This window comes from Arthrobacter sp. CAN_A212 (genome assembly GCF_015752345.1).
Lineage (GTDB): Bacteria > Actinomycetota > Actinomycetes > Actinomycetales > Micrococcaceae > Arthrobacter_D.
In genome coordinates this window covers 55,594-113,264 of the sequence record NZ_JADOUT010000007.1, presented here as the reverse complement: position 1 = coordinate 113,264, position 57,671 = coordinate 55,594, and the positions used below count along the sequence as shown (strand labels likewise).

The following is a 57,671-nucleotide window of genomic DNA, read 5'->3' as shown; positions in this document are numbered from 1 at the left end:
GTGACTACCAGGCTTGTCGCTGTGTTCGCTGCCGGCCGCAGCGCGCCTACCTGGATGCCCGCTGCATCGACCACCCGCACGTTGTAGCCGGTGACGAGTCCGGCTGGTGAGGTCCAGCTGACTGTCGCTGACGCGTTGGCAGCCGTCGCCGTTCCGATCACCGGAGCGGCAGGGGTCCCAAAGTCGGAGAACCGCAGTTCCTCGACGTTCCTGACGGTATCCGTGCCGTCGGCCTGGGTACCTCGGGCATGAACCACAGTGGTCACCGAGCCTGGCGAACCAAGTGTGGCACCGGTGGGTACGGTTGTCACGTCGTAGTTCGCCTCAAGATCAGAGAACTGCGCAATGTCCACCGACGTCCCGTTGGCCGGGGAAAGGACTTCCCTGATGACCACGATGTTCCCCGGATTAACTTTTCCGGCGAAGACATCCTGTTGCAGGGTTGGCCCGGTGAGGTTGCCGTTGACATCGCTTAGATACTGCGAAGCCATGGCACTTTGACCCGGTCCTTCGACACCGGCGCTGCCGATCTCCTCGCCCGCTGCATTGCGGACGCTGAGCCGAACACTGAGGTAGGCATCGCCGTCAATAAGGTCGTCGGCGCCACGGCCCTCCAGCAGGTCGCTGCCAGCGCCGCCGAGCAGGATGTTGCCATCGCCCCACACCGGTCCAGCTAGTCCGGGACATTCGCCCGGGCCGATCACCGAGTTGGCAGCCACATCAGCCAGCGGGGTGGTCAGCGCGGAGGCCGGAAGTAGTGCATCGAGTCCATCGATACGATCCACACCCGCCTGATCGAGGACGTCGCAGCCGATGAATCCGCCGCCACCAACCTCACTGGGAACCACGTCGTCGCCGCGGATCTTGTCATTGAACTTCCACCCCGACAGGGCTTCATTTTCGTTGAACTTGTCCCTGACCCCTACGGTGAGAACGTTGAGCGGAGGAAGGGGAAGCGACAGATCAGAATCCATTGGTTGCGGATCGCCCTGGCTGATCGACCAGTCATAGCCTGCCGCCCCGACGTTCTTCTCGATGCCGGGACCAGCGACGCCGATGTCGTCGCCACCTTCAAGATCGTAGTCGTCGTCACCGCCCTGGCCGATAGCGATATCGTGACCGGGTTTGTTGTCGTCGGTGAAGAACAGATTCGAGCTGTCACCGATCAGCCCGTCAGGCTGGTCACCGCCCTCAATCCAGTCGTCGCCGCCGTCGCCGATACCCTGATCAATACCTTCGCCGAGGATCAGGAAGTCGTCTCCCTCACCGGCGAAGGTGGTATTGGCGTTACCGCCGCCGTTCATGAAGTCCTTGCCATCGCCGCCCATAATCAGATCAAGCCCGGGACCCGCGTTGATGGCGTCGTTACCCGGACCGCCCTTGAGTACGTCGTCTCCGGCGAGATCGGTGAGGATGTCGTTACCCTCGCCGCCCAGAGCCACATCGGCTCCGTCTCCGCCCTCAATGACGTCGTTGCCGAGATTGCCCCAGAAGGTATCACTGTCGTTGCCACCGAAGACCCGGTCAGTTCCGGACGTCCCGTTGTAGACGCTCTGTCCGTTGATTCCGGCGGGGTCAACAGTATTGCGTGAGCGATACTTGATCGTCCCGTCAGGCATGCGAATCAGCAGCGCTGTCTCATTGCATTCACTGGCCTGATCATCGGCGATCGTGTTGCCGAAGGAGGTGAACCCGCCCGGGGTGCCAGCGAGGTTCTTCAGTTCGAACTTGCAGTCTGATGTCGCGAACGGATCAGCCTTTAGGCTCTTGGCATTGGTATTGCGCATGATCAGCTCCGAGAAAGAGTTTCCCTCGAGTTGCGTGCGCAGATTCATGCCGGGAGTACGAGCAAGATAGTACAGACGGTCACCGTTCTGCAGGTCGGTCATCTGGCTTTCGAACACGTAGTTGAAGGTGCTTCCCAATAGCCCGCCGAAGACGTTGGTCTGCTCGGCAAGACCGCCAACCCACAGGTCGACGTCGTCGAGCCCGGTGATGGATGACGTTCCGTTGTTGGCCCAGGCGCCCGTGCTGTTCATGAAGTCCGCTGCGTCGTCGGGGGCGACGTCTCCGGCGGCTACATTTGGATTAACGATGGCCCGTGCTGCTTCCCTTTTACCCTTCAGCGTTGTTGCGCCGGTAACAGTTGGGTGCAATCCGTACGCTGCAACGAAGTTCACCAGGGACTCCGGGTGCTTGATACTCTCGCCAAAGTCGATCCAGTTGACGTAGGGCCTCAACTGCCCGTCGTTTGTTGCAGCGTGCAGGCTGCGGCGCAGGACGTTCAAGCGTGGAATACCCTCAGACCGTGCCCGGGCGATGTTGATCGCCGCCAGGTCAAGCGGCAGGCCCAGCAGATTGTTTCGCAGCGTATCGGTCACAAACTCATCGAGCTCGTTACCTACCTGGTCGGACATCCCCATGAAGACGCTGCCTGCAGCCTCCTCGGAGGTGAGGTCACCGGCGGGACCGCCGTCGGTGTAGGCCGGGGGATTGAGGAATCCTTCCAGCAGGGAAATATCATTCTGGGTTCCCGCAACATCATCGGAGGTGCCAAATTCATTGTCGTTACCTGGCCGGTCTTCATTCCGGCGGGAAATAGTCTCGGTCAGCATTGAGTGGCCGAAACGATAGACCGCGTGGGCAAACTCGGCGGTAACCGCCGGATCAACGTCAGTCTGGACGAAGGCAAACGGTTCAAAGGGGTTGATGGCCGGCTGGACCTTGCGCGCAAACTCCTCAAAGACGAGGTGCTGGTACTCCATCTCGGTCACAAAGCGTGCGGCCTGGAACAGTCTTTCACCATTCCAGCCTTCGGCGCCGAGAGCTGACTTCCACTCGGCAAGCGCCCTGATTCCCGCCGCTGATGTATCCGACGCCAGGGTGTTCTTGATGTCGCCCACCATCCGGTCGTGTTCTGAATGGAACACCTGGTGGATAGCGGTTAGGCCGATGTTTTCGTTGACCCTTCCATCACCAGCGGCAAAGTGCAGATCGAGGATTTCGTCGTCGTACTGGTTGACGCAGCCTGCAGGGAATCCGGGTTGTGCACACGGAGTCAGCGAGGGTGTGACCACATTGTCGGGGTCGGGGGTGAAGCCCGGCTTCGGTACCGCGTTGTTGGCGATGTCCGTCAGGAAGGGGGTTTCAAAGTGCCTGACGTTGTTTGGAACCGGCACCGGGGAAGCAGTGTCCCCCTCAACCAATCCGGTGAGAGTTACATACTGCGGCAGTCCGCGAGCTGGGCCCGGGATGAATTTGCCATAGGCGTCGGCGGCGATCATCGGAACATCAAGCGCGTCAGCGTCTTCAAGCTTCAGGCCAAGCAGAGACGCTGCCTGATTCTTGACACCTGCCCACGTGGCCATGCCTCCCTCGGTGGGCCCCGCAGGTCCGCCCAGCAGTTTGCCCGTCGACACCGGGCGTCCATTGGAGTTGTTGACGTACTCCCTCAGGAAGACCTGGTGGGAGGCGTGGGAGGTGTAGGTCTGGCTTTGGTCAACCCAGGGGGTGTCAGTGTTGAGGGCATCGCGGACATCGTCGGCGGTGCCAAGTTGTCCGTCGGGGCCCGGCTGGTTCTTGCCCCGGGTGAGGACCATGAACCGCAGGTTGGGGTTCAGATCGTCGGCGGTGCCGACTTTGTGGTCTGGCCCAGCAATAAGTGGGTCGTCGCCCTTGAGCGGAACGAACACAGTGCCGCCGCCTTTGACCGTCTGGTCAATCCCATGGTCGAAGAACTGGCCAAACAGGGTGAACAACGAGTTGTACGGTGGAGAAAGCCCGACGTCGGTGGTGACGTTCGGGATGAACAGGGTCTGGAACGACGGAGTGCAGCCGAGGGGGACCCCGTCCACAGCTGGCACAGCCAGGGGGTCGGGATCGGTGGTGCACGGGGTGACCCCCGTGTTGTTCTGGCTTCTGATGGGCAATCCCGCGGCAGCGACGGCTGCGGGGTTGGTTGAGGTCTGGTCCACAATCAGGTTACTGATGGTTCGCGGCTGGGAATCGAACACGTTGCCGGCGGTTTGGTTATAACTGGTCGGCGAAGGGGGCCCGCCGAGGGAACCCGATTCGGCGCCTGAAAATGTGGCGGGCGCGAGCCGTGGGAACGGTTGGTCCGCCGCGCCGAAGGTTTCCTGCCCTGCCTGCAGGTTATTACAGGATCCGTCGACTGTCCTCAGCCCGTGGGAGATGAGAGGGGTGGCGATCTGGTTGGGTCCGGTACCTACCAGGGCTCCACACGGACCCGTTGCGGAAGTGGTATTTGCCACGTGCGCCTCGGCGATTTTGATCTGCTTCAGGATGAAGGCAAGATCCGAGGGTGTGACGGTAAACCCCTGACCGGTAGGAGCAACCACAGCGTTGGCTCCGGTGACCGGTAGCAACATGCCCAACGGGAAGAGGAGAGCGGTGGCAATCGCCGCCAGTCGGACCGGCAGCCTCTGCCCACGGTTGGGTGACTGGGCCGAGTGAAGGGCTCGGTGGACAGCGGCCCGCGACCCCTGCGATGCCTCTCGTTTTTCTGGTGCTGATTTCCTGCCGAAAATATTCATGACACACCCTGCTGGATTGAAGGGACCGAGTGGGCCCACCATGCTTGATGTTGGCTATGAAATCCTTGGAAGTGCGCTGTGGGTGGGTCCAGCCGAGGATCGGCTGATCCTCAACACCCCGCAGCTACCGCGGATACAGGGCAATTTCGGTGGACTTGACCACGAAGAACACCTTCATCCCGGGGATCAGGTCAAGATCTGCTGCCGCTGCGGCGGTGATGTCGGCGCTCAGGTGACCGGCGCGGACGCTGACAAGATCACCGCGCTGCTCCAGGTCGCTGACCACTACCGGCAGCACATTCCGCGGACTACCTGACGGTTCCATCACAAACACCGACACGGCGCGGGGGCTGAAGACCGCCGCGGCATCCTGACCCGCTGGCAGTGGCTCTTCAGCGACGGCGGACAACCGGAGGCCATCTCCGGTGACCAGGCCGCCGAGCGTGCTGGTGCCGGTCACCAGGTTCACCCCGGCGAGGCCCGCGCCGAACGCACTGCGCGGCCGCTCAAGAATCTCGCGGCTGGGTCCCGCCTCGACGACGCGTCCGGACTGGATGATGATGGTGCGGTGCGCAAGCATCAGGGCGTCAAGCACGCTGTGGGTGACGATGATCGCGCTTCGCCCCGTCAACACCCGCTTCAGGGTCCTCCGCATCGCGGGAGCCACGGCGATATCCAGCGCCGACATGGGTTCGTCGAGCAACAGCAGCCGTGGATGGATGGCAAGGGCCCGGGCCACCGCCACCCGTTGCGCTTGCCCGCCGGACAATTCCGACGGACGCCGGTCAGCAAACTCCGCCGCCTCCAGCTCGCCCAGCCACCTCAGCGCCTCCTCGCGGGAGACCGCGCGGCTCGCGCCCTGGCTGCGTGGGCCGAAGGCCACATTGTCCAGCACGCTCAGATGCGGGAACAGCAGCGGCTCCTGTGCCAGCAGTGAGACACCCCTGGCATACGGGGGCAACCAGACGCCTTCTGCAAACAGGGTGGTGTCGTCCAGGGTGGCGCTGCCGCCGTCGGGACGCAGCAGTCCCGCGAGCACCGTGAGCAGGGTCGACTTGCCAGCGCCGTTGGGACCCAGGACGGCAACCGTTTCGCCCTGCTCAACTGTCAACTGGACCGCCAGATCACGGGCGGCCACCTGCACATCTGCCGTGAGGCTCACAGCGCGCCTCCGCCCTGGGGACGGCTCCGGTGCGCAAGCCCAACCACCAGCACCGCCACCACCACGAGGACCAGTGAGAGCGCGACGGCGGCATCGGGGTCGGTCTCGCGCTGCAGATAGATCTCCAGGGGAAGGGTCCGGGTGACACCCTGCAGGCTGCCCGCAAAGGTCAGGGTGGCACCAAATTCACCCAGTGCCCGCGCGAAGGACAGCACCATTCCGGAGATCAGCCCCGGCAGCACCAGGGGCAGGGTAATCCGGCGGAGTACAGTTCCGGGCCGGGCGCCCAGCGTCGCAGCAACCGCTTCGTACCGGCTGCCGGCTGATCTGATGGCCCCCTCGAGGCTGAGCACCAGGAAGGGCAAGGCAACGAAGGTCTGGGCAATCACGACGGCGGTCGTCGAGAACGCGATGCTGATCCCGAGCACCTCAAGGCTGGACCCCACCAGTCCCTGCCTGCCAAACGTGTAGAGCAACGCTATGCCGCCCACCACGGGCGGCAGGACCAGGGGCAACAGCACCAGCGCCCGCAGTACCTGCTGGCCGGGGAAGTCGGTGCGGGCGAGCACCAGGGCCATCGGTACGCCAAACACGACGCACAGCCCCGTGGCGATCACCGAGGTGCGCAGGCTCAGGCCGAGCGCCGCCACCGACGACTCCGAGGTCACCAGCTGCACGAACTGCGACCAGTTCACTTGCGCGATCATCGCCGCCAGGGGCAACAGCACCAACAGGGCACCGCCGGCGGCGAGGACAAACACCCACCGCGGGATTCCATGCCGGATTGCCCGGATTCTGGTGCTCACGGCGCACCGAATCCTGCGTCGGTGAGCAGCTGCTGGCCCGCCGGAGACGTCACGAGGTCAATGAAGCTTCGGGCGCGATCACTATTCCCTCCCGCCACAGCCGCCACCGGGTAGGTGGTGAGAGCGTCTGTCGCCTCCGGGAAGTCAATGCTCTCGACGCTGTTGCCGGCGGCCAGCACATCGGTGACATAGACCAGGCCCGCATCTGCTTCACCGGAGCGGACCTTGCCCAGCGTGTCGGTTACGGACCCTTCCTCGCTCACCGCGTTCACCGTCACTCCGGCTGCCCTCTGGGCCTCGACTGCAGCGGCCCCGCAGGGTACCTGCGGTGCGCAGAGGACCACCCTGGTGCCGGGGTCGGCCAGATCCTCGAAGCCGGTGATGCCTGCGGGGTTGCCCGCGGGTACCGCGATGGTCAGGGTATTCGTGGCAAAGGGCACCGGTTGCCCGTCGATCAGTTCCTCGGCGGCTACCCGGTCCATCGTGAGGGTGTCTGCTGAAGCAAACACATCGGCGGGTGCACCGGCGGTCAGCTGGGTGGCCAGATCAGAGGACCCGGCAAAGCTGAAGGTGATGGTGGAACCCGGGTTCGCTGCCTCGTACTGCTCACCGAGCTTCGTAAAGGTGGTCTGCAGCGACGCGGCGGCGAACACGGTCAGGCCCTGGTCGGCATCCGCTGCCTCCGGAGAGTCGGCTGCGGTGCCGCAGGCGGCCAACCCCAGGACCGCCAACGAGCCAACGGCGACCATGCCGCGGGAATGCCACATCTCAGATCTTCCTTCCGGGAGTCTCGACAATGACGGTGGTCGATTTCACCACCGCGACGGCTACCGAGCCCGGCTCCAGCGCCAACTCCTTGACGGCTTCAGCGCTCATCAGGGAGACCACCCGGTGGGGGCCGCACTGGAGTTCCACCTGGGCCATCACCCTGTCTGTCACCACCCGGGTCACCAGCCCCACAAACCGGTTCCGGGCTGAGCTCTCCATCCCCGATGGATCCTCGGGCAGGACAGCACGCTCCCGGGCCAGGTGGGCGAGCTCCAGGCCGTCAAGCATGGTGACGCCGGTTGAGGATTTGGTGCTGGTGAGGGTACCGTCTTCTGCCCAGCGCCGCACTGTGTCGGCGCTGACACCGAGGTAGTGCGCTGCGTCTTTGACCCGTATCTGCGACATAAAAGCCACTCTAGCCCAGCAGGTGCGTCTCCAGGCAGGAGTGTCCGCGAACAAGGCCTCGGTGAAGCCCTCGTCAGCCGGGGGCCGGTGCGAAGCCGGTGCGGGGCCGGAGCGCGGTGGGCGCGGGGCCGGTGCGCTCTAGTCTTTCTTCAGTGGATCGTGTCCCCAGTTCATCAGGGAGTACCGCCACCGGGAGTGTTCAACGTCGGACGACGGCTTCTGTGCCAGATGTCTGCGGACGTAGCCCACTACTTTGTGCATGTGCGCAACGTCCTCCTCGCTGAGATCCACTTTCCTGGTTCGCAAGATTTTCACAATCCGTCGGCCGGATTCGTGGCCCACCGACTCACCTCCGTTGCCCTTCTGGCCGACAGAACGTGATTCATCGGACTCGAGCCAGTCCTCCAGTGTGGGGGCCGTCATATTGACCGCCTTCTGCCAGTCTGGCCACACCGAATCCAGCGTGTCTTCGGAACCGCTCATGGCTATCGCTCTCTTTCAGGTCGGGGGTGCACCCAGGCATATGGCGGGCCCTCATCGGCTGCGAGTGTCCTGGCAAAGCTAAGGCTGCTGATTGTTGGTGAGAACCTATCACGCGATCGGGACGCCGAAGCAGGTAGGGCCGTAAGGGTCATTTTCCGAGCGGGCGGCACAGCCGGTACTAGATCCGGTTCGCGCAGACAGGCCTCAGGTGGGTGGCAGCCAGGGCGGCCGTTTCCTCGACAAACCGGGGCAGCCATCCCAGCAGCCCATGGTCGGGGGTCGAGGGGACCATGACCAGCTCCGTGTCCGAGCATTGACGAAGGTTGGTGAACGCCCGCAGTGCGTGATAGTCGGAGGTGACCACTAGGACGGTGTCCCAGTCCCGGTCGGCTGCGAGTCGGGCGACGGCGCGTGCTTCTCCACGGGTGGTGAGGGGAGAGGGTTCAAAACACACCCGCGATGCGTGTGCCGGTCTCTTGCAGAGCCGGTCGGCGTCGACGTTCCCGGGGGTGTCTGTCCGGGAGATGGCAAGGATCGGTGCGTGCCCTGCCGCCACCAACTCCTCGGCGAGGGGGAGCCGCTCCGAGCTGTCGCCCCCCAGGACCACCACCGCATCGGCGTTGACTCCAGCCACATAGTCCGGGCCGAACACCGGTGGGTTGATGAACAGGGAATAGCAGGCGAGCAGCCAGATGCAGGTCAACGCCACCAGGGCCGCCGTCGACCGTTGCAGCCATCGCCACAGCACTCGGGTCGGGGGGATTCTCACCGGGTCAACCTTACGGGCAGGCCACCAGCTGGGGCCGTAACCGCCCGCAAAGCGTCCGCACAGACCGGACCACACCCGCGTGGCGCGTTTGGCTCTGCCCATAATCCGTGGTGAGGTGGGGCATGAGCGGCACTAGCCGCCGTCGTCGGCGGCTGTCGCTTGCCGAACCCTCCGGCTCTGGTTTGAGCCGGGCGGGCTAATCAGGCTAAGATGATACGTCGGTCATATGTTCTACAGGAGTTCCCATTAAGAGCGATCTCAGTTCGCCTTTGATTTTCAACGTCAAGGACCTCGGGCGCAGCCCGGGCAGCATGCGAACAATCGAAGAACATGTACCCGCACCAAAGGATTTCGGTGTGGTTCTCATCGGTGTTCAGGAAGGTTCCCCCGTGGAACTGGATCTGAGACTGGAGGCTGTGCACGAGGGAATTCTGGTATCAGGTACCGCAGACGTCGAGATCGTGGGCGAATGTGGCCGGTGCCTGGATCCCATCAAGTACAGCAGCAGCGTCGATGTGCAGGAGCTTTTCTACTACGACGACGTCGAGTTGTCCGAGGGAGAAGAACCTGTTGAAGAGCACCGGGTTGATCGGGATTCAATTGATCTTGAGCCGGTGCTTCGGGACGCAGTGGTAACGTCACTGCCGTTCCAGCCGGTGTGCCGGGAGGACTGTGAGGGTCTGTGCTCTGAATGTGGAGCCCGCCTCGCGGATGACCCCGATCATCAGCACGAAATTTTGGATCCCCGCTGGGCGGCCCTTACCGGGCTGACCAGCACTGCAGCGTCAAGCGACGTGGCAGCAAGTACAGAGTCTGTCGAGAGAGAAGAGAGTTAGTCGTGGCTGTTCCTAAGCGGAAAATGTCCCGCTCGAATACCCGTGCACGTCGGTCCCAGTGGAAGGCAACTGCCCCCAAACTGGTGAAGACCGTGGAGAACGGCCGCGTTACCTACAGCCTGGCTCACCAGGCCAAGGTAGTCACCGACTCCGCCGGCACTGCACTGTTCCTTGAGTACAAGGGACGCAAGGTAGCCGACGTCTAACGACCGCTGTGTGCCCGGCATCGCCGGTGCCTGCAGCGTTCTTATGCGAGTGCGTAAGTAGACGTGGCTAATACTGAAGACCTTTTGAAGCGTCTCGGTGTCTCAATTGACGCCGGGACGCTTCGTCTTGCCCTGACGCACCGCTCCTTCGCCTATGAGCATGGCGGTATCCCCACCAACGAACGCCTCGAATTCCTTGGTGATTCGGTGTTGGGGCTGGCGGTCACCGACGCGCTGTACCGGGACAACCCCGAGCTGTCGGAGGGTGACCTCGCCAAACGGCGCTCCGCGGTCGTCAGCACCCGTGCCCTGGCCGGGATTGCCCGCGACCTGGAGCTGGGCCAGCATGTCCTGCTGGGCCAGGGCGAGAAGCTGACCAACGGGCGGAACAAGGCATCGATTCTCGCTGACACGATGGAAGCCGTCATTGGCGCGACCTACCTCAGCAACGGGATCGAAATAGCCCGGGCCATGGTGATGCGCCTGGTGGGTCCCCTGTTGGGAAGCGCTGCCGCCATGGGCGCCGGCACCGACTGGAAGACCAATATCCAGGAGATCGCCGCTGCGCGCCGCCTGGGCACCATCGACTACAAGGTCACCGGATTCGGCCCCGACCACGCCCGCACCTTCGAAGCACTCCTCACGGTCGGAGGCAAGCCCTATGGCTCCGGATCGGGTCCTTCCAAGAAGGAAGCCGAACAGGAGGCTGCTGCCGCCTCCTGGAAGATGCTCCGGGTTATCGCCGCTGAACCCAAAACAGCGGCCCAGACGGTAGTGGTCCCGGTTGAAGTGCCCAACGTCGCCCACGACGGGATTCACCCTGACGGCGCTGACACTGTTCCTGACCCTGTCATCGGCTTCGCCAATCCGGCATCCGCCGCGTCGGCTTAAGCACGCACCCATGCCAGAGCTTCCCGAGGTCGAGGTGGTGCGCCGTGGCCTCGCGCGCTGGGTCCTGGGACGCACCATTGACGACGTCGACATCCTCGACCCGCGGTCGATCCGCCGCCACGCCCTCGGCGGCGAGGACTTCACCGGCAATCTGGTGGGCGCCCGGGTCCTGGACGTAGTCCGCCGGGGCAAGTTCCTCTGGCTCCCGCTGGCAGCTACCGCAAAGCCGTCAGACACTGCAGCTACGGCCGACACAGACACTGCAGGACCGCCTGTTGCACTGATGGCGCATCTCGGGATGAGCGGGCAACTGCTCGTCCAGGACGCCGAAGCACCCGAGGAGAAACACCTTCGGGTCCGGCTCACGCTCTCTGCGGCGTCCACTGCCGACGCCGGACCGCTCCCGAGGGAACTCCGCTTCGTCGATCAACGCATCTTCGGTGGCCTCTTCGTGACGTCGATGATTCCCACCGCCGACGGTCACGCCGGTGGCCTCGGCGAAAGCCCGCTGCCACTGATCCCCGTCGAGGCGGCCCACATTGCGCGAGACCCACTGGACCCGGCGTTCTCCTTTGCCGACTTCTATGCGAAGTTGCGCCGGCGCAGGACGGGCATCAAGCGGGCGCTCCTGGATCAGTCACTGGTCTCGGGTATCGGCAATATCTACGCCGATGAGGCGCTCTGGTCTGCCCGCGTGCACTATGCACGACCCACCGAAACGATGCGACGGGGCGATGCGCTCCGACTGATCGATGCCTGCCGCGACGTCATGCTGCGCGCACTGGACGCCGGCGGGACCAGCTTCGACTCCCTGTATGTGAACGTCAACGGGACCTCAGGGTATTTCGCGCGTTCCCTCAACGCCTACGGCAGGGAGGGCGAACCGTGTACCCGCTGTGCCGCCGACCCGGGATTCCACGGTAGCTCCCTGATCCGCCGTGAAATGTTCATGAACCGGTCCTCGTTCAGCTGTCCCCGCTGCCAGCCAAAGCCCCGCAACGGGCGCTGGTAAGCGGTAGTCCGGTTAGGCGGTATCACGGTTTTTGCGCAACGCCGCGGGCGCCGACTAGTTCTCCACACCGGGGCCTTGCCCACATACCGGGGGAGAAGCCGCCGCGGGCGTCGACCGTGCGGGACCATCATGCAATGGAAACCTTCCCAGCGCCCGAGCATGGTTCATCACCCCGACGCGAGTTATCGAATCGCTACCCATCACAGCGCCGCCGTAATACAAATGTGACAAAACTGGACGACCCTAGGTACAGTGGTCAGCGCGCAGGGTTCCGTTCAACTCAGCGTCCTCCCGACAGATTGCCCAATTCTGCCGATGTCGTGAGGTCCGTCCGCACATATCCGGCAGAAGCGGAGGAACCAATAGTGGCCGTCGATCGACGGCCTTGGGGTGAAGACTCGATTTCGAGTCCGGGTGGCTCCCATCCGAATCCGACAGCTAACTTCGTAGGCATCGGGAGAGGCTAGATCATGTCCAAGAATCACATCGCGCGTCACCGCGCCACCCCACCGAGCGCGCTCAAGACCGTTTCCAAAGCAGTCAGCTCACACGCTGGCGCCTTCGGCCGTCCAGCCGCTGTGGTTGTCGCCGCATCCGGTCTCATGCTCAGTGCCGGACTCCCGGCCAATGCAGCCGGTGAAATCACCGTCCAGCCAGCCGCCTCGGCGCCAGCCGTCCAGAGCGCTGGATCAGCAACCTACACCGTTCAGGCCGGGGACACCCTCGGAAACATCGCTGCAGCCCAGGGTGTCAGCCTTGAGTCGCTGTTCGCCCTGAACGGCCTCAGCTACGACTCGGTCATCTTCCCGGGTGACGTTATTTCCCTTTCGGGCGGCACCACCCAGGCCACCCAGGTAGCAGCACCAGCACCCGCTGCGGCACCAGCCGCCGCGGTGACCGTTGCCGCGCCGGCTCCGGCCGCGCCGGCTCCGGCCGCTCCAGCCGAGACCAGCACCCTGGGCATCACCACCGCCTCTGAAGCCATCACCCCGATGGCAGCAGCATCCACCGGTGGACAGGCATCGAGCTCAGGCATCGTTGGCACCGCGCTGTCGATGGTCGGCTCGGGCTACGTCTACGGTGGCACCACCCCGGGCGCCTGGGACTGCTCAGGCTTCACGCAGTGGGTCTTCGCCCAGCACGGCATCGACCTGCCCCGCACCAGCCAGGCACAGATGGCTGCCTCAGCCCGCACCAGCAACCCGCAGCCAGGTGACCTCGTCATCCAGAACGGCGGCGGACACGTCGGCATCTACATTGGTGACGGCCAGATGGTCAGCGCGCTGAACCCCAGCCAGGGCACCCTGGTCCACGCGGTCGACGCAATGCCTGTTGTTGGGTACTACACTCCCTAAGTGTCTGACCGGTTGTGTCTGACCAGGCTTAGCCTCTGACCAGGCTTAGCCTCTGACCGGGGGTTCGTAGGCTGAAGGCCGTCAGGCTTGAAGCCGTCGCCGCAGGCAACCTGAGGAGATCGGGCACAACTAACGAATGCGCCATCGGAGAATTCCGGTGGCGCATTCGTGTGTCCACTTTCGCGCTCATATGCGCATTTTCACCGACGTATGGTCCCGGAGCGTACGCCCCAGTATTCAGCGGGCAGAGGATATTCGGTGTGCAGAGGACTCCTGGCTACAGCTGCCGGTAGTGCTCCGAGAGCCTGGCCAGGCCCTCATCGAGTGACACGCCGGGCGTCCAGCCCAGCAGGTCGCGGGTACGCCGCTGATCGAACCAGTGTGCAGTGGAGAGTTGCTCCGCCAGGAACCGGGTCATCGGTGGTTCCGCATCGGCCCCGCTGCGCTGCCACACGAACTCAACCAGCGACCCCGCGCCACGTGCCACCCTTCCGGGAACGCTCCACCGCGGCGGGCGAACCCCACCCGCCCGGCAGATGCCCGCGATCAGTTCGCCGATGGGCCGGGGCTCTCCGTTGGTGACCACGACCGCCAACCCCGCTACCCGGTCCATCCGGCCGAGGGCAGCGGCGATCGCCTCGGCGGCGTTATCGACGTAGGTGGTGTCAACCAGTGCGGTGCCAGCGTCCAGGACGGGGAGACGCCCGGCTCGCGCCCGCTGCAACACCCGCTCCACCAGTTGGGTGTCGCCTGGACCCCACACAATGTGTGGCCTGACTGCCGCAACGCGGAAGCTGTCGCTGTTGGCCTGCAGTGCGATGAGTTCGGCGCGGGCCTTTGTTTGGGCGTAGTGGCCCAATACCTTCTCCGGCGTTGCATCAGTGGCAGCCTGCCCCACGATCGACGTACCCACGTGCGCCACCGAGGGGGAGGAGATGAACACGAAGTCCCGCACCCCGGCGGTGCGCGCCGCATCCAGCAGGCACCGGGTGCCCTCCACATTGACTGCTTCGAAGTCAGCTGCCGCTCCGGCGAACGAGACCTTGGCCGCCAGATGCACCACAGCATCCATGCCCAGCACCGCCCGCTGGACGGCAGTGGGATCGGTGATTGATCCCAGGCTGTCCTCGATGCCGCTCAGTCCGGCTGGACGTCGCTGAAACGTGCGCACCTCGTGGCCCTGGGCCTGCAGCAACTCGGCAGTCACCCGGCCCAGCATCCCGCTGGCACCGGTGACCAGGACCCTCACAGTTTGCCGATCTTTCCGCCGGCCAGCACCCCGGCGGCCCACCGTGCCACGGCAGTCCGGTCAATCTTGGCGTTGTGCCGGATGTCCGTGGGCAGCGCGGGAACCACCAGGACCGCGGACAGCTCAGCGCCAGCGGTGCGGGCGGCACTGCGTGCCTCGGACGCCAGCGATGCGGGTGCGAGCCCCGGTTTTGCCGTCGCCGGGATAGTCTCGACCACCGCGACCACCGCCTGGGTGCCAGCAGGCCCCACGCCCACTACCGCTGCGAGCCCGACGACGTCCACCGCCTCAAGAGCCTGCTCCACCCCTACCGGGGTAAGAACACCAGCGGCCGGGGTGATCAGGTGGGGAAGCCGTCCCTCGACCCAGAGCCGGCCGTCGCAATCGAAATGTCCGATATCCCCGGTGCGGTGCCAGCCACCGGTCCGCGAGCTCTCGCTCTGGGTGAGCCACAGTCGGTAGTAGCGATCCTTCACATGGGGAGCATCGATGAGGATTTCCCCGGTCACCCCAGCCTCGGTGGTGGGTTCGCCGTCGGCGGTCCCCGCCTGGTTGAGTTCACTGACGGCGATCCGTGCTCCCGCGACGGCCCGGCCCACGCAGACGCCGTTCCCAGCGCCCACCACGTTCCCGGCAGCAGCGTCGGCTTCGGCCGAAAGGATCAACCCGAGGTCGACGTCGGTGACGGGCAACGCTTCGGTCATCCCGTAGGGCGTGTGGAGCGACGCCGCGGGAAGAATGCCCAGTAGCTCGGTCAGCAGCCGCGACGGCACGGGGGCGCCAGCCGAAAGGAGCAGCGAAACCCCTGCCAGGGCTTGTCTGCCGGTATCGGTCAGCTCTCCCTGGGTGGCCAGGATGTTCCGAAGCGCTGCGGGGGACGCGAACACGGTGGTCGCGTCGATGGCCGCAACGGCGTCGGCGAGGGCCGACGCTGAAAGGGTCCTGGGTCTGGTGACGTCCATGTCGGGGGTAATCGACGTCGTGCCGAGGGCTGGGCCCAGCAGGGCGAACGGTGCGAAACCCGCCACCAGGGCGTCGCCGGGGCGAATGCCGAAGGTCTCGGAGACAGTGTCCCGCATCGCTGCGAGCCGGCGGTGGGTGTACACGACTCCCTTGGCTGGGCCGGTGGAACCGGAGGTGAAGAGGATGGCGGCGTCGGCATCGGGATCGAGTACATCGGGATCAAGGAAGCCGGGATCGAGCACGTGAACTGATCCGGTGTCACGGGTTCCAGTGTTACTGGTTGCAGTGTGAGGGGTTCCAGCATCGTCGGGCGCGGCTGTCGTCGTGCCCTCGCGGAGCTCCGCGAGTGAATACTCCACCCCGAGGAGTTTCCGCTTGGCGGTGGGGAGCGTGGCAACACTGATGCGGCGGCCGGGCCAACCGAACAGCTTTGCTGCGGTGAGCGCCAGGTCAATACCGATCAGGAAGTCCGGAACCGTCCCGCGAACCGCCTTGCTGAGGCCCTTACGGCCCAGGCCGGCGTCCGCGACGATGATCACGGCGCCGATCCGCAGACAGGCGTAGAGGAGCACCGTGAGCTCCACCCCGGGCGGCACCATCAGGCTCACCCTGCTGCCGCGGCGCAGGCCGATCCGCCGCAGAGCGTCGGCGAGCGAACTGACCTCGTGGTCCAGCCCACGCCAGGACAGGGACCGGCCCATCCGGCCAGCCTCGCCCATATCGGCGACGGCCAACTGGTCGGCGTCGGGACCCTGTGCGCGCCGGGTCAGTTCGTGCTCCAGCGGGGTGAACGACGCGGTCGCGGCGGCTGTGGGGTCGTCGTTTGTTGGGTCATTCTCTGTAGGGTTGTCGCCTGTTCGGGCGTCCTCTTCAGCGGGTTCGGGAGAAGGTGCCCCAGCGGGGGGAGCCAGGGCGCCGTCGAGCCAGTGGAAGAGAGGACCGGCGATGTCCCGGTCCTCGCCGACGAGGTGGCTGGCACCCTCGAACCGGTGAATATCGGCCTGGGGGAGCCGTGCCGCGAGGTCGTTGAGGTAAGTGTCCGAGAAGATGGGATCCTCGGGTCCCCACAGCATCAGCGCGGGCACGTTGAGGGTGCGGATGCCCTCGGCGATGCTCCGGAGCGCCGGATAGCTGGGATGTGATGGTCCGGCGGGAATGTCGGCCACAAAGTCTGCAATACCCTGGCGCCGGGCGCCACCGCGGTATGGCAGGAGGAACGCCTTCCGCACCTCCTTCGGCAGCGCGGGCCGGGCCAGCGCGTGGGTGACATCCAGGAACGCCGACGTGTCCTTCGTCCCCCACCGGTGCACCAGCGGGTGGAGCGCCAGACGCAGGGGAGCGGGAATCGCACGCTTGGGGTCCTGGTGGATTGCCGTGTTGGTGAGCACGACGGCGTCGACGAGGTCCCTGCGCTGGTGCGCGAAGCCGAGGCTGACAACGCCGCCCCAGTCGTGGCCGACGGTGATGATCGGTCCGGTCAGGTTCATGGTTTCGACGAAATCGTTGAGGTCCTGGACCCGGTCCGCGAGTCGTCGGAACCGGCCGGTTCGTTCAGAGAGTCCCATGTTCAGCTGGTCGACGGCAATCACCCGCCAGCCGTGCTCAGCCCCTGCAGCAAGCACGCTCCGCCACAGGTAGGACCAGGTGGGGTTGCCGTGCACGCACAGCAGGGTTCCGCGGGCAGGCTCGGTGAGCTGCGCGCCGTTATCGAGGTAATGCCAGCTGTTGGTGGTTCCCTCGGGATCTACTGCGGCATGGGAGGGGACGTCTCGGTAGTGCGGCCACGAGGGGTCGACACCGGGAAGTGCTACCACGCAATCTCCAGCATCGCGGTGTTCAACCCGGACCCGACGCCCATGCAGAGCACCCGGTCACCGGAGGTGAGGGTCTGGGCCTCGGCGGCCAGGGTCATCGGCAGTGATGCCGGACCCACATTGCCCCACTTCTGGAAGGTCATGGGCACCCGGGACGGGTCTAGGTCAATCGCCTCGACGATCGCGTTCGTGTGGGTGCTGCTCACCTGGTGGGTGATGTAGCGGTCCATCGCGGTCCAATCCCACTCCTGCTGCGCCTCATTCCAGGCGTCGACCACCAGCTCAAGGCCGCCGTCGAGCAGTCCCTGCGCATCCGTGTACATGCCGTCGATCCCGCCGACACAGAGTTCGTGGTGTTCGGTTCCGGCTCGTGCCACGCCGCCCAGGACGCGGTGCGCGCCGGGGTGGGCGTCGGCCGGGCCAAGGACAGCAGCGGCTGCTCCGGATCCGAGGGTGAGCGTAGCGAACTCCTGAAGGAAACTGGCCCGGGTGGCCTCGGGCTGGTTCAGGCGGCGCAGGGTGGCTTCCTGGGTGGTCTGGGAGTCTTCACCGTTGACCACCATGGCGTACTGGATCTGCCCGGCCTCGATCATGTTCGCGGCCAGGGTGATCCCGTTGACGAAGCCGAGGCACGCATTGGCGACGTCGAAGTTCATGGCGGAGGAGGGCAGGCCGAGCCCGTTGTGGATCTTCACCGCAACCGATGGTTCCAGATTGGTCCGGGTGACCGAGGTGTTGATCAGGAGGCCGATCTGCGACGCCTCGATGCCCGAGGACGCCAGTGCTTTGGCGCCCGCCTCGATGGCGGCGTCGTCGAACCGGGTGCCGGGAGCCCACCAGCGGCGTTCGGTGATTCCCGCCACGCGCTGGAGCAAACCGGAGGAAAGCCTCAGACGCTTCAGCGCCGGAGCCAGTACACGGTCGAATTCGTTTGAGGTGACGATGACCGGAGCCTCAACACTTTCGATGCCCAGGAGGGCGGTGTTGTGGTGTCGGAAGTTGAAATTGCCGGTCAAATTTCCTGCCTTGTCGACTGTTCAGTGCGCCTCGATAACCTGCGCTGGATGGCCCTGAGGGCACTCGGACGCACAAACGGATCTAACGATCCGTTATAAAGCCTACTTGGTGTAGCTTTCCAAGGACCGCATCGAACGAGAATTACGCGGTCCGTGAACCAACACAATGCTGCTGTACAGGCCTCGAACGCAGTAGATTGGGGGAAACCGACATCTTCTGGAGACCCTGAGAACTGTGCATCTGAAAAGTCTAACCGTGCGCGGCTTCAAGTCCTTCGCCTCCGCGACGACGTTCGACTTCGAGCCGGGAGTAACCGCAGTGGTAGGCCCCAACGGGTCGGGGAAGTCCAACGTGGTGGATGCCCTCGCGTGGGTGATGGGCGAACAGGGGGCCAAGACCCTCCGCGGCGGCAAGATGGAGGACGTCATCTTCGCGGGGACGTCCGGACGCCCACCGCTGGGCCGGGCCCAGGTCTCCCTAACCATCGACAACGCCGACGGCGCCTTGCCCATCGAATACGCCGAAGTCACCATTTCCCGCACCCTGTTCCGGACCGGCGGTTCCGAGTACGCGATCAACGGCAGCACCTGCCGGCTCCTTGACATCCAGGAATTGCTCTCGGACTCCGGGTTGGGCCGGGAAATGCATGTGATCGTGGGACAGGGGCAACTGGACAAGGTGCTGCACGCCACCCCTGAGGACCGTCGGGGCTTCATCGAGGAAGCCGCCGGGATCCTGAAGCATCGGCGACGCCGCGAAAAGACGGTGCGCAAGCTTGATGCAATGCAGGCGAACCTGACCCGGTTGACCGACCTCACGGGTGAAATCCGCCGCCAGCTGACCCCCCTGGGGAAACAGGCCGACGTCGCCCGTCGCGCCAAGACGGTCCAGTTCGACGTCCGGGATGCCCGAGCTCGGCTCATGGCCGACGACCTGGTGCAGCTGGTCAACTCGTTCGAGCAGGAGGTGGCTGACGAGACAGCCCTCAAGGAACGCCGGGCCGACGTCGAGAAGCTCCTGGCCATTGGCCGCTCCCGGCGGGCGGACCTTGAGCGACTCGCTGCTGAGGCGACACCACGGCTGAACACGGCCAGGGACACCTGGTACCAGCTGGCCAGCACCCGTGAACGATTCAGGTCGCTGGGTAGCCTCGCCGATGAGCGCACCCGGCTGCTGGGCAGCGGCGCGGAGGACGACGCGTCGCGGACCAGCGGCAGGACCCCAGACGAGTTGGATCAGCAGGCTGCCCGCGTACGCACCGAGGAAGCCACCCTGCGCGGGGACGTTGCTGACCGGCGGGAAGCCCTCGAGACGGCCGTTGAGCTGCGCGGTGACGCCGAGGACGCTGCAGCGCTGGAGGATAAACGCCTCACCGGGCTGCTGCGTGCCGCCGCCGACCGGAGGGAGGGCCTGGCCAAGCTCACCGGTCAGGTGGGAGCGGCCAGGTCGCGGGTGGAATCGGCGGAAGCGGAGCTGGGCAGGCTTCGGGCCTCGGTGGCCGACGTCGACGTGCGACGCACCGCAGCCCAGCAGGAGTTTGCCGCCCTGGAGGTACAGGTGGCCGGCGCCGAGCAGGGCGAGGAGAACCTCGACGAAACGTATGAGACGGCCAGCGCTGCCCTGGCGACAGTCCAGGCTGAGCTCAAGGAACTGACCCGGCAGGAACGCGCAGCAGACCGGGAGCGTGAGTCGCTGCAGGCGCGCAGGGAAGCCCTCCAGACCGGACTGCAACGCCGCGACGGGAGCCAGACGGTGCTCGACGCCGGCCTGGACGGCGTGCTCGCTGCAGTCACTGAACTGATTACCGTTCGGCAGGGGTACGAGACGGCCATTGCTGCGGCCCTCGGCCCCGCAGCCGACGCCGTCGCGGTCCGGGACCTGCAGGCAGCCGACCGCGCGTTACGGCGCGTGATCGACGACGATGCCGGGCAGGTGGCGCTACTTGTCGCCGGTGGTACTGATGCCGGTAGGGCAGATGGCGGGGGGACTGATGCCAGCGGCGTGTCTGCGACGGTGGGGAGTTCCGACGGTTCACCAGGCGGGACCGTTCGAGTCCCCGCTGAGGAACTTCCCCCGGGTGCCGTGCCGGCGGCAGACCTGGTGCGCTGCGACGCCCGGATCGCTGGCGTCGTTGGGACCATGCTGGCCCACAGCGTCGTCGTCGACCTCCTTGATGGGGCATTTGACCTGGTGGAGGCGCACCCACACCTCACCGCGGTGACCCGCGACGGGCATCTCGTGACCGGGGCCTCCGTCCGGGGCGGCTCAGCCGCCGAGCCCGGGGTCCTGGAGATCCAGGCGGCAGTTGATGAGACCACCGGCCGGCTGGAAGCGGCCGCCAACCGGAGGGAGCGGGCACGGTTCGAGATTGCCGCCGCGACAGCGCGGCTTGAGGACGCCCAACTGGCTGCCGATACGGCGCTGGAGCAGCTCCACGAATCGGATGCACGGCTGGCGGCAGTGGCCGAGAAGCTGGGACAACTGGGTTCGGTGGTGCGCTCCGCGGCAGGAGAGACGGAGCGGTTAACCCAGCTCGCTGACGCCGCTGCCGCCAACCTCGCCACCGAACAGGACCGGCTGCACGAGGTCACCGCGCGGCTCGCTGCTGCCCAGGACGTTCCCGCCGAAACCGAACCGTCGACCGAGCACCGGGACCTGCTCGCCCTGGGCGCCGCACAGGCACGGCAGGCCGAAATGGAAGCCCGGCTGTCGTTGCGGAGCGCCGAGGAGCAACTCCGCGCAATCGCCAACCGGGCGGTGTCTCTGGAACGGGCGGCAATCGCCGAACGGCAGGCGCGGGTGCAGGCAGCGGAACGGGCCAGGATCCGTCGGGTTCAGGCCCGCCGTGCTGCAGCCGTAGGGCAGGCGTCCCGCAGCGCGCTGGCCTACCTCGACGTGTCGGTGGATCAGGCAGCACGCCACCGGGACGCCGCCGAGGAGTTGCGCGCCCAGTGGGATGCCGAACTCGGCGAGGTCAGGACCGGCAACGACCGGCTGCTGGCCGAGCTCGCGGAGCTGACCGACTCGGTGCACCGCGACGAGTTGGCCCGCGCCCAGCAGCAGGCCCGCATCGAGACGCTCGAGAACCGGTCGATCGATGAGCTGGGGCTGACCGCTGACCACCTCGTCGCCGAGTATGGCCCGGACGTCCCGGTGCCGGTCCCCGCCGCTGCTGCGGATAAGTGGGCAGAGCTTCGCGCCCCCGTGGACGACGACGGCAAGCCGGTGCCCGTCGGCGTGCCCTTCGTCCGGGAGGAGCAGGAGAAACGGTTGAAGCGCGCCGAGAAGGACCTCGCCTCGCTGGGCAAGGTGAACCCGCTCGCCCTGGAGGAGTTCGCCGCATTGGAGGAACGCCACCAGTTCCTGAGCACCCAGCTCGAGGACCTCAAGGCGACCCGCAAGGATCTGCTGGATATCATCAGGGAAGTGGATGAGCGGGTGGAGCAGGTCTTCACCGCCGCCTACCGGGACACGGCGGTGCAGTTCGAACAGGTCTTTGGGCGGCTGTTCCCTGGTGGGGAAGGACGGCTGGTGCTCACCGACCCGGAGAACATGTTGACCACCGGCATCGAGGTGGAGGCACGGCCCGCCGGAAAACGGATCAAGCGCCTGTCCCTGCTTTCAGGGGGCGAGCGCTCGCTGACCGCTGTCGCATTGCTGGTAGCGATCTTCAAGGCGCGGCCGTCGCCGTTCTATGTGATGGACGAGGTGGAGGCAGCTCTTGACGACACCAACCTTGGCCGGTTGATCACCCTGTTCGAGGAGCTCCGCGAGTCCAGTCAGCTCATCATCATCACCCACCAGAAGCGGACCATGGAGGTGGCAGACGCGCTCTATGGGGTGACGATGAGGGGCGACGGCGTCTCCACCGTCATCAGCCAGCGGCTGGTGGAAGCCTAGGGAGTTCGTTGGGGAAGCGTTTCGCGGGCACCCAGCCACACCAGGAACGCAGCGAAAGCCACGGCACCGGTCAGGGCGAAGGCCCACCCGAAGGACAGCGCGTCCACCAGGAGGCCGGCGATGATCGGGCCAATGATCGCACCGGTGTCCGCGCTCATCTGGAACGCGGCCAGGACCTTTCCGCCGCTGCGCTGGTTCCCGATCACGTCGGCCACCGCCGCCTGCTGCGCCGGGTTGAGCAGACCCGCCCCGAGGCCGGCAATCACGGAGACGGTCAGGAACAGGACCAGATCGGTGGTGAAGCCAAGGCAGGCCATCGCCAGTCCGTTGACGGCGAGGCCGGTCAGGATCATCGGTTTGCGGCCCAGGCGGTCCGCCAGCCTGCCGGAGAAGGTCAACGCCAGGGCGGTGCCCGCGGCGAAGAAGGTCAGGGCGATACCGGCCACTTCCGGCCCCTCACCGAGTACCGCCGCAGCGAACAGGGGAACGAGCGCCATCCTGACGCCGAACGAGGACCAGCCGTTGGAGAACCCCGAGGCGAGGGCCGCCCGGTAGGCGGAATCGCCCAGCGCCTCCCTGACAGTCAGCGCCGGCAGGGGGGCGGCGTTGGCTGCCTTGTCCCGGAGCGAGGAGTCCCGCAGCTGGAAGAACACCACGGCCGCGGCGATCATCAGCGCACCGGCATAGACCAGGAACGGCACCCTCAGCCCAAACACGGCCAACAGGCCACCGATCAGCGGGCCGATAATACTGCCCAGCAGGAACGCTGACGCGTACGACCCGGATACCCGGCCCCGCAGGCCGGGAGGTGCCAGCCTGACGATCAGCCCCATCGCCGAGACCGTGAACAGGGTGGAGCCGATACCGCCGAGACCACGAAAAATCAGCAGCTGCCAGTAGTCGGCCGCGAACGCACACGCCGCCGTCGACAGCGCCACAATGAGCAGGCCGGACACGTAGACCGGCCGCTCACCCAACCGCTCCACTAACCTGCCGCTGGCGGGAGCGAACACCAGCCGGGTGAACGCGAAAGCGCTGACGATGATCGCCGAAGCGGTGACCCCCAGGTCCAGGCGCGCCACGAGCGGCGGCATATCGAAACTCTGCGCGAACTGCGGCAGGACCGGCGCCACGAGGCCAAAACCGATGGCAATCACGAAGGCAGCAGCAATCAGCACCCGGATTTCGCGCGGAATTTTGATGCGTTCCGCGGGTTCGACGGCGGCTGTGCCGGTGGTGGAGGAGCGTCTGAAGCTGAACATGATGCGTTTAGTCTTTCACCAGTTTCACCCGGGCAGCGCCAGACGCGTATGAGAAGCTAGGTCTGTGAACGAGACGACGCTCCAGATAGTAATTTACGTAGCCATTTCTCTCGCGGTCATCGGCTCACTTGCCGTGCTGCTGCTGAAGGGACGGAAAACACCGCCGGGTACCTACACCAGCACCCGCGACGACGACGACCGGGTCGCCAGCGGCCCGTCGGGAACCTCCACCGACACGTTGGAACGGCCGATGGGTACGGCCGACGATGTCATTGTTCCCGACGACCTGCGCGACCTCGACGAAACCACCATCGGGACCGAAACGGTGCCGGTCGAAACCCCCGCAGAGGTGCAGGGCCGCCTGGCCCGCCTCCGTGCCCGACTGATCCGGTCGAACAACGCGCTCGGCAAGGGCCTGCTCGCCCTGCTGTCCCGCGACAACATCGACGAGGACGTCTGGGACGAAATCGAAGAGACCCTGCTGCTCGCCGATCTGGGCACCGAACCGACAATGGAACTGGTGGACGCGCTCCGCGCCCGGGTGAAGGTGGCGGGTAGCCGCAGCCCCGCCGAGGTGAAGGACATGCTGCGCGAAGAGCTCATCAAACTCGTGGATCCCACGATGGACCGCTCCCTCGCTACCCACCGGCACGCAGACCGCCCGGCGGTCGTGCTGGTGGTCGGTGTCAACGGGGTCGGCAAGACCACGACCGTCGGCAAGCTGGCCCGGGTGCTGGTCGCTGATGACAAGGACGTCCTGCTCGGCGCGGCCGACACCTTCCGCGCCGCAGCAGCGGAACAGCTCGCCACGTGGGGACAGCGTGTGGGTGTCCCCACGGTCCGGTCCGACGTCGACGGCGCCGATCCCGCCTCGGTTGCCTACGAGGCGGTCAAGGCCGGGATCGACGGCGAAGTGGACGTGGTCATGATCGACACCGCCGGTCGCCTGCAGAACAAGGTCGGCCTGATGGACGAACTCGGCAAGGTGAAGCGGGTCATCGAGAAGCTGGCCACCGTTGATGAGGTGCTGCTGGTGCTCGATGCCACCACCGGTCAGAACGGCCTCAACCAGGCCCGCGTGTTCGCCGAAGTGGTCAACGTGACGGGAATTGTCCTGACCAAGCTCGACGGCACGGCCAAGGGCGGCATTGTCGTCGCGATCCAGCGCAGCCTCGGGGTGCCGGTGAAACTGGTGGGCCTCGGCGAGGGTGCCGACGACCTGGCGCTGTTCGAGGCCGAGTCCTTCGTGGACGCAATCCTCAACTAGCTGATCCACCGAAAGCGGCGCCCCACGATGGTTCGTGGGGCGCCGCTTCTGTGTGGGGCTAAAAGGTGAAGGTCAACACTGACACGGTGCCCGCCGTCACCGGGACCTGCACGGACTCGGCGCCGGGAACAAACCCGGGAACGGCCGGACGGTCCGCCGCGGGAACCGGTGGTGCGGGCTGCCCGTCGATGACCGTCGCATCCTCGGCACCGTAGGACGGCCCCCCGAGCTGGGTCATCGCGCTCGTGCGGGCACCCGCGGGCAACTGCACCGTGACGTCGGTCTGGGCGCTCACTTCGGGATCATTCTGGTTGACGAGCACCACGCTGATGCTGCCGTCCTCGTGCTCGATCGCGTAGCTGTACGCCAGCCCACCGCCGTCGACGGTGTTCTGCAGGAACGCTCCCGGCGGAAGCTCGGCAACCATCGACAGCCCGTAGTAGTTGGCCCGCTCGTCAAAGGTCGCATCCGGCTGAAGATACGGTCCGCCGGAGCAGATCGAGGACATCGGGGGTCCGCCCACACAGGTCAGCAGCGAGCTGTGGAAGCTCAGCCGGGCAACCCCGATCTCGGCCGCGCTCAGCGCGTAATCGACCGTCCACAGTGCCGAGGCATGCGTCTTGGTGGTCTCGTTGGACCCGGGGCAGGCCGAAATGCCGGTCTCGGGGATCCACGTTTCCAGCCCCGCCTCCTTGGCGGGCGCCAGGGCTGCGGTGCGGTAATTCTGCGCCCGGTCGTGGATGGGTGAAGCCATCAGGTTTTCCATGATGGGCTCGCCGAGGGGGTCGTTCGCGCCGTCACACTGGGACAGCGGATAGTGGTGAAAGGACAGGATCTTTTCCTGCGGGAGGTCCGCCTGGGCGAATGGGTCCCACCAGGCTTCGGCGTAGGTACCCGGGCCGACGATCCGGACCTCCGGGGCCACGGCGTACATCGCCTCCGCATACGCCGACAGCTCGGTCAAGTAGTCCGGGATGCCCCAACTGGAGGGGCGGAGACCGTTGGTCGGGTACCCGTTGGGTTCGTTTCCCACCGTGATGCCCACCAGCCGGTCCCCGAAGATCTCGCTTGCGTACCGGGTCATGTCGGCCGCGCGTGCGGGATCGTAGTGGCCCAGGTCGACGGTGAGGCTGATCGTGGCGTCGGCTGCTTCCAGGAGCGTGTTCACGCGCTCCAGGTCCGCGGGGCCCGCGGCCCGCACCGGGTGGGCGTCGTCGCCGGAAAGGTTCCCGGGGATGGGTTCGTCCGTTGACGTCCAGAAAAACCGCCGGTCGACGGCGTTACCGCCGAAGCGCAGCATCGGACGTCCCAGTCCGGTCAGGCTGCTCACGATCTCCTCGTTGTCCCCGGACATCCGTGGGTCGGCGAGGTCGGTGGCCTCCAGGGATAGGCCGATCAGGTTGGAGGGCAGCTCAGTACCGGTCGGTTCGGCTGAGACACTGACGGTCATCGGCTCCACCGCCTCCAGCGGCGACCCATCCGGGGGCCCTGCCTGCTCGTAGAACTCAGTCGGTGCCTCGGATGGCGCGTCTGTGGGTTCGGGAACCGGCTCGGTGGTGGGCGCAGGGGAGTCGGTCGCGGCGGGTGCGCTGGGAGCCGTCGCCGTCGCCGTCGCCGTCGCCGACGAGGACGAGCTCGGGGTCGCGGCCGGTTCGTCGTCGCCGGTGAGCGCCGAAATGCCCACCCCGGCGCCAATCAGGACGACGACGGTCGCCAGGCCGGCGGCCATCATGACCCGCGGGGTTGGCCGGGTGCGTGCTGCAACCGGATTGCCGGCATCTTCGGGTGCAGGATCGGGGGTGGGGCGAGAGGGGTGGTCGGACATTGTTCTCCATCGTTGTCAGCTCCCAGCAAGTCTAGCCAGCCGGGGACTCACCCTTTGTCCCCTGCCGGACCCCTTTCCCCATTACTCTCCGATCCTGATCCAGTCCAGCGAAGTGGGCAGAATCGGGTGCGGTTAACACAGCCGAAACATACCCGTCATGCACTCTTTACCAACGTGCGAGTTCTGTAACCTCCCCGCAATCAATTGGCTCCCGGGCCCGAAACACAGCGCAGGCAGACTTTTGATTGCGGGAACTGCCCGCCACTCGCGAGAGGATGTGACGATGGATCTGACAGCAGGTCACGTCTGGGTTTTGGTTTCGGCCGCTATGGTGCTTCTGATGACACCGGGGTTGGCATTTTTCTACGGCGGCATGACGCGCGCCAAGGCCGCACTGAACATGATGATGATGAGTTTCATCGCCGTCGGTTTGGTCGGCATAGTTTGGGTTCTCTGGGGATACTCGATGACAGGCGGCGACGGAGTCGCCCAGCTGTTCGGTAACCCCTTCGCTTCCTTCGGCCTCGAAGGGCTGATTGGCACCGAGGACATGATCGGCGCCGGCTACGGCGTCACCTTCGCCATCATCACCGTCGCCCTGATCAGCGGTGCGATCGCCGACCGGGCAAAGTTCGGTGCCTGGTCGCTGTTCGTTCCCATCTGGGTCACCCTGGTGTACTGCCCACTGGCCTTCATGGTCTGGGGTGGCGGCCTGCTGAGCGCTGATGGCGCTGTCGGCGGAGCCGTGGGCGAGGCGATCGACTTCGCCGGTGGCACAGTCGTCCACATCAGCGCCGGCGTGGCAGCGCTCGTGCTGGCAATCATCCTCGGCAAGCGTCAGGGCTTCGGCAAGGACCCGGCGCAGCGCCCCCACAACGTTCCGCTGGTGATGCTCGGCGCAGCACTGCTGTGGTTCGGCTGGTTCGGATTCAACGGCGGCGCCGCAGGCACCGCAGAAGAAGCTGGCCTCATCTGGATCAACACGATGGTAGCTCCCGCTGCAGCGATGGTCGGCTGGCTGGTGCTGGAACGCTTCCGCGATGGCCGACCCACCTCCCTCGGTGCAGCGTCGGGTATCGTCGCCGGCCTGGTCGCCATCACCCCGGCCTGCGCCAACGTCAGCCCCATCGGCGCCGTCGGCCTCGGTCTCGTCGCCGGTGCACTCTGCGCCCTGGCGGTTGGCCTCAAATACAAGCTGGGCTTCGATGACTCGCTCGACGTCGTCGCCGTGCACCTGGTGGCCGGCACCGTCGGAACCATTGCTCTCGGTTTCATCGCCATGCCGGTTGACGGCGAGGGCGGTGGCCTCTTCTACGGCGCTGGCGGCGGCCAGCTGCTGGCACAGGTTGTCTCGGTCCTGGTGGCCGTCACGCTCTCCGCTGTGATGACCGCGATCATCGGCCTGGCAATCCACAAGACCATCGGATTCCGGATCACTGCCGACAACGAGGTATCAGGTGTCGACCTGTCGGAGCACGCCGAGACAGCCTACGAGTTCGGCGGCCTCGGTGTCGGCGGACAGTTCCACCCCACTAACAACGTTGCAGCCAAGGACAGTGTGTCGGAAAAGGTGAACTCATGAAGCTGGTAACAGCAATCGTCCGCCCGGATAAGCTCGACGGCGTCCGCGGGGCTCTGGAAACGTACGGCGTCCAGGGACTCACGGTCAGCGGGGCCAGTGGCTATGGAAGACAGCGCGGCCACACCGAGGTTTACCGTGGTGCTGAATACACGGTGGACCTGCTCCAGAAGATTCGCGTAGAAGTCCTCGTGGCGGACGCCTGGGTCACCGACATCGTCGATGTCCTGGTCTCAACAGCCAACACCGGCCGGGCCGGCGACGGCAAGGTCTGGGTTATCCCGGTGGAGGACGCCGTCCGCGTCCGCACCGGAGAACGCGGCGACGCCGCGCTCTAACCGGGCCGGGATCTCCCCGGACGCGCCCACTCCTGAATCGAACCGGCACTGAATCCCACAGGCACTGGATCGCACCGGTCAACGTCACCCTTCGCTTCCCGAATCACCGCATAGCGCGGCGGTTCAGAAGCGGAGGGTGACTCGCCTTTAAGTTCGCTTGCCTTTAAGCCCTCCTGGCTTTCAGTCCACGTGTCTTCAAGCCTGCTGGTCCCAGGCGGCAGGGCCGGACGAACCGGCGGGGTATTCATCCAACGGCACCTCGTTCGCAGCCCACGCGTCCAGCACCGGGTCGACGATCCGCCAGCAGTCCTCTGCGGTGTCCCCGCGAACGGACAGGGTGGGGTCGCCGGTCAGGACGCCCTCCAGAACTTCACCGTACGGCAGCAGCTCCGACGCGTTCAGTTGAACCTCCAGGACGGCCCGGTCCAGGGAGAAAATATCGCCTGGTCCGTTGACATCAACCTCTAGCTTCAGGGTTTCGGGTCCAAACCCGATCCGCAACTGGGTGGGGGAGTCCTGGCCAGTGAATCCGGTCGGAAGATGGCTCACCGGCTTGAACGACACGAGCGCCTCCTTCCGGTTTCCACCCAGCGCCTTCCCTGACCGCAGGATGAAGGGCACCCCCGACCATCGAGAGTTATTGATGGACACGGTGATCTCGGCCAGCGTCTCGGTTCCCTGCGCCGGGTCGACACCGTCCTCGGCTGCGTAGTCGGGGATCATCCGCCCATCGACAGTCCCCGCGGAGTACCTGGCGCGCCGGGTGCTCGTGGCGAAATCCGGGTCTACCTCACTGGCGCGCAGGACGGCACCAATGCCATCCCTCAGGTCACGCTCGTGCAAACTGACCGGCGGCTCCATCGCGAGGATCGCCATGGCGTGGAGCAGATGACTCTGGATCATGTCCCGGAGCGCGCCGGCGCCGTCGTAATAGCCAGCCCGGCCCTCCAGGGCCAGAGCCTCGTCGTACAGCACTTCAACCCGATCGATGTGCAGGTTGTTCCAGACCGGCTCCAGGAGTCGGTTGGCGAACCTCAGCCCCAGGATGTTCAGGACTGTTGCCTTCCCCAGGAAGTGGTCCACCCGGTGGATATGGTCCTCGGCTACCAGTGCCGTCAACGTTTCGTTGAGTCTGAAAGCCGCCGCCTGATCGGTCCCGAACGGTTTCTCCATCACCAGGCGGGTACCCAGTGGCAGATCGTCGGCGGAGAGCAACTCGCACGCCTTCTCCGAGATCGCTGGCGGAAGGGCGAAGTACACGGCCACAGGACCCTGCAGCGACGAGATCAGCTCTGCCAGCTCACCCGGCGCGGTGACGTCGATCTGCCGGTATTCGCTGGTGGTCCGCAGCAACTCCAGGGTGACCCGGGCGTCGTCGTCGGCGGTCTTCGCGGCGTCAGCGAAGGAAGCGCTCACCCGGTCCGCCCACTGACCGGCGCTCCAGTCGTCGTAGCCGGCACCGACCAGATTTAGCCCCGTCGCCCGGCCGTGCCCGACCAGGCGCGCCAGTCCGGGCAGGAGCAAGCGGCCCGTCAGGTCGCCCGAGGCCCCCAGAATGAGGAGCGTGGCGACCTCCTGGTCGGGTGAAAAGGGGGAGCTGTCCTGGACTGAGTTCGTATGCGTATCCACCCGCACTACCCTGCCACCTTGCCATCGTGTTGTCCCGCAAGCCGTCAGCGGCCCTAGTTGGTACCCTTGATAACTGGGCCCCACCATCCATCGAAGAAAGCAGTTCACGGCACGTGTTCAATTCACTCTCTGACCGGTTGACAGAAACTTTCAAGAACCTTCGTGGGAAGGGTCGGCTCTCCGAAGCCGACGTCGACGCCACAGTGCGCGAGATTCGCCGCGCCCTGCTCGATGCCGACGTCGCGGTCAGCGTGGTCCGCGAGTTCACCGCCAAGGTCAAGGAACGCGCGCTGGGGCTCGAGGTGTCCCAGGCGCTGAACCCGGGCCAACAGGTCGTCAAGATCGTCAACGAGGAACTTGTGGGTATCCTCGGCGGGGAAACACGCCGGATCCGCCTGGCAAAGAACCCGCCGACCGTCATCATGCTCGCCGGTCTGCAGGGTGCTGGTAAAACCACCCTCGCCGGCAAGCTCTCCAAATGGTTGAAGGGCCAGGGTCACAGCCCCCTGCTGGTCGCGTGTGACCTCCAGCGCCCCAATGCCGTCAAGCAGCTGCAGGTCAACGGTGAGCGTGCTGGCGTGCCGGTGTTCGCGCCGCACCCGGGTGTCAGCTCCGAGTCCGAGACCGCTACCGGCGACCCGGTCGCCGTCGCCCGCGCTGGTGTTGCCGAGGCACGCGCCAAGCTGTACGACGTCGTCATCGTTGATACGGCTGGCCGCCTGGGCATCGACGCCGAGCTGATGCAGCAGGCATCCGACATCCGCGACGCCGTCAACCCCGATGAAGTGCTGTTCGTCATCGACGCGATGATCGGCCAGGACGCCGTCAACACGGCGCAGGCATTCAATGAGGGCGTCAACTTCACCGGCGTGGTCCTGACCAAGCTCGACGGCGACGCCCGCGGCGGTGCGGCGCTCTCCGTGGCCTCGATCACCGGCAAGCCGGTCATGTTCGCCTCAACCGGTGAGGGACTGAACGACTTCGAACTGTTCCACCCCGACCGGATGGCTTCGCGCATCCTCGACATGGGCGACATCCTCACCCTGATCGAGCAGGCGGAGAAGTCCTGGGACAAGGACGAAGCCGCCCGGATGGCGCAGAAGTTCTCCGACCAGGAAGACTTCACCCTCGACGACTTCCTGGCGCAGATGCAGCAGATCCGCAACATGGGCTCCATGAAGAAAATGCTGATGATGATGCCCGGCGCTGCCGGGATGCGCGAGCAGCTGGAAAACTTCGACGAGCGCGAAATCGACCGGGTTGAGGCGATAGTGCGGTCCATGACCGTCCACGAGCGGGTGGCACCGAAGATCATCAACGGTTCCCGGCGCGCCCGCATCGCCCGCGGCTCGGGTGTGCACGTTTCGGAGGTCAATGGCCTGCTGGAACGTTTTGGCCAGGCGCAGAAGATGATGAAGAAGATGGCGTCCGGTGGTGGCATTCCCGGAATGCCCGGCATGGCTGGCCCCGGAGGTTTCAACGGCGGCGCCCGCAAGGGCAAGGCCGTCGCGAAGGGGAAGAAGAAGCCCAAGTCAGGCAACCCGGCGAAGGCCGCCCAGGAGCGGGCCGACGCCGAGGCACGGCGCAACCGTCCCTCGGTGCCCTCCGGTGCCGCGTTCGGTGCCCAGAACGACTTCGACCCGGCATCCCTGAACCTGCCGAAGGGCTTCGAGAAGTTCCTCGGCAAGTAACTCTCATCCCCGGGGTGGGGCAGCTTCAACCCGGCGGTGAGGACGCACCTCCTCCCGTGGTGCGGCAGTTCTACCCCGGATCGAGTCAACCGCTAGGACGGATTTTCATCGTAATCCGGTCACTTCTGTTGACTCGATCCACCTTTGAGGACCCTGTGAGCACTGAAATGACCACTGAACGACTCGTTTTTGTCCACGGCAGCGGTACCTTCGGAGCCGCTGCCTGGCCCACCCAGCACGCCCTGGCCAGCACGTATGACTGCCTGTTCCTTCGCCGCCACGGCTTCGAGGTGGGCGTTGACCCTTTGCCCACCGATTTCGCCGCCGATCAGCGGATCGTGATCGACGCGCTGGGGGAGGGCGGCCATGTGGTGGCCCATTCACAGGGTGCCATCGCGGCGATGATGGCCGCCGTTGACCGCCCCGATCTGGTGCGCTCCCTGGTGCTCGTGGAACCGGCGTGTTTGTCCCTGACCACCGACCTGCCCGCAACGGCGGCCCACCGTGCGCTCGTGGGCCAGCTGTACGATCGCCGCGAATCGCTCTCCGACGAGGAATTCCTGCACGAGTTGGTCCGCCTCGTCTTCTCCACCGATGCCCGGCCGCCCGCGACCACCGAGGACCGCCGCGCGGCCCGACGGCTCCGGTTGCAGTCCCCGCCGTGGGAGGCTCCACTGGATATTGTCCCGGGGGTGCCCACCCTGATTGTCACCGGCGGCTGGGAACCCCTGTACGAGGAGATTGCCGAATACCTGGCCGTGACCGGCGCCCGCCACGTGGTGTCGCTGGGAGGCCACCGGCCCCAGGACACGCCCGACGGCGACGCCCTCATCCGTGGGTTCATCGCTTCCCACGCGTGAGGAAGGCGGACTTGAGCGCATGATCAGCATCCGTGAGGCCGGGAAGCTGGATATCACCTTCCTGCCAGCCATCGAGGCGGCGGCCGACTCGCTCCTGACCTCGATCAACGGGTTACCGCTTCAGGTCCCGCTCCCGGCCGGAGCGTCCCGGATTGAACTGGCCGCCTCGCTGCAGCTGCTGGTCGCCGGGACGCCATGCATCGGGTTCGCCCGGCTGGAGGAGGTCGACGGGGGCGCCCACCTCGAGCAGTTGGCCGTGCTGCCGCGGCACGCGGGCCGCGGGACCGGCCGGGCCCTGGTGGAGGCGTCGAAAGCCTGGGCCCGGGACCACGGTTACCCCACGATGACCCTCAGTACCTTCGCCGATGTGCCCTTCAACGCCCCGTTCTACGCAACCTGCGGGTTCGAGGCGATACCGGTGCTGTCCCCGGCACTGCTGGAACTTCAACGTCATGAAACCGCGCTCGGGCTCGACCGCATTGGTCGTCGCGTGATTATGCGGGCCGTCCTGTAGCCGTCGTCGTCGGGTGAGGGCTCCGGACACGGTACGCCCGCGCAGGTTTCCCCACCTTCCGCGGGGATGGGCTCCCGACGACGGCGTGTCCCGGTCCGCCACCCCGAATCCCTGCCAGAACCTGGGGAGATTTGCGCGGCAGCTTCCGGAATAACTTGAAGGTTCAAGTAGTTTACTCTGATACTGCGTCACTTAGAGGAGAAGCCATGACCATCACCCAGGACCTGCTGCCCGACGACCTGTCGATGGGCACCGTCCTACTGAAGGTGGGTGACCTGCCCACCATGTCCAACTACTACCAGCGAGCCCTCGGCCTGGAGATCATCGACGAGGCCAGCGATGGCCTCCGGCTCGGCCGCACAAACACGCCGCTCATTCACCTCGCTCCGGCCGCAGGACTCCAGCTCCCCGCCCAGGGCGAGGCAGGACTCTTCCACACCGCGCTACTCTTCGACGATCGATCGGCCCTCGCCGCCACTGTCGCGGCGACCGCCCAGTACGACGCCGGGCTCTACGTGGGCAGCGCCGATCACCTGGTCAGCGAGGCCTTCTACTTCACCGACCCTGAGGGCAACGGGATTGAACTGTACTTCGACAAGCCCCGCGATACCTGGCAGTGGAGCGCCGACGCCTCCGGGCAGGCCAACGGAAAGACCACGGGTAAATCGGTCGTCATGGACAGCCTTCGCCTTCCCGCAGATGCCTATCTCCGTGACCACCTCACCGAAGCGGCGGTAACGGGCCAGGCCCAGGCGAGGGCCGCCGTCGGGCACGTACACCTGCAGGTGGGCGACGTGGAGACCGCCGGAAAGTTCTATGTCGATACCCTGGGTTTCGAGCGGACCGCAGGCTGGCACGGCCAGGCGCTGTTCGTGTCGGCCGGGGGATACCACCATCACATGGCAATGAACGTGTGGAACAGCCGCGGTGCCGGACCCCGCAAGGACACGCTCGGACTCGGTGAGGTGCTCATCCGGGTCCCCGCCACAGACCACGTCGACGCTCTCGCCGACAGGCTCAGGGGCGCAGGCATCACCCACCATCACACGGGCAGCGAACTACGCTTCAACGACCCGTGGAACAACAAAATCCGGGTTGCAGTCGACTAGCGTGGCGTGATTCGTGCTGGAGTCGGCTATCTGGCACAATAGATCTGTACTCGATCCGGGCAGCCCCTCTCTCTGCGCGCGCATCTTGTCCTTTTGAACCCTCAGAAGTGGCCCGCCCCACGGGAGCACTGAGTAGGGTTCACCCCTTTAGATCATCAAGGAGTGACCACAACAGTGGCCGTAAAGATTCGCCTGAAGCGCATGGGTAAAATCCGCGCACCTTTCTACCGTGTCGTCGTCATGGATGCACGCGCCAAGCGTGATGGCCGTGCCCTCGAGGAAATCGGTAAGTACAACCCCACCGAGGAGCCCTCGTTCATCGAGATCAACTCCGAGCGTGCACAGTACTGGCTCGGCGTTGGCGCACAGCCAACCGAGCAGGTTGCTGTACTGCTGAAGATCACCGGTGACTGGCAGAAGTTCAAGGGCATTGAGGGCCAGGAGGGAACCTTGAAGACCAAGGCTCCCAAGGAAGCCTTCACCGCTCCTGAAAAGGGTTCGGTCATCGTTCCGGAAGCCATCACCCCCAAGGCCAAGAAGTCCGACGCCGAGGCTCCAGCCGAAGCCGAGACGGAAACCGCCGAGGCCAAGTAAATTGCTGGCAGAAGCGCTGGAACACCTCGTCCGGGGAATCGTCGACAGTCCCGATGATGTCAAGGTTTCCCTGAAGAACAACCGCCGGGGCGAAACCCTCGAAGTACGGGTTCATCAGGACGATCTGGGCCGGGTCATTGGCCGCCAGGGCCGCACAGCCCGCGCACTGCGCACCGTTGTGTCAGCCCTCGCCGATGGAGAGCCGGTACGCGTGGACGTCGTCGACACGGACCGCCGCCGGGGCTAACAGCCCTTCAGCACACTGCCACACAGCAAAAATCAATGAGTTTGGCCCCGCACCGGATAATGGTGGAGGGGCCAAATTTATGTCCACCTACCCCAGCAGCACCAGGAGTGTCAGATGGAAGTTCAGGTTGCCAGGATCGGCAAGCCCCACGGTATTCGCGGCGAGGTCACCGTGCAGCTGTTCACCGACGCGCCGGAGGACCGGTTCGAGGCCGGGTCCGTCTTCCGCGCCGAACCGGCAGCCCTCGGGCCCCTGACCGTCAGCGGCGCCCGCTGGAACAAGGACATCCTCATCCTCGGCTTTGACGGGTTCACCGACCGGAACGCGGCCGAGACGCTCCGCGGTGCGAAGCTCTTCATCGACACCGATGAAGCCGACGATGATGACGACGACGCCTGGTACGAACACGAGCTGGTGGGCCTCGAGGCCCGGGTGGGGGACGACGTCGTCGGGAAGGTCAGTGGCCTGCGCACCCTCGAGGTGCAGGACCTGCTGATCATCGAAACCTCGGCCGGCCATGAAACCCTGGTCCCGTTCGTTGCTGAGATCGTTCCCGAGGTCAACGTCGCCGACGGTTTCGTCCTGCTGACCCCGCCGGACGGCCTGTTCGAACTGAACCTGCCCGGTTCCAACCAGGCAGGTCCCGACGACGGCGAAGTGACCGGGCTCGACGACGACGCCCCCACCGGTTCTGCCGGGGCCGATGACGCCGCCGGCACTTCTGATTCTGCCTCTGAGGGCAGCGGTCGCTAGGTGCGCATCGACGTCGTCAGTATCTTCCCGGAGTACCTGGCAGCCCTTGACCTGTCGCTGATCGGCAAGGCGCGGCAGGACGGGCTGCTGGACCTCCGGGTCCATGACCTGCGCAGCTTCACCACCGACCGCCACCGGACAGTCGATGACACCCCGTATGGCGGGGGAGCAGGGATGGTCATGAAGCCCGAACCGTGGGCTCTGGCGCTGCAGTCCATCGTCGACGCCCCACCGGCGGAGACCCGCCCGGTGCTGATCGTCCCCTCTCCGGCGGGTGAGGTGTTCACCCAGCGGATGGCCCATGACCTTGCCGAGGAGCCGCACCTGGCGTTCGCCTGCGGCAGGTATGAGGGAATCGACGAGCGGGTCCTTGAGTGGGCCGGTGACTTCTTTGACGTCCGCCCCGTCAGCCTGGGGGACTACGTCCTCAACGGCGGCGAAGTGGCGGTCCTCGCGATGGTCGAGGCCGTCGGCCGCCTCCTGCCGGGCGTCGTCGGAAACCCCGAGTCACTCGTCGAGGAATCCCACTCGGACGGACTGCTGGAATACCCCGTCTACACCAAGCCTTCGGACTGGCGTGGCCGTGGGATTCCCGACGTGCTGCTCAGCGGCAACCATGCACGGATCGCCCAGTTCCGGCGGGACGAGCAGTTCCGTCGCACCGCGCAGCGTCGTCCTGACCTGCTCGAAGCTCTGCCATCGGACTCCCTCAGCAAGGCGGACGTGTCAGCACTGGCGGACCTGGGGTACGCCGTCGTCGGGGGCGCGCTCAGGCGAACGCCTGAGCGTCCGCGAGGCAGCCCGCCGCCGGTGACCGGGTGAGCCCCTCCATATGGCATAATTGAACTTTGTGTCTACTGGGTTGTTCCCTGCCACAGGGGGAGAACTACCAACAGGCTGACACGCTGGCAGGCCACCTATGGTCTTGCCGGTCTTCTAAATTTCCGGCGGACATTGCCCAGGCCTTGACCGCTGTGACCAACGTGAATGACCTGTGGCGTTCACCAGGAGCAATATCAATGCATATTCTTGACGCCGTCGACGCCGCATCACTGCGGACCGACATCCCAGCATTCCGCGCCGGTGACAACCTCAAGGTGCACGTGAACATCATTGAAGGCAAGAACACCCGTGTTCAGGTCTTCCAGGGCTTCGTTGTCGGTCGCCAGGGCGATGGCCTTCGCGAAACCTTCACCGTCCGCAAGGTCAGCTTCGGTGTAGGCGTGGAGCGTACCTTCCCGGTGCACTCCCCGGTCCTCGACAAGATCGAGGTTGTTTCCCGCGGCGACGTTCGCCGCGCGAAGCTCTACTACATGCGCGATCTGCGCGGCAAGGCCGCCAAGATCAAGGAAAAGCGCGAACCCAAGACTGCCAAGTAACACCAGTTCTTGAACCGCACCATGCCGGAATCAGATCCTCCCCGGCAGCCTGCGGGAGCACAACCAGAACGCCGGCCCTTTCGGGGCTGGCGTTTTGTGCTGTCCGCCCTTCTCGTGGCCGTGGTGGTCGCCTCGGTGCTCCGCGCGACCGTGGCCGACATCTACTACATCCCTTCGGCATCAATGCAGCCGCTGCTTGAGGAAGGTGACCGGGTCCTGGTCTCCCGGATCGATGATGACCCGCGGGTCGGCGACGTGGTCGTCTTCGACGGCCGCGGCTCGTTCGACCCGATCAGCGGCGGCGGTCCGGCTGAAATCCTCGGAACGATCGGCCACTGGCTGGGCATCTCCGGTAGCGACACCGTGTACGTCAAGCGGGTGCTCGGCGTCGGCGGTGACACGGTGTTCTGCTGCGACGGGGACGGGCAGGTGGAAGTGAATGGGAACCCCCTCGATGAGCCCTACGTTTTTCCCTCGGACGCTCCGAGCGACCAGCAATTCGAGGTGGAGGTTCCACAGGGTAAATTGTGGGTGATGGGTGATCACCGCTCCGCATCCTTCGACTCGCGATCTCTCCTGGGAGCGCCGGGCGGGGGGCTGGTCTCAACAGACCGCGTGATCGGACGGGCAGTCCAGGTAATCTGGCCGCCCTCCCGATCCGGCCCCATCGAGCGCACCACCCAGTGACCGACCAGCAACCTTAGGTAGATGACCAGCAGATGGCAACGAGCATTCCCGGCAAGTCCAATGACGACGCTGACGCCCGTCCGGACGCGCCCCGCCCGGATGCCTCACCTTCGGACACGCCCCGCCCGGATGCCTCACCTTCGGACGCGCCCCGTGCGGAGGCCCGACCTTCGGACACGCCCCGCGCGGAGGGCCGTGCGGCCCGCCGCGACGCTGCGACGAAGAAAAAGGGCGACGACGACGGCGACCGCGGCCTGCTGGGGTGGCTCAAGGAAATCCTGATCATCGTCGGGATCGCGATCCTGCTGTCCTTCCTCATCAAGACCTTCCTGTTCCGGGCGTTCTTCATTCCCTCCGGCTCAATGGAAAACACCCTGGAGATCGATGACCGGATCTTCGTCAACCAGTTGGTGCCCGCACCGTTTGAGTTGCAGCGAGGCGACGTGGTGGTCTTCCAGGACACCGAGGGCTGGCTGCCCGCACCGCCGCCCGGCGAAGGACCAGGCGCCAACTGGGTCAAGGATTCACTGATCTTCGTCGGTCTGCTGCCCGATGACACCCAGCAGCACCTCGTGAAGCGGATCATCGGCATGGCCGGTGACCGGGTGGTGTGCTGCGATGACGACGGTCGGATCACCGTCAACGGCGAACCCCTTGAGGAGCCGTACCTGTACCCCGGTGCCAGCCCGTCCGACACAGAATTCGATGTGACGGTCCCCGAGGGCAAGATCTGGGTGATGGGCGACCACCGGAACGCCTCCGCCGATTCCCGCGCCAACACGGACAAGCCAAACTCCGGATTCATCGACGTGGAAGACATCGAGGGCAAGGCGGCGGTTATCGCCTGGCCGCTGGACCGGATGGGCTTCCTCGGCAATTACCCCGAGGTCTTTGACGGTGTGCCCGAGCCGGCAGCCGCCAGCGATTCGACCTCCTAGCTGCGATGAAGTCTGTTGCACCCACCCTGCGGTACGAGCGGTCCTTCCGCGAGGCCGGGCACCGGTACCTGGCCGGTTGCGATGAGGTGGGCAGGGGAGCACTGGCCGGACCGGTATCCGTGGGGCTGGTGCTGATTGACCTTGTTGACGTCAAAGGCCTCCGCGGTGTGCGGGACAGCAAGCTCCTCTCCCCGGCCGATCGGGTCAAGCTGGTACCGCGAATCCAGAAATGGGCGCTTGCCTACGGGGTAGGCCACGCCAGCGCGGCCGAGATTGACGCCGTCGGGCTGATGCGTGCCCTCCAGTTGGCCGGGAACCGCGCATGGGAGCAGGTTGTCGTCACAGCCAGGCCCGATGCGGTGATTCTCGACGGAAACCACGATTGGCTCTCGCCCCGCGAGCAGGCCACCCTGTTCGACGGCGAGACCGACGTTCTTCCTGCGGGCTGCGACGTACCGGTCCATACGCGGATTAAAGGTGACCTGTCGTGCCTCAGCGTGGCTGCGGCGAGCGTTCTGGCGAAGGTGGAGCGGGACGCCCTGATGGTGTCCTACGCCGCCGACCATCCGCAGTACGGCTGGGACATCAATAAGGGGTATGCGACGGCGGGCCACCGTGCCGCGATCGACGGGGTGGGGCCCACTGGCCTGCACCGCACCACCTGGCGCCTCGGGACCGGAGACGGAATGAACATTCCCCGCGTGGAAATTGGGGGATGATGGGGTCATGAGCGCTGAGGATCTTGAAAACTACGAAACCGACATGGAGTTGCAGCTTTACCGCGAGTACCGGGACGTCGTCGGGCTGTTCAGTTACGTGGTGGAGACCGAACGGCGGTTCTACCTGGCCAACCACGTTGACCTGCAGGCCCGCTCGGCCGACGGCGAGATCTACTTCGACCTGACCCTCCAGGACGCCTGGGTGTGGGACGTCTACCGCACCGCACGGTTCGTCAAGAACGTCAGGGTCATCACGTTTAAGGATGTCAACGTCGAGGAACTGACCAAGTCGGATGACATCGCACTGCCGAAGGACGGCCCGCTCGGGAACTGAGGCATTCCCGGGGTACGCTCTCAGTAATTCCGGCACACCGCCGGATGTGGTCTCTACGGGGGTAGCTGAAGCATCGGTAAAGAGTCTCGGGTCATCGTTGTCGGAGTAGCGGCTTGTCTGATGCTCAGCTCGTGCACGGGGAACGTCGACGCGGGATCCACTGGAAGCCCATCGGCGTCGGCGACTCCGTTGGCGACCGAAACGGCCTCGGGTACGCCCAGCCCCTCCGTAAGCCCGACGCCGTCGGCCACCCCTACATCTGCCCTGACACCCTCGGCCACCCCTACAGCCACCCCGATGCCGTCGGCGTCGCCTGACCCAGTCCAGCCCACAGCTGTCCCGGGCGAGCTGGCCGGTTCGGTTTTCACCACGCCGGATGGCATCTACAGCTTCCTGCTTCCTGCCGGGTGGGAAGCCGCCGCCGTTGAACCCCTTGATCTGCCCACCTACGGGGTGGAGCTCAGTGCATCGGCCTACGTCATCTCGGATGCCTCAGGCCAACCGATCGCCCGGTTCGATGGTGGGGTCCCGGGTGACGGCGCCGCCCTTCCCAGCCCGGATCACCTGGTCTTCGACTCGGAACTCCTTCCACACGTGGAGCCCAAATCTGATCTCCCGGTTTACTTCGTCTTCGAGTCACTGCCCGACTACGAGGAGGGTGGACGGCTGTATCAGGCGCGGCTTCAAGCGGGAAAACCCGCGTTCGAGGGGATGTCCAGCCAGATGGCCGGAAAGATCTTCATGGAGCACAATGACGTCTTCATCTTCACCAGCACCCTTGATGAGACTGGACCCGCCTCCGAAGAGGAGGCGCGACAGTGGATGGAAACTGAGCAGTACTCCCAACTCCGGGCGATGCTCTTTTCCTTCGCGGTAAATCCGGCCTGACCGCTTCGCGGCCCCTTGACGGCGAACCTGGCGTTCGCTAACGTACAACCTTATGGTTGTAGATGATTTAAGCGATGCCGAGGTGGACCGCCTGTTCCAGGCGTTCGCCGATGCGACCCGACGGGATATCCTCGCCAGGGCGCTGGTCAGTGACTACTCAGTGTCCGGGTTGGCGGCCCACTACGCTATGAGTTTCGCCGCGGTGCAGAAGCACGTGGCAGTGCTGGAACGCGCCTCGTTGGTCACCAAGGAGAAGCGCGGAAGGGAGCAGATTGTGCGGGTCCATCTCGACGGGTTAAGAAGGGCGCAGCGGCTGCTTGAGGAGTACGAGGTCATCTGGCGGCAACGCGTCGACCGGATTTCCGACATTCTGGCTGAAGAAGAAGGGAAATCACCATCATGACAGTAATCAGTTCGCGTAAAGACACCGAGGCACTCAGCCTCACGATTGTCGCCGAATTTACTACGAGTGTTGAGCGGCTCTGGCAGGTCTGGGAAGACCCGCGGCAGCTCGAACGCTGGTGGGGGCCGCCCACCTACCCCGCCACGTTCGACCACCATGATTTTGTCACCGGCGGCAAAGTGGCGTACTACATGACGGGCCCCGACGGTAGCAAGAGCCGCGGATGGTGGCAGTTCAGCGCCATCAACCCGCCAACCCATCTCGAGTTCGATGACGGCTTCGCCGACGAGAACGGCAATCCCGTGGATGACATGGGGATCACCCACGGCGTCGTGACGCTTGAGGCAGTGGACGGCGGTACCCGGATGACCACCGTGTCCAGCTTTGAGAGCTTGGATCAGCTCGAAAAGATGGTGGCCATGGGCATGGAGGAGGGCATCAAGCAGGCGATGGGGCAGATTGACTCGATCCTCGAGAGGTCATCGGTCGAGGCCGATCTCTGATTCACCCCGTGGGCGATTCTGATCGCTGCTTGCTGTCAGGGTCATCCCAGCGGCACTCGCTCTCCACAGGGCGGGTGCCGCTGACGTTTCGCACATAGCCAGGGTTTGCGAATGTCTTCGGTGCTGGCCGTAGCAGGCTGGTACCGGAGGTGTTGGGATGCTGGCGAAGGACAGTCTGGGACGTAGGGGAGAGGCGCTGGCCGCGTCCTACCTTGAGGGCACTGGTCTGCACCTGGTCGACCGCAACTGGCGGTGTCCGCTGGGGGAGATTGATCTGGTGGCGATCGAGGGCTCGGTGCTGGTGGTGGTGGAGGTAAAGACCCGGTCTTCACTGAATTTTGGCCACCCCTTGGAGGGCATCAGTTCGGTCAAGCTCCGGAGGCTTTACCTGCTGGGCGCGATGTGGGCGGAAGCCCACGAGTTGCGGTTTTCAGAGATCCGCGTGGATGCGGTCGCTGTGGTCGACGACGGCACCGGCGAACCCCGGCTTGAATACCTCAAAGCGGTGAGCTGATGGCACTGGGACGCACCTACGCGGTGTCTTTGGTAGGCCTGAACGGCTACATCGTCGAAGTGGAAGCCGACATCGGGCAGACCCTGCCAGCGTTCGTGATCCTGGGGCTGCCGGACGCGTCGCTGAACGAGGCCCGGGAGCGGATCAGGGCCGCCGCGCGCAACGCAGGGCTGCCACTGAGTCGCCGCAAGATTACCGTGAACCTCATCCCGGCGTCCCTGCACAAACGGGGCTCAAGCTTCGATCTGGCGATCGTGATGGCGGCGCTGGCAGCGGCAGGAGATGTGCGCCGCTGCGAGGACACCGTGTTCATTGCCGAAGTCGGACTTGATGGCAGACTTCGTCCGGTCAGCGGAGTGCTTCCTGCGGTGATGGCTGGAGTGAAAGCCGGACACACCCGGTTCGTGGTCGCAACCGGAAATGAGGGTGAGGCGGCGCTGGTGCCGCAGGCGACGGTGAGGGCCTTCGCAAGTCTGGCCGATGTCTTGCTCGCCTTTGGTGCGGACCCGACGAAGGTCCTTCTTCCTGACGTCGCAACCGATCCGGTGCCAGCGGTCAGCGCACCCGCCCGCAGTATCCCCGCAGCGCCGAAGGACATGGCCGACATCGCCGGACAATCCACTGCCCGGTTTGCCGTGGAGATCGCGGCCGCGGGCGCCCACCACATGATGATGATGGGCCCGCCGGGGGCGGGGAAAACGATGCTCGTGGAGCGCATGCCCGGAATACTTCCGGACCTCACGGATGAGGAAGCCATCGAGGTAACAGCGATCCACTCCCTCGGAAAGGTGCTCCCCTGTAATGGCCTGCAGCGCCGACCTCCGTTTGAAAGCCCGCACCACACGTCGTCGACTGCGGCGATCATCGGTGGAGGCAGTGGAATACCGCGGCCCGGCTCCGCCTCACGAGCCCATCGAGGCGTGCTCTTCCTCGACGAGGCACCTGAGTACCAGCGTGGCGTCCTGGAAGCCCTGCGGGAACCCCTGGAAAGCGGCGAACTGATCCTTCACCGTTCGGCGGGCACCGCGTCCTACCCCGCCCGGTTCCAGCTGGTGATGGCTCTGAACCCATGCCCCTGTGGACTGGCGAGCGGCAAGGGAATCGACTGCGTGTGCACCGCTGAGCAACGCCGCCGGTACTTCAATCGTCTGTCGCAACCCCTCCTCGACCGGGTCGATCTTCAGCTTGCGGTCTCCCGCGTGTCCGTGACCGATTACTACGACGCCTCCGCCGCCGAATCATCGAAGACCGTCGCTGCACGGGTGGCGGCCGCCCGTGCCGCTCAGCGGGAACGGCTGGAGAAGTGGGGAGCCAGCACCAACGCTGAGATGTCCTCGGCCGTGTTGAATGGCGGACTCAAACTGTCCCGGGCCGTCACGGCACCGGTTGACCGGGCCATGCAGAACGAAACCCTCACCATGCGCGGACACGACCGGGTATTGCGCGTGGCCTGGACCCTCGCCGATCTCGGCGGCCGTACCTCGCCCTCGAGCGACGACGTTGATATTGCGCTCAACCTGCGGCTTCAGGAGAGCTCCCCATGACAGTTTCCACGGACCCCAGAATGATCGCAAGGGCTGCTCTGTCACGGCTGTTCGAGCCTTCAGACAGCGTGGGCCTTGCGCTGACAGCCGCCGTCGGACCACTCGATGCACTACGGATCGCCAGCGGCCAGATCTCTGCCGGTGCGGTCGTGGACGGAGAGATCGCCGGACTGCTGGTATCCAATGGATTCAATAACCGGCCCCACGCCCTGCAGGAGGCACTGGACCGCTGGAAGCCGAGAGTGGCGGATCTAGCCCCCGAACGGGACCTCGCAACCCTCGGCCGGCTTGGCGGCGTGTTGGTGACACCCGAGAGTGACCTATGGCCAGCGGCGCTGGACGACCTGCAACTCTCCGCGCCGACCTGCCTGTGGGTGCGCGGCGCGCTGGCACCAGGCATCCCGGAGCTCAGCCGGATGGTCGCGGTCGTCGGCTCGCGCGACAGCACCGCCTACGGCGCGACCGTGACCGGAGAACTCGCGGCAGGCTTGGTGACCCGTGGGTACACGGTAGTGTCCGGTGGAGCCTACGGCATTGATGCACAAGCGCACCGTTCCGCCCTAGCCGCAGCAGGGGAGGGCCGTCAGGTACCCACCATCGGCGTAACGGCGTGCGGCATCGACCGCTACTACCCGGCCGGCAACGAACAGCTTCTGCGGGAAACCGCCCGCCGTGGACTGCTGGTCGCCGAGGTGCCGCCCGGCTCCTCCCCGACACGTTGGAGGTTTTTGCAACGTAACAGATTGATAGCAGCACTCTGCGGAGTGACTGTCGTGGTCGAGGCACGCTGGCGGTCGGGGGCCCTGAACACTGCGCATCATGCAGCGGGTCTGGGCCGGGCGGTGGGAGCCGTTCCAGGGTCGGTGCACTCAGCGAACTCGGCGGGATGCCACCGGCTCCTGCGGGAGGGGAGCGCCGTGTGTGTCACGGATGCTGCGGAGATCGCCGAACTCGCCGGGCCGATCGGCATTGCCCTGGTGCCCGAGCCCGAGACAACCCCTGCCGTCCATGATGGGCTCGGCGTCGAAGACCTTCTCCTGCTGGATGCCCTCCCCGTGCGGGCAACCACCAGCGTCGACAAACTAGCCTCAGTGGCCGGCCTGAGCATCCGCGGCGTCCTGGCGGGACTGAGCCGGCTGGAGTTCGGAGGCCTCGCAGAACGCTCCGACGACGGCGGTTGGCGTCGGAAGAACACCCACCGTAAGAACCAGTAGAAAGGAAACCCCTGATGAAGTCGCACAGGTTCATGGCCACGGCAGCCGGTAAGCTCCTGCTCGTCGTCGACCAAGGAACGCTCACCGCCGTTTACCATGAGGTGCACAATCCGCCCCCGATCCCCTCCGCCGTCGGTGTTCCGTTCGCGAAGATTTCAGGGCCGTCGGGCGGAGTCGGTGAAACGCCCACTGCAGCGAATCTATTGGCCGACGCCGGGACCTTTGACCGCGCGGAGGACCAGTTCCGCGCGTACTTCGCGGGCAAACGCCGGACCTTCAGCCTTCCGGTCCAGGCGAACGGGACAGATTTCCAGCAACGGGTCTGGGCGGCTGTCCTCGCCATTCCCTATGGCGAAACCCGCAGCTACAAAGAACTCGCCGTGCAACTTGGCAACCCGTTGATGGGACGCGCCATCGGCACTGCCATCCGGGTGAATCCGCTGGCGATCATCATCCCGGGGCACAGGGTGGTCAGCTCATCCGGTGCGGTCACCGGCTATTCGGCGGGCGCGGCCGTCAAGCGATTCCTCCTTGACCTCGAGGCAGGTGATTCAGTCCGACCCGCGGCCTGAGCGCAAGCCGCCGATGGAAGCGGCGGAGCGCCTCCTTGAGGATCGGCCCAACAGGGCGCACAGTGAAAGGATGCAGCAACCGCCCGACCCATTCGCCGAAACCGTGGACCGGTACCGGACCTATCTGGTCGCCGAACGTAACCGCTCGGCGCACACCGTGCGTGCCTACCTCACCGATATCGGCGGGCTGCTTCGTTTCGCCCACGAGGCGGGAGTTACCCGCCTGGACGAGCTGACTCTTGCGGACCTGCGCGGTTGGTTGGGCACGATGGATGCACGCGGCCAGGCCCGGTCCACGATTGCCCGACGCGCTGCCACCGTGCGCAGTTTCCTGGCCTGGGCAGTCAGGGAGGAACTCATCGAGGTCAACCCGGCCCTCCGGCTCCGGGCACCCAAAAAAGAGAAGACGCTGCCCGGGATTCTCTCGGTCAAACAGCTGGACGGCATTTTCGACAACCTGCGCAAGTCAGCCGTGGACGGCGACCCGATCGCGCTGCGGAACATCGCACTCGTGGAAGTGCTCTACGGCACCGGCATCCGGGTAGGCGAGCTGGTTGGCCTGGACATCGATGACCTCGATCCGGATCGCAGGACCCTGAGAGTCCTCGGCAAAGGCAACAAGGAACGGACGGTGCCCTACGGTCTGCCGGCGGCACACGCCCTCGATGACTGGCTCCGACGCGGACGCCCCAAACTGGCTCAATCGACTAGCGGACCAGCCCTGTTTCTTGGACAGCGCGGGGGACGGATGGATCAGCGGCAGGCCCGGTCGACGGTAGGGAAGCTCTTCGCTGGGGTACAGGGCACTTCCGCCACCGGACCCCACGCACTCCGCCACAGCACCGCCACCCACCTGCTGGATGGCGGCGCCGATCTGCGTGCCGTACAGGAGATCCTGGGACACTCCAGTCTCGCGACCACCCAGATCTACACACATGTGTCGGTCGACCGGCTCCGTAAAAGTTACGAACAGGCCCATCCGCGAGCCTGACCCAAGACAGGCCCACGGCAGGCCGAGGTGGATTGAGGACCGGTTCCGGGCGGGACCAAGTTGGCCATCAGCTAGCTACAGTGGCGCAATGAGGGTATGTAGGGCAGAATAAACCGTAGTCCGCCGTGTCGGCGGACACATTTGGACGAATCCATTCACTGTTGCAGGTCGTTGGGGAAGACGCACCTACAGCTATGGAGGATGGAATGTCTGGTATTACGGCGCGCGGAGTGTTGTATATTCACTCAGCCCCTTCTGCGCTATGCCCTCATATCGAGTGGGCGATCGGTTCGGTGATTGATCAACGAACCGATCTTGAGTGGTCCCCTCAGCCCGCTTCACCCGGCATGTTCAGGTCCGAACTCTCGTGGGTCGGGCCCCAGGGATCCGGCGCCCAGCTGGCATCAGCCCTGCGGGGATGGGCTCACCTGCGCTACGAGGTCACTGAAGAGCAAAGCGCCGGAGCCGACGGTGGTCGCTGGTCGCACACTCCCGAGCTGGGCATCTTCCACGCCACGACTGACGTTCACGGCAACATCATGGTGACCGAGGACCGGATTCGGTACGCCTACGAGACCGGCGCAGGGGATCCCGCGGCCGTGTACCACGAGTTGTCGCTGGCACTCGGAGAATCCTGGGACGAGGAGCTCGAACCTTTCAGGCATGCCGCCGAGGGTGCTCCCGTGCGATGGCTCCACCAGGTCGGTTAATTCCTGCCAGCAGCGATCCGACCCGTCATCCGCCAGAAAGACCTGGAAAAGCATGTGAACCGCGGAAGACGCCGACCCTTTGGGTCGGCGCCTCCCGTGTCGTTTCTGGCTAGCGGCGATTAGACCGCGAGCTAGGCGCTGCGGACCACGATTACCGCGTTGTGCCCGCCGAACCCGAACGAATTGCTCAGCGCCACCAGATCGCCGGCTGGAAGCGTGCGTTCGGTGGTCACAATGTCCAGCGGAATGTCGGGGTCCTGCTTCTCCAGGTTGATGGTCACCGGCATCTTGCGATCGTAAACAGCCAGGACAGTCATCACTGCTTCCACCGCTCCCGACGCGCCGAGCAGGTGGCCGGTCTGCGACTTGGTTGCTGACACCGCCACATTGTCGATGTGGGATCCGAGGGCGGTCTTCAACGCCACGTACTCGGGCTTATCGCCCACCGGCGTGGACGTGGCGTGCGCGTTCACGTGGGAAATATCGGACGGCTGCACCCGGGCATCGAACATTGCCGCCTTGAGGGCGCGGGTGGCGCCCAGTCCACCGGGATCCGGTGCGGTGATGTGGTAGGCATCAGCGGTCACCGAGGTGCCGGCCAGTTCGCCGTAGATCCGGGCGCCGCGGGCCAGGGCGTGCTCTTCGGCCTCGATCAGGAGGGCTCCGGCTCCCTCGCCCATGACAAAACCGTCGCGGCCCGTGTCGTAGGGCCTGGACGCGTGCTCGGGGTCATCATTGCGCCGTGACAGCGCGTGCATTGACGCAAACGCGGCAATGGGCATCGGGTGGATCGCCGCTTCGGCGCCGCCACACATCACGACGTCGGCCTTGCCGGACCGGATCAGCTCCAGGCCCTGGTGCAGGGCCTCGGTACCCGAGGCGCATGCGGACACCGGAGTGTGGGCTCCGGCCCGGGCACCCAGATCAAGGCTCACGGCTGCGGCCGGACCGTTGGGCATCAGCATGGGCACAGTCATGGGAAGGACCCGGCGGGGTCCCTTGGCGCGCAGGGTGTCCCAGGCGTCCAGGAGCGTCCAGACGCCGCCGATGCCGGTAGCAAAGGCAACTGCAAACCGGTCGTGGTCAATTTCTTCAAGGCCGGAATCCCGCCAGGCTTCGCGGGCTGCGATGACCGCGAACTGCGTGGAGGGATCCATGCGCTTGGCTTCAACTCGTGAGAGGACCTCGCTGGCTGGTGTGGTGACCTGCGCGGCGAAGGTCACGGGCAGTTCGTATTCCTGGACCCAGTCGGCTTCGATGGTTCGAGCACCGGAGACACCCTTCAGGGCGTTCTTCCACATGGTGGGGACGTCGCCGCCAATCGGCGTCGTCGCGCCCAGTCCGGTGATCACTACTTTGCGTGCCATGGTTCACTCTCTAAAACGTGGGGTGTAGCTGTGGAACGTGCGGGTTGGCTCCTCCGTGGCCGCCAGCGCCTACTGGTGCTGGCGGCCACGGAGCCAAAAGGATCTAGGCCTGCGCGCCGGAAATGAAGTTGACGGCGTCGCCAACGGTCTTCAGGTTCTTGACCTCTTCGTCGGGAATCCGAACGCCGAACTTCTCTTCGGCGTTGACCACGATGGTCATCATCGAGATGGAGTCGATGTCCAGGTCGTCGGTGAACGACTTGTCCATCTCGACCGACTCTGGTGCAAGCCCGGTTTCCTCGTTGACGATTTCGGCCAAGCCGGCCAGGATTTCTTCGTTGCTAGCCATGGATGGCTCCTTTTCTTGTCAAGCCGGATCAAAGACCCGGCATGGTTAATCAAACCGCGGTTGACGGTTTGGCTTGGGAAAAACTAGGGAAGTACGACCACCTGTGCGCCGAACACCAGTCCGGCACCAAAACCGATCTGTAGGGCGAGGCCCCCGCTCAGCTGAGGGTGTTCCTGCAGCATGCGGTGCATGGCAAGTGGAATGGAAGCGGCCGAGGTGTTTCCAGCGTCAACGATATCGCGTGCCACTTCCACATGGTCGGGAAGCTTCAGCTGTTTGACCATCTCGTCGATGATGCGGATGTTCGCCTGGTGCGGCACGAATGCCACCAGGTCCTCGGCCGTGACGCCTGCTGCGTCCAGCGCCTCCTGGGCGACCTTTGCCATTTCCCAGACCGCCCACCTGAAGACCGTCTGCCCGTCCTGGCGCATGGTGGGCCAAGAAGCTTTCGGCGTGTCTTCGAGGGATCCGCCGACGGCCCCTACCGAAGCGAGCTCGGCGTCGCGGATGTCCAGCAGCGAGTGGGACATGCGGATGGCCTGGTGCTTGCTGCCATCCGAGCCCCACACTGACGGTCCGATGCCGGCGCTCTCCGCCGGGCCGATCACCACGGCGCCCGCACCGTCCCCGAGGATGAAGGAGATGGTTCGGTCAGCGTTGTCGATGAAGTCGGACAGCTTTTCGACGCCGACCACCAGAACGTACTCGGCGGTCCCGGCGTGCACCATCGCGTCTGCCTGGGCAATGCCATAGCAATACCCGGCGCAGGCTGCGGAAATGTCATAGGCCGGCGCCGGGGTGGCTCCGAGGCGGTCCGTCAGCTGGGCGGCGGCCGAGGGAGTGGCATAGGGGTGGGTCACGGTCGACACGAGGACGGCGCTCAGCTGTGCTGCGTCGATCCCGGCGTTCGTCAGCGCCGACCGCGCCGCGGCCTCCGCCATGTCGATCACGCTGGTGTCGCGGTCGGCGCGGTGCCGAGTAACAATCCCGGTCCGCTGCCGGATCCATTCGTCAGAGGAGTCAATCCACTGGCAGACATCTTCGTTGGTGACAATGACGTCGGGTCGGAATACGCCGATGCCGTGGATGCGGGTGTGCTCGCGTAGCGGAGCTTGCTTCATGACCGGGGCGTTCACTAGTGTCCTTCTGCAATGGGGGAAATGACCGGGTCCGGGGTGCGTGAGTGCTCTTCGATGAAGGCAGCGGCAGCATCCAGATCCTCAGGCGATTTTACGGCCAATGTGGGTGTGCCGCGCATTCCGCGCTTCATCAATCCCGTTAGGGTTCCCGCCGGCGACAATTCGACAACCCCCGAAACGCCCATCTGCTCCAGCTGGGCCATGCAGAGGTCCCACCGGACCGGTCGCGACACCTGGGCGATCAGGCTGTCCAGGTTTCCGTCGCCGGTGGTTACCGGTGCGCCGTCGTAGTTCGACAGCAGGGTGGCTACCGGATCACGGGGGGTGAGCGTGGGCCGCAACTCATGCAGCGCCGCTACGGCGGGGCTCATGTGGTGGGTGTGGAAGGCGCCAGCAACCTTCAGTGGGATGACCCTCGCTTTGGCGGGGGGATCGGCCGTGAGTGCAGCCAGCTGGTCCAGGGTCCCGGCGGCGACAACCTGCCCACCCCCATTGGCGTTCGCCGGGGTCAGGCCATGGCGGGCAAGCACCTCGGCGACGTCGTCGGGAGCGCCGCCCAGAATGGCGCTCATCCCAGTGGGCACTGCTGCTCCCGCTTCGGCCATGGCGGTGGCGCGGACCCGGACAAAGGTTGCCGCATCCTGTTCGGACAACGCACCGGCAATCGCCGACGCCGTAACCTCGCCGACCGAATGGCCTGCCACCACCGTGGCCGCCGTCATCGGACGGTTACCCAGCAGCACCCGGGCGGTCACCAATCCGGCGGCAACGATCAGGGGCTGCGCCACGGCAGTGTCCTTGATCGTTTCCTCGTCCGAGACGGTGCCGTGACGGATCAGGTCCAGCCCGGCCTGTTCGCTGAGGGATTCGAGATGCTTAGGGACGCCTGGGAGTTCCAACCAGGGGCTCAAGAAACCGGGCGTTTGGGACCCCTGACCGGGGCAGACAATTGCAAGCACGTATCAAGCTTTCCAAACTGCTAGGTGATTGTTGGGTATTCCGGTGCACGAAGCTCCGGAGGCCGCTTTGTAGGAAGTCTACAACGAAGGCAGGGGTTACGGACGAGTAGCAGGCCGCTCTGACGGGGCCTGGGCGGGCTGGCTGAGCCGGCCGACCACCAGTGCGGTTTGCAGGACGAAGGCTTCGCGGGGGAGGAGCGGATCCCAGCCGGTGATGTCGCAGACGCGCCGGAGCCGGTACCTGACGGTGTTTGCGTGAACGAAGAGGGCGCGGGAGGTTGCTTCGAGGGAGTGGCCCAGGTTCAGGTAGGCGGACAGCGTTTCTTCGAGGCCGTTGGAGGCTCCGACGAGGGGGCGGTAGATGTTCCGGATGAGGGCTTTTCTGGCGGTATCGTCCCCGGAGATGACCCGCTCCGGCCAGAGATCGTCGGCGGCGACTGGCCGGGGGGCTGCGGGCCAGGCGCGGGCTGCCGTCAGCCCGGCGAACGCCGCCTGTGCCGAACTGCTGGCCGCGACCAGTGACTCTGATTCCGGACCGTACACCACCGGGCCCTGGCCGAAGAGGTCGCTCAGACGGCTGTAAGTGCTCTCGGTGTTTTCCACTCCACCGAGCACCAGGATCAGCCGGTCACCCTGGATGCCCACCAGGGTGTCTTCGGCGATCCGGTCGGTGGTCCGGCGCAGCTCATTGAGGAACATTGCGTTTGGTTCCGGCGGCGAGCTGCCGACCATCACCGTGATCCGGGCCTGCGATTTCCAGCCCACCGCGGCGATCCGGGAACGCAGGGCGTCCGAGCTTTCGCCGCGTAGGATCGCGTCCACTACCAGCGCTTCCAGCCGGGTGTCCCAGGATCCGCGGGTCTCGGCTGCACGGGCGTAGACATCGGCGGCGGCGAAGGCGACTTCCCGGGAATAGCGCAGCACGGCTTCGCGGAGGGCGCCCTGGTCGGCGTCGGCCGCGAGGTCGGGAACACGATCCTCGACCACCTGCACCACCACGCGGATCAGCTGCAGCGCTTTCTGGAGGCTGATGGAGCGGGTGAGCTCCGTCGGTGCGGTCCCGAAGACATCGCTGAGAACCCACGCCGGTGACACCGGCCGTTGGTACCAGTTCACAAACGAGGCGATGCCCTTTTGTGCCACCAGGCCCAACGCCGAGCGCTCATCCGCCCGCAGGCTGCGGTACCAGGGGAGGGAGGCGTCCAGTTGCTGGAGGGTGGCGGTGGAGAGGGCGCCAATCTTGGCTTGCAGCCGCTCCACCGTGTCAGGGTCGGCCACCGGGATCTGGGTCCTGCGGAAACTGGGCGGAAACGGGCGTTCGGACACAGGCATTCCACGAGCATACGTCCGAAGCGCTATCCGGCTCCATTTGTGTAGAGGCTACAAACACGCCGAGTACCTCTCACTCCCCAAAGAGAAACTGCCCCAAGAGTCAGCTACGCCGGTTGCAACCGGCGAACCTGACCCTCAGGGCAGTTTCTGGCAACGAGTGCCTAGAGCCTAGCTGTCCCCGCCGGTGTTTCCGGTGGTGCCGGCGTTGACGTCGAGGAGCTTGTACTTGTCGATCGCGTCGGCGGGCGCACTGGCGTCCACCTCGCCGCGGCGTGCCAACATTTCCAGTGCCCGTACCACCACTGAGTGGCTGTCGATCTTGAAGAACCGACGTGCTGCCGCCCGGGTGTCGGAGAAGCCGAAGCCGTCCGCCCCGAGGGTGGCGAATTCGTTCGGCAGGAACTGGCGTACCTGGTCCGGGACGGCCTTCATGTAGTCGGTCACGGCAACGATCGGGCCGGTGGCGCCTTCGAGCTGCTGGGTGATGAACGGCACGCGGGCGTCACCGGATGGGTTGAGGAACGCTTCTTCCTCGGCGGCCAGTCCGTCGCGGCGCAGTTCGGTCCACGAGGTGACCGACCAGACATCGGCCGAGACACCCCAGTCCTCGGCGAGGATCCGCTGCGCATCGAGCGCCCATGGTACCGAGACACCCGATGCGAGGATCTGGGTCCGCGGGCCGTCAATCTTCGCAGGGGAGACCAGATAGATGCCCTTGAGGAGGCCTTCGACGTCGAGTTCTTCCGGCTCTTTCGGCTGCAGGATCGGCTCGTTGTAGACGGTGATGTAGTACATCAGATTGCGGTCGTCAGAACCTTCGCCGTACATCCGGTTCAGGCCGTCACGCATAATGTGGCCAATTTCGTAGCCGTAGGCCGGGTCATAGGTGACCACGGCGGGGTTGGTGGAGGCCAACAGCGGTGAGTGGCCGTCCGCGTGCTGCAGTCCCTCGCCGGTGAGCGTGGTGCGGCCAGCGGTGGCCCCGATGATGAACCCGCGGGTCATCTGGTCGGCGGCGGCCCAGTAGGAGTCGCCGGTGCGCTGGAAGCCGAACATCGAGTAGAACACGTAGACGGGGATCAGCGGTTCACCGTGGGTGGCGTAGGACGTGCCGGCGGCGGTGAACGCTGCCACCGATCCGGCCTCGTTGATGCCGGCGTGCAGGATCTGCCCTTCGACGGATTCCTTGTACGCAAGGACCAGGTCCCGGTCCACGGACAGATAGTTCTGGCCGTTCGGGTTGTAGATCTTCGCCGTCGGGAAGAATGAGTCCATCCCGAAGGTGCGGGCCTCGTCGGGGATGATCGGGACAATTCGCTTCCCGAACTCCTTGTCCCGCATCAGGTCTTTCAACAGCCGCACGAAAGCCATCGTGGTGGCAGCCATCTGCTTGCCGGAGCCACGCTTAGCCACTTCGTACGCCTTGTCCCCGGGCAGGGTGACGTCAGTGTGCTTGTTGCGACGCTCGGGTACGAAGCCGCCAAGCGCCTTGCGGCGTTCCAGCAGGTACTTGATCTCCGGGGCGTCCTCGCCGGGGTGGTAGTACGGCGGGTTGTACAGGTCGTCGTCGATCTGCTCGTCCGTGATGGGGATGCGCAGGTGGTCCCTGAATGCCTTGAGGTCATCCGAGGTGAGCTTCTTCATCTGGTGAGTGGCGTTGCGCCCCTCGAAATGAGGGCCCAACCCGTAACCCTTCACCGTCTTCGCGAGAATGACGGTCGGTTTCCCCTTGAACTCGGTGGCGGCCTTATAGGCGGCGTACACCTTGCGGTAATCATGCCCACCGCGCTTGAGCTTCCACACCTTGTCGTCGCTGAAGTCGGCGACCATTTCCTTGGTCTGTGGGGTCTTGCCGAAGAAGTGCTCGCGAACAAACCCACCGGACTCGGCCTTGTAGGTCTGGTAGTCGCCGTCGGGCGTGGAGTTCATGATTCCCACCAGGGAACCATCCTCATCCTTCTCCAGCAGCTCGTCCCACTCGCGGCCCCAGACCACCTTGATGACGTTCCAACCGGCGCCCCTGAAGAAGGCCTCCAGTTCCTGCATGATTTTGCCGTTGCCGCGCACCGGACCGTCGAGGCGCTGCAGGTTGCAGTTGATGACGAAGTTCAGGTTATCCAGGCGTTCGTTGGCTGCGAGTTGGAGCAGGCCGCGCGATTCCGGCTCGTCCATTTCGCCGTCGCCTAGGAAGGCCCAGACCTGCTGGTCGGAGGTGTCCTTGATGCCACGGTTGTGAAGGTAGCGGTTGGACTGCGCCTGGTAGATCGCGTTCATCGGGCCGATCCCCATCGACACGGTCGGGAATTCCCAGAACTTGGGCATCAGCCGAGGATGCGGGTAGGAGGAAAGCGCGTGGCCTTCCTTCGACTTCTCCTGACGGAACCCATCGAGGTCCTCCTCGGTGAGGCGTCCCTCAAGGAACGCCCTGGCATACATGCCGGGGGAGGCGTGGCCCTGATAGAAGATCTGGTCGCCGCCGCCTGGATGGTCCTTGCCCCGGAAAAAGTGGTTGAAGCCCACCTCGTAGAGCGTCGCGGCTCCCGCATAGGTGGAAATGTGGCCGCCCACGCCAATCTCGGGGCGCTGCGCGCGGTGCACCATGACGGCTGCGTTCCAGCGCATCCAGGCGCGGAACTTCCGCTCGATCTCCTCGTCACCCGGGAAGTCTGGTTCCTGGTCCGCCGGAATGGTGTTGACGTAGTCGGTGGTTGTCACCATAGGCACACCGACGCTGCGGGCACCGGCGCGCTGCAACAGCGAACGCATGATGAACTGCGCCCGCTCAGTGCCCTGAACCCGGATCAGCTCATCGAGTGACTCAATCCACTCGGCTGTTTCCTCCGGGTCACCGTCGGTTCCGCCGGTCAAATTACTAAGAATTTCCGGTCCACCTTGCTCTACAGCCACGCCAAACCTCTCCCACTCCGCAGATGATGTCTACGATGCTTACAACTGACGCAACGGAACGATGCTCCGCAGCCTGTCTGTGGCCACGACCCCAAGATCGTAAGGATCGTGACAATTCACTTTGGTAACTCTAGCCGCGACGCGTCGGAGATGCGTAGTGGGGACCGGGTAGGTGACAGGTTTCCGCTCTCGGCGGTAATTGGCGGATTCGTCGTGGATCGATCCGACGGGCGCGTCCGGGCAGGTATTTCCGGCTGTTTCCGCACTATATGGTGTACATATGCGACCGCGGATTCGCTTGGGAGACCTGCTGGCTTGATGGATGCCGTTTAAAGGTGTTGGCTGGTCATAATGCATATCAACGTAACGAGTGGATCCGCTGTCAAAAGTGGCCCACAGTCTTTCGGGAGGAAAACAGTGAGCGAGGCCGAAGCCGCCACAACGGATACCGTGGCGGGCAAGTTGGGTTTCAAGGACGGGGACCTGCTTCAGGAACTCGGCTACGACGAGGATGTGGATTTCGACTTCCGCGCAACCCTCGAGGATGAAACCGGGTCTGAACTGCTCACTGAAGAGGACCAGGACGTTGTGGACGGCGTGCTGCTCTGGTGGCGCAACGACGACGGCGACCTCGTGGATGCACTCGTTGACTCACTCACCTGCCTCGACGAAGGCGGCACCGTGTGGGTCCTCACGCCCAAGTCAGGCCGCACCGGCTATGTCGCCCCATCGATTATCCAGGAAGCCGCTCCGACCGCCGGTCTGCACGCGACGTCGTCGGCCGGTGTCTCCAAGGACTGGGCTGCCACCCGATTGGTCAGCCGACGGAAAAGTTAGCATGAGCGGGCTCCCACTGAGAGGTGAGCCGGCACCTGATTTTGCCCTGTCCAACCAGTTTGGTGAGACGGTCCGCCTGAGTGATCTGAGCGGAACGCCCGTCGCCGTGGTGTTCTATCCCTTCGCTTTTTCGGGTGTCTGCACCGGCGAACTCTGCGAACTCCGTGACAACCTTGCATTGTTCGACGACGACGGCGTGCGACTCCTCGCCGTGTCAGTCGACTCCAAATACACCCTGCGCGCGTACGCCGAGGACCAGGGCTTCACCTTCGACCTGCTGGCCGACTTCTGGCCCCACGGCGACGTCGCAGCCCGATACGGTGCTTTCGACACCAGCCGAGGCTACGCGGAACGAGCCACCTACCTCATTGATGCGCAGGGCCAAATTGTTGACACCTTTCGTGCCGAGCTCGGCCACCCCCGCCCACTTGAGGAATATCGAGCGGCGCTGACCAAACTTTCCACGCGGGAAAACCGCGTCGGGCCGCTATCGTGACACCCGAGCAAGCTGGCGGAGCAGCCACACCGCCTGGCCTCGGTCTGACCGGATTCGCCAGTGGCGAACCGGTGGTGAACGCCTCCGCCTTCAGCCCCGAGCAACGCAACCGGGTCGCGGAGGTGGTGAGGCTGCTGGGCGGCCACCGCCTCGCCGTCCTGACCGGGGCCGGGCTGAGCACCGACTCCGGCATTCCGGATTACCGCGGACCCCAGTCGGTCCCCCGCAACCCCATGACCTACCAACAGTTCGTCGGGGACGAGGGGCTGCGGCGTCGGTACTGGGCACGCAACCACGTGGGCTGGCACCACCTCCGTCACGCCGACCCCAACCCTGGTCATCATGCCCTGGCGTCGCTCGAATCCCGGGGGCTTCTCTCCGGACTGATCACCCAGAATGTGGACCGGCTCCACTCGGCGGCTGGCAGTGACCAGGTTATCGACCTGCACGGGACCTACGATCGGGTCGTCTGCCTGCAGTGCGCGAGGAGCTACAGCCGGTCCGAGATAGCGGTGCTGCTGGAGGACCTGAACCCCGGCTATCTGGAGCGAGAATCGAACGCGGGTGACGTAGCGCCCGACGCCGATGCCGACGTCGACGACACGGGCGACTTTGTGATGGCCCCGTGCCCCAACTGCGGTGGCATGCTGAAGCCGGATTTTGTGTACTTCGGGGAGAACGTGCCGAAGGACCGGGTAGCGAAGGCCTACGAGATGGTGGACTCCGGCGATGCGTTGCTGGTAGCTGGATCATCACTGACCGTGATGAGCGGACTGCGTTTCGTCAGGCACGCTGCAAAGCTCGGCAAGCCAGTGGTGATCATTAACCGGGGGACCACCCGCGGAGATGATCTGGCCACCATGCTGGTCAATCTCGGGGTCTCGGAAGCGCTCACTTACCTGGCCGAGGGACTGCCCGACCTGCCGTAGCGGTCAACGGCTGGCGATTGGCATTCTCTTGGGAATGCCAGTAGAGTAATTTCTCGTTGGTTGGCCGGTCCGAGGGCCGCAACCGACACATTTGGGTCTTTAG

General features: G+C 65.1%; 54 protein-coding genes, 1 tRNA gene and 1 riboswitch (2 of these 56 only partly in view). Of the genes, 36 read left to right on the top strand and 19 right to left on the bottom strand.

The features are described 5' to 3' along the window. From IWX64_RS07815 to IWX64_RS07785, 7 genes are all read right to left on the bottom strand, one after another. Positions 1 to 4,553 carry the 5' portion of a peroxidase family protein gene (locus IWX64_RS07815; RefSeq protein WP_196866571.1) on the bottom strand. 1,270 nt of this gene lie to the left of the window's left edge, so the window shows 4,553 of its 5,823 coding nt (coding positions 1–4,553); its start codon is at positions 4,551 to 4,553; the stop codon falls past the left edge of the window. 124 nt (positions 4,554 to 4,677) lie between these two features. Beyond that, positions 4,678 to 5,715, bottom strand: a complete 1,038-nt coding sequence (locus tag IWX64_RS07810) for a sulfate/molybdate ABC transporter ATP-binding protein (protein WP_196866570.1) — start codon at positions 5,713 to 5,715, stop codon at positions 4,678 to 4,680. Continuing rightward, on the bottom strand, positions 5,712 to 6,521 hold the full coding sequence (locus tag IWX64_RS07805; RefSeq protein ID WP_196866569.1) for an ABC transporter permease: 810 nt from the start codon (positions 6,519 to 6,521) through the stop codon (positions 5,712 to 5,714). Before IWX64_RS07805 ends, IWX64_RS07810 begins: the two co-directional genes overlap by 4 nt. Beyond that, entirely contained in the window at positions 6,518 to 7,288 is a 771-nt protein-coding gene (modA, locus tag IWX64_RS07800; protein WP_196866568.1) for a molybdate ABC transporter substrate-binding protein, read from the bottom strand. Before modA ends, IWX64_RS07805 begins: the two co-directional genes overlap by 4 nt. 1 nt (position 7,289) lies before the next feature. Further along, positions 7,290 to 7,694 carry a TOBE domain-containing protein gene (locus IWX64_RS07795; protein ID WP_196866567.1) on the bottom strand — a complete coding sequence of 135 codons (405 nt, stop codon included), beginning with the start codon at positions 7,692 to 7,694 and terminating at the stop codon, positions 7,290 to 7,292. Positions 7,695 to 7,832: 138 nt separating this feature from the next. Beyond that, positions 7,833 to 8,177 (bottom strand): DUF3140 domain-containing protein, encoded by a 345-nt coding sequence (locus IWX64_RS07790; protein ID WP_196866566.1) that lies wholly within the window; start codon positions 8,175 to 8,177, stop codon positions 7,833 to 7,835. Positions 8,178 to 8,355: 178 nt separating this feature from the next. Beyond that, the gene (locus tag IWX64_RS07785; RefSeq protein WP_334683204.1) at positions 8,356 to 8,946 is read right to left on the bottom strand and encodes a YdcF family protein; all 591 of its coding nucleotides are present in this window, start codon (positions 8,944 to 8,946) and stop codon (positions 8,356 to 8,358) included. A 269-nt stretch (positions 8,947 to 9,215) separates the two neighbouring features. On the opposite strand from IWX64_RS07785, the gene IWX64_RS07780 reads away from it, so the two are divergent. The 5 genes from IWX64_RS07780 (at position 9,216) to IWX64_RS07760 (ending at position 13,246) form a co-directional block, all read left to right on the top strand. Then, on the top strand, positions 9,216 to 9,782 hold the full coding sequence (locus tag IWX64_RS07780) for a YceD family protein (RefSeq protein ID WP_196866564.1): 567 nt from the start codon (positions 9,216 to 9,218) through the stop codon (positions 9,780 to 9,782). 2 nt (positions 9,783 to 9,784) lie between these two features. After that, positions 9,785 to 9,988 (top strand): 50S ribosomal protein L32, encoded by a 204-nt coding sequence (rpmF, locus tag IWX64_RS07775; protein ID WP_024476178.1) that lies wholly within the window; start codon positions 9,785 to 9,787, stop codon positions 9,986 to 9,988. Positions 9,989 to 10,051: 63 nt separating this feature from the next. After that, positions 10,052 to 10,879: a ribonuclease III gene (gene rnc / locus IWX64_RS07770; RefSeq protein ID WP_334683203.1), complete on the top strand. Its 828-nt coding sequence runs from the start codon at positions 10,052 to 10,054 to the stop codon at positions 10,877 to 10,879. Positions 10,880 to 10,889: 10 nt separating this feature from the next. Beyond that, complete coding sequence (mutM, locus tag IWX64_RS07765; RefSeq protein ID WP_196866563.1) at positions 10,890 to 11,891, top strand: bifunctional DNA-formamidopyrimidine glycosylase/DNA-(apurinic or apyrimidinic site) lyase; 1,002 nt, start codon at positions 10,890 to 10,892, stop codon at positions 11,889 to 11,891. A gap of 300 nt (positions 11,892 to 12,191) precedes the next feature. Next, a riboswitch (cyclic di-AMP (ydaO/yuaA leader) is annotated at positions 12,192 to 12,358 on the top strand. Between the two features lie 3 nt (positions 12,359 to 12,361). Next, positions 12,362 to 13,246, top strand: a complete 885-nt coding sequence (locus tag IWX64_RS07760) for a C40 family peptidase (protein ID WP_196866562.1) — start codon at positions 12,362 to 12,364, stop codon at positions 13,244 to 13,246. Between the two features lie 277 nt (positions 13,247 to 13,523). Here IWX64_RS07760 and IWX64_RS07755 read toward each other — a convergent pair whose 3' ends face one another. From IWX64_RS07755 to IWX64_RS07745, 3 genes are read right to left on the bottom strand one after another with little or no spacing between them, the layout of a single operon-like run. Further along, positions 13,524 to 14,495, bottom strand: coding sequence for an NAD-dependent epimerase/dehydratase family protein (locus IWX64_RS07755; protein WP_196866561.1), 972 nt, complete (start codon positions 14,493 to 14,495; stop codon positions 13,524 to 13,526). Further along, a complete protein-coding gene (locus tag IWX64_RS07750; RefSeq protein ID WP_196866560.1) occupies positions 14,492 to 17,272 on the bottom strand; it encodes an alpha/beta fold hydrolase in 2,781 nt (926 codons plus the stop codon). The genes IWX64_RS07755 and IWX64_RS07750 overlap by 4 nt, the downstream gene beginning before the upstream one ends. Continuing rightward, positions 17,266 to 18,288 carry a 3-oxoacyl-ACP synthase III gene (locus tag IWX64_RS07745; protein WP_196866559.1) on the bottom strand — a complete coding sequence of 341 codons (1,023 nt, stop codon included), beginning with the start codon at positions 18,286 to 18,288 and terminating at the stop codon, positions 17,266 to 17,268. The genes IWX64_RS07750 and IWX64_RS07745 overlap by 7 nt, the downstream gene beginning before the upstream one ends. Before the next feature lie 235 nt (positions 18,289 to 18,523). On the opposite strand from IWX64_RS07745, the gene IWX64_RS07740 reads away from it, so the two are divergent. Continuing rightward, positions 18,524 to 22,189 carry an AAA family ATPase gene (locus IWX64_RS07740; protein WP_196866558.1) on the top strand — a complete coding sequence of 1,222 codons (3,666 nt, stop codon included), beginning with the start codon at positions 18,524 to 18,526 and terminating at the stop codon, positions 22,187 to 22,189. Here the strand turns inward: IWX64_RS07740 and IWX64_RS07735 are convergent. Continuing rightward, positions 22,186 to 23,451, bottom strand: a complete 1,266-nt coding sequence (locus IWX64_RS07735; RefSeq protein ID WP_196866557.1) for an MFS transporter — start codon at positions 23,449 to 23,451, stop codon at positions 22,186 to 22,188. The two genes, IWX64_RS07740 and IWX64_RS07735, sit on opposite strands and share 4 nt — an antisense overlap. Before the next feature lie 64 nt (positions 23,452 to 23,515). Here IWX64_RS07735 and ftsY point away from each other — a divergent pair, with 64 nt between their 5' ends. After that, positions 23,516 to 24,718: a signal recognition particle-docking protein FtsY gene (gene ftsY / locus IWX64_RS07730; RefSeq protein WP_196866556.1), complete on the top strand. Its 1,203-nt coding sequence runs from the start codon at positions 23,516 to 23,518 to the stop codon at positions 24,716 to 24,718. 58 nt (positions 24,719 to 24,776) lie between these two features. On the opposite strand, the gene IWX64_RS07725 is transcribed toward ftsY, so the two are convergent. Continuing rightward, positions 24,777 to 26,543 carry a hypothetical protein gene (locus IWX64_RS07725; RefSeq protein WP_196866555.1) on the bottom strand — a complete coding sequence of 589 codons (1,767 nt, stop codon included), beginning with the start codon at positions 26,541 to 26,543 and terminating at the stop codon, positions 24,777 to 24,779. A gap of 283 nt (positions 26,544 to 26,826) precedes the next feature. Here IWX64_RS07725 and IWX64_RS07720 point away from each other — a divergent pair, with 283 nt between their 5' ends. Both IWX64_RS07720 and IWX64_RS07715 read left to right on the top strand, forming a co-directional pair. Continuing rightward, entirely contained in the window at positions 26,827 to 28,125 is a 1,299-nt protein-coding gene (locus tag IWX64_RS07720; RefSeq protein ID WP_196866554.1) for an ammonium transporter, read from the top strand. Continuing rightward, a complete protein-coding gene (locus IWX64_RS07715; protein ID WP_019482927.1) occupies positions 28,122 to 28,460 on the top strand; it encodes a P-II family nitrogen regulator in 339 nt (112 codons plus the stop codon). The genes IWX64_RS07720 and IWX64_RS07715 overlap by 4 nt, the downstream gene beginning before the upstream one ends. Before the next feature lie 195 nt (positions 28,461 to 28,655). Here the strand turns inward: IWX64_RS07715 and IWX64_RS07710 are convergent, their stop codons facing one another. Beyond that, entirely contained in the window at positions 28,656 to 30,176 is a 1,521-nt protein-coding gene (locus tag IWX64_RS07710; RefSeq protein ID WP_196866553.1) for a glucose-6-phosphate dehydrogenase, read from the bottom strand. A 26-nt stretch (positions 30,177 to 30,202) separates the two neighbouring features. Here IWX64_RS07710 and ffh point away from each other — a divergent pair, with 26 nt between their 5' ends. The 23 genes from ffh (at position 30,203) to IWX64_RS07595 (ending at position 47,253) form a co-directional block, all read left to right on the top strand. Continuing rightward, positions 30,203 to 31,780 (top strand): signal recognition particle protein, encoded by a 1,578-nt coding sequence (ffh, locus tag IWX64_RS07705; RefSeq protein ID WP_196866552.1) that lies wholly within the window; start codon positions 30,203 to 30,205, stop codon positions 31,778 to 31,780. Positions 31,781 to 31,947: 167 nt separating this feature from the next. Further along, positions 31,948 to 32,640: an alpha/beta fold hydrolase gene (locus tag IWX64_RS07700; protein ID WP_196866595.1), complete on the top strand. Its 693-nt coding sequence runs from the start codon at positions 31,948 to 31,950 to the stop codon at positions 32,638 to 32,640. Positions 32,641 to 32,659: 19 nt separating this feature from the next. Continuing rightward, entirely contained in the window at positions 32,660 to 33,154 is a 495-nt protein-coding gene (locus tag IWX64_RS07695; RefSeq protein WP_196866551.1) for a GNAT family N-acetyltransferase, read from the top strand. Positions 33,155 to 33,360: 206 nt separating this feature from the next. Further along, positions 33,361 to 34,263, top strand: coding sequence for a VOC family protein (locus IWX64_RS07690; RefSeq protein ID WP_196866550.1), 903 nt, complete (start codon positions 33,361 to 33,363; stop codon positions 34,261 to 34,263). A 174-nt stretch (positions 34,264 to 34,437) separates the two neighbouring features. Beyond that, positions 34,438 to 34,857: a 30S ribosomal protein S16 gene (gene rpsP / locus IWX64_RS07685; protein ID WP_171586094.1), complete on the top strand. Its 420-nt coding sequence runs from the start codon at positions 34,438 to 34,440 to the stop codon at positions 34,855 to 34,857. A gap of 1 nt (position 34,858) precedes the next feature. Then, entirely contained in the window at positions 34,859 to 35,104 is a 246-nt protein-coding gene (locus tag IWX64_RS07680) for an RNA-binding protein (protein WP_019482920.1), read from the top strand. Positions 35,105 to 35,218: 114 nt separating this feature from the next. Continuing rightward, positions 35,219 to 35,857, top strand: a complete 639-nt coding sequence (gene rimM, locus IWX64_RS07675) for a ribosome maturation factor RimM (RefSeq protein WP_196866549.1) — start codon at positions 35,219 to 35,221, stop codon at positions 35,855 to 35,857. Beyond that, positions 35,858 to 36,679, top strand: a complete 822-nt coding sequence (gene trmD / locus IWX64_RS07670; RefSeq protein ID WP_196866548.1) for a tRNA (guanosine(37)-N1)-methyltransferase TrmD — start codon at positions 35,858 to 35,860, stop codon at positions 36,677 to 36,679. Positions 36,680 to 36,876: 197 nt separating this feature from the next. Beyond that, entirely contained in the window at positions 36,877 to 37,236 is a 360-nt protein-coding gene (rplS, locus tag IWX64_RS07665; RefSeq protein ID WP_171585996.1) for a 50S ribosomal protein L19, read from the top strand. A 21-nt stretch (positions 37,237 to 37,257) separates the two neighbouring features. Continuing rightward, positions 37,258 to 37,923, top strand: a complete 666-nt coding sequence (lepB, locus tag IWX64_RS07660) for a signal peptidase I (protein WP_196866547.1) — start codon at positions 37,258 to 37,260, stop codon at positions 37,921 to 37,923. A gap of 32 nt (positions 37,924 to 37,955) precedes the next feature. Further along, on the top strand, positions 37,956 to 38,861 hold the full coding sequence (gene lepB, locus IWX64_RS07655; RefSeq protein ID WP_196866546.1) for a signal peptidase I: 906 nt from the start codon (positions 37,956 to 37,958) through the stop codon (positions 38,859 to 38,861). A gap of 5 nt (positions 38,862 to 38,866) precedes the next feature. After that, positions 38,867 to 39,580 carry a ribonuclease HII gene (locus tag IWX64_RS07650; RefSeq protein WP_196866545.1) on the top strand — a complete coding sequence of 238 codons (714 nt, stop codon included), beginning with the start codon at positions 38,867 to 38,869 and terminating at the stop codon, positions 39,578 to 39,580. A gap of 7 nt (positions 39,581 to 39,587) precedes the next feature. Beyond that, positions 39,588 to 39,914, top strand: a complete 327-nt coding sequence (locus IWX64_RS07645; protein WP_019482913.1) for a DUF2469 domain-containing protein — start codon at positions 39,588 to 39,590, stop codon at positions 39,912 to 39,914. 113 nt (positions 39,915 to 40,027) lie between these two features. Then, complete coding sequence (locus tag IWX64_RS07640; RefSeq protein ID WP_196866544.1) at positions 40,028 to 40,231, top strand: hypothetical protein; 204 nt, start codon at positions 40,028 to 40,030, stop codon at positions 40,229 to 40,231. Further along, entirely contained in the window at positions 40,212 to 40,802 is a 591-nt protein-coding gene (locus IWX64_RS07635) for a hypothetical protein (RefSeq protein WP_196866543.1), read from the top strand. Before IWX64_RS07640 ends, IWX64_RS07635 begins: the two co-directional genes overlap by 20 nt. Before the next feature lie 52 nt (positions 40,803 to 40,854). Next, positions 40,855 to 41,205 (top strand): ArsR/SmtB family transcription factor, encoded by a 351-nt coding sequence (locus IWX64_RS07630; protein WP_196866542.1) that lies wholly within the window; start codon positions 40,855 to 40,857, stop codon positions 41,203 to 41,205. Next, a complete protein-coding gene (locus tag IWX64_RS07625; protein WP_196866541.1) occupies positions 41,202 to 41,708 on the top strand; it encodes an SRPBCC family protein in 507 nt (168 codons plus the stop codon). The genes IWX64_RS07630 and IWX64_RS07625 overlap by 4 nt, the downstream gene beginning before the upstream one ends. Before the next feature lie 157 nt (positions 41,709 to 41,865). Continuing rightward, complete coding sequence (locus IWX64_RS07620; RefSeq protein ID WP_196866540.1) at positions 41,866 to 42,222, top strand: YraN family protein; 357 nt, start codon at positions 41,866 to 41,868, stop codon at positions 42,220 to 42,222. After that, positions 42,222 to 43,766: a YifB family Mg chelatase-like AAA ATPase gene (locus tag IWX64_RS07615; protein WP_196866539.1), complete on the top strand. Its 1,545-nt coding sequence runs from the start codon at positions 42,222 to 42,224 to the stop codon at positions 43,764 to 43,766. Before IWX64_RS07620 ends, IWX64_RS07615 begins: the two co-directional genes overlap by 1 nt. Next, on the top strand, positions 43,763 to 44,980 hold the full coding sequence (dprA, locus tag IWX64_RS07610) for a DNA-processing protein DprA (protein WP_196866538.1): 1,218 nt from the start codon (positions 43,763 to 43,765) through the stop codon (positions 44,978 to 44,980). Before IWX64_RS07615 ends, dprA begins: the two co-directional genes overlap by 4 nt. Positions 44,981 to 44,994: 14 nt before the next feature. Beyond that, on the top strand, positions 44,995 to 45,552 hold the full coding sequence (locus tag IWX64_RS07605) for a methylated-DNA--[protein]-cysteine S-methyltransferase (protein ID WP_196866537.1): 558 nt from the start codon (positions 44,995 to 44,997) through the stop codon (positions 45,550 to 45,552). Between the two features lie 70 nt (positions 45,553 to 45,622). Beyond that, positions 45,623 to 46,543, top strand: coding sequence for a tyrosine recombinase XerC (locus tag IWX64_RS07600; RefSeq protein WP_196866536.1), 921 nt, complete (start codon positions 45,623 to 45,625; stop codon positions 46,541 to 46,543). Positions 46,544 to 46,749: 206 nt separating this feature from the next. Continuing rightward, positions 46,750 to 47,253, top strand: a complete 504-nt coding sequence (locus tag IWX64_RS07595; protein WP_171587029.1) for a DUF3145 domain-containing protein — start codon at positions 46,750 to 46,752, stop codon at positions 47,251 to 47,253. A 131-nt stretch (positions 47,254 to 47,384) separates the two neighbouring features. Here IWX64_RS07595 and fabF read toward each other — a convergent pair whose 3' ends face one another. The 6 genes from fabF to aceE all read right to left on the bottom strand — a co-directional run bounded on the left by fabF (position 47,385) and on the right by aceE (position 55,306). Continuing rightward, entirely contained in the window at positions 47,385 to 48,620 is a 1,236-nt protein-coding gene (gene fabF, locus IWX64_RS07590) for a beta-ketoacyl-ACP synthase II (protein WP_196866535.1), read from the bottom strand. Between the two features lie 103 nt (positions 48,621 to 48,723). Beyond that, positions 48,724 to 48,969, bottom strand: coding sequence for an acyl carrier protein (locus IWX64_RS07585; RefSeq protein ID WP_019482900.1), 246 nt, complete (start codon positions 48,967 to 48,969; stop codon positions 48,724 to 48,726). Between the two features lie 83 nt (positions 48,970 to 49,052). Beyond that, positions 49,053 to 50,090: a beta-ketoacyl-ACP synthase III gene (locus IWX64_RS07580; RefSeq protein ID WP_245345614.1), complete on the bottom strand. Its 1,038-nt coding sequence runs from the start codon at positions 50,088 to 50,090 to the stop codon at positions 49,053 to 49,055. Between the two features lie 14 nt (positions 50,091 to 50,104). Then, entirely contained in the window at positions 50,105 to 51,067 is a 963-nt protein-coding gene (locus IWX64_RS07575) for an ACP S-malonyltransferase (protein WP_196866533.1), read from the bottom strand. 96 nt (positions 51,068 to 51,163) lie between these two features. Next, entirely contained in the window at positions 51,164 to 52,399 is a 1,236-nt protein-coding gene (locus tag IWX64_RS07570) for a PucR family transcriptional regulator (RefSeq protein WP_196866532.1), read from the bottom strand. Positions 52,400 to 52,567: 168 nt separating this feature from the next. Beyond that, positions 52,568 to 55,306 carry a pyruvate dehydrogenase (acetyl-transferring), homodimeric type gene (gene aceE, locus IWX64_RS07565; RefSeq protein ID WP_196866531.1) on the bottom strand — a complete coding sequence of 913 codons (2,739 nt, stop codon included), beginning with the start codon at positions 55,304 to 55,306 and terminating at the stop codon, positions 52,568 to 52,570. A 417-nt stretch (positions 55,307 to 55,723) separates the two neighbouring features. Between aceE and IWX64_RS07560 the strand changes: the two genes are divergently transcribed. From IWX64_RS07560 to IWX64_RS07545, 4 genes are all read left to right on the top strand, one after another. Further along, positions 55,724 to 56,143 carry a DUF3052 domain-containing protein gene (locus IWX64_RS07560; protein WP_196866530.1) on the top strand — a complete coding sequence of 140 codons (420 nt, stop codon included), beginning with the start codon at positions 55,724 to 55,726 and terminating at the stop codon, positions 56,141 to 56,143. 1 nt (position 56,144) lies between these two features. Beyond that, positions 56,145 to 56,639 carry a peroxiredoxin gene (locus tag IWX64_RS07555; RefSeq protein WP_196866529.1) on the top strand — a complete coding sequence of 165 codons (495 nt, stop codon included), beginning with the start codon at positions 56,145 to 56,147 and terminating at the stop codon, positions 56,637 to 56,639. Then, positions 56,636 to 57,568: an NAD-dependent protein deacetylase gene (locus IWX64_RS07550; protein ID WP_334683201.1), complete on the top strand. Its 933-nt coding sequence runs from the start codon at positions 56,636 to 56,638 to the stop codon at positions 57,566 to 57,568. The genes IWX64_RS07555 and IWX64_RS07550 overlap by 4 nt, the downstream gene beginning before the upstream one ends. 93 nt (positions 57,569 to 57,661) lie before the next feature. Beyond that, positions 57,662 to 57,671, top strand: a tRNA-Val gene (locus IWX64_RS07545) (it continues 66 nt past the right edge of the window).

Coding starts and splice junctions, on each gene's coding strand:
- modA (WP_196866568.1), bottom strand. CDS start 7,288: ATGTGGCATTCCCGCGGCATGGTCGCCGTTGGCTCGTTGGCGGTCCTG.
- IWX64_RS07795 (WP_196866567.1), bottom strand. CDS start 7,694: ATGTCGCAGATACGGGTCAAAGACGCAGCGCACTACCTCGGTGTCAGC.
- IWX64_RS07790 (WP_196866566.1), bottom strand. CDS start 8,177: ATGAGCGGTTCCGAAGACACGCTGGATTCGGTGTGGCCAGACTGGCAG.
- mutM (WP_196866563.1), top strand. CDS start 10,890: ATGCCAGAGCTTCCCGAGGTCGAGGTGGTGCGCCGTGGCCTCGCGCGC.
- IWX64_RS07760 (WP_196866562.1), top strand. CDS start 12,362: ATGTCCAAGAATCACATCGCGCGTCACCGCGCCACCCCACCGAGCGCG.
- IWX64_RS07735 (WP_196866557.1), bottom strand. CDS start 23,451: ATGTTCAGCTTCAGACGCTCCTCCACCACCGGCACAGCCGCCGTCGAA.
- IWX64_RS07725 (WP_196866555.1), bottom strand. CDS start 26,543: ATGTCCGACCACCCCTCTCGCCCCACCCCCGATCCTGCACCCGAAGAT.
- IWX64_RS07720 (WP_196866554.1), top strand. CDS start 26,827: ATGGATCTGACAGCAGGTCACGTCTGGGTTTTGGTTTCGGCCGCTATG.
- IWX64_RS07715 (WP_019482927.1), top strand. CDS start 28,122: ATGAAGCTGGTAACAGCAATCGTCCGCCCGGATAAGCTCGACGGCGTC.
- IWX64_RS07710 (WP_196866553.1), bottom strand. CDS start 30,176: ATGGTGGGGCCCAGTTATCAAGGGTACCAACTAGGGCCGCTGACGGCT.
- IWX64_RS07700 (WP_196866595.1), top strand. CDS start 31,948: ATGACCACTGAACGACTCGTTTTTGTCCACGGCAGCGGTACCTTCGGA.
- IWX64_RS07695 (WP_196866551.1), top strand. CDS start 32,660: ATGATCAGCATCCGTGAGGCCGGGAAGCTGGATATCACCTTCCTGCCA.
- IWX64_RS07690 (WP_196866550.1), top strand. CDS start 33,361: ATGACCATCACCCAGGACCTGCTGCCCGACGACCTGTCGATGGGCACC.
- rimM (WP_196866549.1), top strand. CDS start 35,219: ATGGAAGTTCAGGTTGCCAGGATCGGCAAGCCCCACGGTATTCGCGGC.
- rplS (WP_171585996.1), top strand. CDS start 36,877: ATGCATATTCTTGACGCCGTCGACGCCGCATCACTGCGGACCGACATC.
- lepB (WP_196866547.1), top strand. CDS start 37,258: ATGCCGGAATCAGATCCTCCCCGGCAGCCTGCGGGAGCACAACCAGAA.
- lepB (WP_196866546.1), top strand. CDS start 37,956: ATGGCAACGAGCATTCCCGGCAAGTCCAATGACGACGCTGACGCCCGT.
- IWX64_RS07650 (WP_196866545.1), top strand. CDS start 38,867: ATGAAGTCTGTTGCACCCACCCTGCGGTACGAGCGGTCCTTCCGCGAG.
- IWX64_RS07645 (WP_019482913.1), top strand. CDS start 39,588: ATGAGCGCTGAGGATCTTGAAAACTACGAAACCGACATGGAGTTGCAG.
- IWX64_RS07635 (WP_196866543.1), top strand. CDS start 40,212: ATGCCGTCGGCGTCGCCTGACCCAGTCCAGCCCACAGCTGTCCCGGGC.
- IWX64_RS07630 (WP_196866542.1), top strand. CDS start 40,855: ATGGTTGTAGATGATTTAAGCGATGCCGAGGTGGACCGCCTGTTCCAG.
- IWX64_RS07625 (WP_196866541.1), top strand. CDS start 41,202: ATGACAGTAATCAGTTCGCGTAAAGACACCGAGGCACTCAGCCTCACG.
- IWX64_RS07620 (WP_196866540.1), top strand. CDS start 41,866: ATGCTGGCGAAGGACAGTCTGGGACGTAGGGGAGAGGCGCTGGCCGCG.
- IWX64_RS07615 (WP_196866539.1), top strand. CDS start 42,222: ATGGCACTGGGACGCACCTACGCGGTGTCTTTGGTAGGCCTGAACGGC.
- dprA (WP_196866538.1), top strand. CDS start 43,763: ATGACAGTTTCCACGGACCCCAGAATGATCGCAAGGGCTGCTCTGTCA.
- IWX64_RS07605 (WP_196866537.1), top strand. CDS start 44,995: ATGAAGTCGCACAGGTTCATGGCCACGGCAGCCGGTAAGCTCCTGCTC.
- IWX64_RS07600 (WP_196866536.1), top strand. CDS start 45,623: ATGCAGCAACCGCCCGACCCATTCGCCGAAACCGTGGACCGGTACCGG.
- IWX64_RS07595 (WP_171587029.1), top strand. CDS start 46,750: ATGTCTGGTATTACGGCGCGCGGAGTGTTGTATATTCACTCAGCCCCT.
- fabF (WP_196866535.1), bottom strand. CDS start 48,620: ATGGCACGCAAAGTAGTGATCACCGGACTGGGCGCGACGACGCCGATT.
- IWX64_RS07585 (WP_019482900.1), bottom strand. CDS start 48,969: ATGGCTAGCAACGAAGAAATCCTGGCCGGCTTGGCCGAAATCGTCAAC.
- IWX64_RS07580 (WP_245345614.1), bottom strand. CDS start 50,090: ATGAAGCAAGCTCCGCTACGCGAGCACACCCGCATCCACGGCATCGGC.
- IWX64_RS07570 (WP_196866532.1), bottom strand. CDS start 52,399: ATGCCTGTGTCCGAACGCCCGTTTCCGCCCAGTTTCCGCAGGACCCAG.
- IWX64_RS07555 (WP_196866529.1), top strand. CDS start 56,145: ATGAGCGGGCTCCCACTGAGAGGTGAGCCGGCACCTGATTTTGCCCTG.